General features: G+C 62.0%; 56 protein-coding genes and 2 pseudogenes (2 of these 58 only partly in view). 23 read left to right on the forward strand and 35 right to left on the reverse strand.

What is annotated here, in order from left to right; all coding sequences use genetic code 11:
* Window positions 1–472 (reverse strand): annotated as a pseudogene (gene prpD, locus EHW12_RS24880) (2-methylcitrate dehydratase PrpD) (it extends 1030 nt beyond the left edge of the window).
* A gap of 167 nt (window positions 473–639) precedes the next feature.
* Here prpD and EHW12_RS24885 point away from each other — a divergent pair.
* Complete coding sequence (locus EHW12_RS24885) at window positions 640–2061, forward strand: short-chain fatty acyl-CoA regulator family protein (protein WP_125051981.1); 1422 nt, start codon at window positions 640–642, stop codon at window positions 2059–2061.
* A 67-nt stretch (window positions 2062–2128) separates the two neighbouring features.
* The gene (locus tag EHW12_RS24890; RefSeq protein ID WP_050656987.1) at window positions 2129–3124 is read left to right on the forward strand and encodes an endonuclease/exonuclease/phosphatase family protein; all 996 of its coding nucleotides are present in this window, start codon (window positions 2129–2131) and stop codon (window positions 3122–3124) included.
* A gap of 70 nt (window positions 3125–3194) precedes the next feature.
* Here EHW12_RS24890 and EHW12_RS24895 read toward each other — a convergent pair whose 3' ends face one another.
* The 6 genes and pseudogenes from EHW12_RS24895 to EHW12_RS24920 form a co-directional block, all read right to left on the reverse strand.
* Window positions 3195–4433, reverse strand: a complete 1239-nt coding sequence (locus EHW12_RS24895; RefSeq protein ID WP_118606643.1) for an HNH endonuclease signature motif containing protein — start codon at window positions 4431–4433, stop codon at window positions 3195–3197.
* Window positions 4434–4547: 114 nt separating this feature from the next.
* A pseudogene (locus EHW12_RS24900) lies at window positions 4548–6454 on the reverse strand (alkyl sulfatase dimerization domain-containing protein).
* A gap of 63 nt (window positions 6455–6517) precedes the next feature.
* Window positions 6518–6844: an SHOCT domain-containing protein gene (locus EHW12_RS24905; RefSeq protein ID WP_003939954.1), complete on the reverse strand. Its 327-nt coding sequence runs from the start codon at window positions 6842–6844 to the stop codon at window positions 6518–6520.
* Window positions 6845–6868: 24 nt separating this feature from the next.
* Window positions 6869–7297: a DUF6325 family protein gene (locus EHW12_RS24910; protein ID WP_007732604.1), complete on the reverse strand. Its 429-nt coding sequence runs from the start codon at window positions 7295–7297 to the stop codon at window positions 6869–6871.
* Between the two features lie 70 nt (window positions 7298–7367).
* Window positions 7368–8639: an MFS transporter gene (locus EHW12_RS24915; protein ID WP_003940393.1), complete on the reverse strand. Its 1272-nt coding sequence runs from the start codon at window positions 8637–8639 to the stop codon at window positions 7368–7370.
* 45 nt (window positions 8640–8684) lie between these two features.
* On the reverse strand, window positions 8685–9680 hold the full coding sequence (locus EHW12_RS24920) for an aldo/keto reductase (RefSeq protein WP_050656831.1): 996 nt from the start codon (window positions 9678–9680) through the stop codon (window positions 8685–8687).
* A 101-nt stretch (window positions 9681–9781) separates the two neighbouring features.
* On the opposite strand from EHW12_RS24920, the gene EHW12_RS24925 reads away from it, so the two are divergent.
* Window positions 9782–10339 (forward strand): TIGR03086 family metal-binding protein, encoded by a 558-nt coding sequence (locus EHW12_RS24925; protein WP_020970773.1) that lies wholly within the window; start codon window positions 9782–9784, stop codon window positions 10337–10339.
* On the opposite strand, the gene EHW12_RS24930 is transcribed toward EHW12_RS24925, so the two are convergent.
* The 3 genes from EHW12_RS24930 to EHW12_RS24940 all read right to left on the reverse strand — a co-directional run bounded on the left by EHW12_RS24930 (window position 10336) and on the right by EHW12_RS24940 (window position 13740).
* Window positions 10336–11610 carry an alkaline phosphatase family protein gene (locus EHW12_RS24930; RefSeq protein ID WP_054187442.1) on the reverse strand — a complete coding sequence of 425 codons (1275 nt, stop codon included), beginning with the start codon at window positions 11608–11610 and terminating at the stop codon, window positions 10336–10338. The two genes, EHW12_RS24925 and EHW12_RS24930, sit on opposite strands and share 4 nt — an antisense overlap.
* A complete protein-coding gene (locus EHW12_RS24935) occupies window positions 11607–13295 on the reverse strand; it encodes an alkaline phosphatase D family protein (RefSeq protein WP_003939836.1) in 1689 nt (562 codons plus the stop codon). The genes EHW12_RS24930 and EHW12_RS24935 overlap by 4 nt, the downstream gene beginning before the upstream one ends.
* Window positions 13296–13398: 103 nt before the next feature.
* Window positions 13399–13740, reverse strand: coding sequence for a hypothetical protein (locus tag EHW12_RS24940; protein WP_003940142.1), 342 nt, complete (start codon window positions 13738–13740; stop codon window positions 13399–13401).
* Window positions 13741–13882: 142 nt separating this feature from the next.
* Between EHW12_RS24940 and ilvD the strand changes: the two genes are divergently transcribed.
* The gene (ilvD, locus tag EHW12_RS24945; RefSeq protein WP_003940201.1) at window positions 13883–15577 is read left to right on the forward strand and encodes a dihydroxy-acid dehydratase; all 1695 of its coding nucleotides are present in this window, start codon (window positions 13883–13885) and stop codon (window positions 15575–15577) included.
* Between the two features lie 13 nt (window positions 15578–15590).
* Here the strand turns inward: ilvD and EHW12_RS24950 are convergent, their stop codons facing one another.
* Together EHW12_RS24950 and EHW12_RS24955 are read right to left on the reverse strand one after the other, a co-directional pair.
* Complete coding sequence (locus EHW12_RS24950) at window positions 15591–16247, reverse strand: S1 family peptidase (protein ID WP_007732621.1); 657 nt, start codon at window positions 16245–16247, stop codon at window positions 15591–15593.
* Window positions 16248–16321: 74 nt separating this feature from the next.
* Window positions 16322–17041: a DUF6319 family protein gene (locus EHW12_RS24955; protein WP_030537011.1), complete on the reverse strand. Its 720-nt coding sequence runs from the start codon at window positions 17039–17041 to the stop codon at window positions 16322–16324.
* Window positions 17042–17202: 161 nt separating this feature from the next.
* On the opposite strand from EHW12_RS24955, the gene EHW12_RS24960 reads away from it, so the two are divergent.
* Window positions 17203–18348 (forward strand): adenylate/guanylate cyclase domain-containing protein, encoded by a 1146-nt coding sequence (locus tag EHW12_RS24960; protein ID WP_081377516.1) that lies wholly within the window; start codon window positions 17203–17205, stop codon window positions 18346–18348.
* A gap of 4 nt (window positions 18349–18352) precedes the next feature.
* On the opposite strand, the gene EHW12_RS24965 is transcribed toward EHW12_RS24960, so the two are convergent.
* Window positions 18353–19003, reverse strand: a complete 651-nt coding sequence (locus EHW12_RS24965) for a TetR/AcrR family transcriptional regulator (RefSeq protein ID WP_058226560.1) — start codon at window positions 19001–19003, stop codon at window positions 18353–18355.
* Window positions 19004–19059: 56 nt separating this feature from the next.
* Between EHW12_RS24965 and EHW12_RS24970 the strand changes: the two genes are divergently transcribed.
* A complete protein-coding gene (locus tag EHW12_RS24970; RefSeq protein ID WP_125051983.1) occupies window positions 19060–20604 on the forward strand; it encodes an MFS transporter in 1545 nt (514 codons plus the stop codon).
* Here EHW12_RS24970 and EHW12_RS24975 read toward each other — a convergent pair.
* Window positions 20592–21104: an Lrp/AsnC family transcriptional regulator gene (locus EHW12_RS24975; RefSeq protein WP_054831433.1), complete on the reverse strand. Its 513-nt coding sequence runs from the start codon at window positions 21102–21104 to the stop codon at window positions 20592–20594. The two genes, EHW12_RS24970 and EHW12_RS24975, sit on opposite strands and share 13 nt — an antisense overlap.
* Window positions 21105–21299: 195 nt before the next feature.
* Between EHW12_RS24975 and hppD the strand changes: the two genes are divergently transcribed.
* A complete protein-coding gene (hppD, locus tag EHW12_RS24980) occupies window positions 21300–22505 on the forward strand; it encodes a 4-hydroxyphenylpyruvate dioxygenase (protein ID WP_125051985.1) in 1206 nt (401 codons plus the stop codon).
* 6 nt (window positions 22506–22511) lie between these two features.
* On the opposite strand, the gene EHW12_RS24985 is transcribed toward hppD, so the two are convergent.
* The 5 genes from EHW12_RS24985 to EHW12_RS25005 all read right to left on the reverse strand — a co-directional run bounded on the left by EHW12_RS24985 (window position 22512) and on the right by EHW12_RS25005 (window position 27465).
* Entirely contained in the window at window positions 22512–23162 is a 651-nt protein-coding gene (locus EHW12_RS24985) for an NUDIX hydrolase (RefSeq protein ID WP_125052724.1), read from the reverse strand.
* Entirely contained in the window at window positions 23159–24445 is a 1287-nt protein-coding gene (locus tag EHW12_RS24990) for an adenylosuccinate synthetase (protein WP_125052726.1), read from the reverse strand. Before EHW12_RS24990 ends, EHW12_RS24985 begins: the two co-directional genes overlap by 4 nt.
* A 12-nt stretch (window positions 24446–24457) precedes the next feature.
* A complete protein-coding gene (locus EHW12_RS24995; protein ID WP_042924860.1) occupies window positions 24458–25444 on the reverse strand; it encodes a hypothetical protein in 987 nt (328 codons plus the stop codon).
* Between the two features lie 5 nt (window positions 25445–25449).
* The gene (locus tag EHW12_RS25000; RefSeq protein ID WP_125051987.1) at window positions 25450–26481 is read right to left on the reverse strand and encodes a hypothetical protein; all 1032 of its coding nucleotides are present in this window, start codon (window positions 26479–26481) and stop codon (window positions 25450–25452) included.
* Between the two features lie 84 nt (window positions 26482–26565).
* Window positions 26566–27465, reverse strand: coding sequence for a LysR family transcriptional regulator (locus tag EHW12_RS25005; RefSeq protein WP_063315783.1), 900 nt, complete (start codon window positions 27463–27465; stop codon window positions 26566–26568).
* A gap of 188 nt (window positions 27466–27653) precedes the next feature.
* On the opposite strand from EHW12_RS25005, the gene EHW12_RS25010 reads away from it, so the two are divergent.
* Window positions 27654–28292, forward strand: a complete 639-nt coding sequence (locus EHW12_RS25010; RefSeq protein WP_125051988.1) for a hypothetical protein — start codon at window positions 27654–27656, stop codon at window positions 28290–28292.
* Entirely contained in the window at window positions 28289–29065 is a 777-nt protein-coding gene (locus tag EHW12_RS25015) for an SDR family NAD(P)-dependent oxidoreductase (protein ID WP_007732641.1), read from the forward strand. Before EHW12_RS25010 ends, EHW12_RS25015 begins: the two co-directional genes overlap by 4 nt.
* Before the next feature lie 15 nt (window positions 29066–29080).
* On the opposite strand, the gene EHW12_RS25020 is transcribed toward EHW12_RS25015, so the two are convergent.
* On the reverse strand, window positions 29081–29842 hold the full coding sequence (locus EHW12_RS25020) for an SDR family oxidoreductase (protein ID WP_125051990.1): 762 nt from the start codon (window positions 29840–29842) through the stop codon (window positions 29081–29083).
* 199 nt (window positions 29843–30041) lie between these two features.
* On the opposite strand from EHW12_RS25020, the gene EHW12_RS25025 reads away from it, so the two are divergent.
* Window positions 30042–30818, forward strand: a complete 777-nt coding sequence (locus EHW12_RS25025) for an SDR family oxidoreductase (RefSeq protein WP_003940546.1) — start codon at window positions 30042–30044, stop codon at window positions 30816–30818.
* A gap of 110 nt (window positions 30819–30928) precedes the next feature.
* Here EHW12_RS25025 and EHW12_RS25030 read toward each other — a convergent pair whose 3' ends face one another.
* From EHW12_RS25030 to EHW12_RS25055, 6 genes are read right to left on the reverse strand one after another with little or no spacing between them, the layout of a single operon-like run.
* On the reverse strand, window positions 30929–31750 hold the full coding sequence (locus EHW12_RS25030) for a MaoC/PaaZ C-terminal domain-containing protein (protein WP_058226567.1): 822 nt from the start codon (window positions 31748–31750) through the stop codon (window positions 30929–30931).
* 14 nt (window positions 31751–31764) lie between these two features.
* On the reverse strand, window positions 31765–32943 hold the full coding sequence (locus EHW12_RS25035) for a lipid-transfer protein (protein ID WP_003940050.1): 1179 nt from the start codon (window positions 32941–32943) through the stop codon (window positions 31765–31767).
* The gene (locus tag EHW12_RS25040) at window positions 32943–33371 is read right to left on the reverse strand and encodes a MaoC family dehydratase (protein WP_003940399.1); all 429 of its coding nucleotides are present in this window, start codon (window positions 33369–33371) and stop codon (window positions 32943–32945) included. Before EHW12_RS25040 ends, EHW12_RS25035 begins: the two co-directional genes overlap by 1 nt.
* Entirely contained in the window at window positions 33368–34483 is a 1116-nt protein-coding gene (locus EHW12_RS25045; protein WP_125051992.1) for an acyl-CoA dehydrogenase family protein, read from the reverse strand. Before EHW12_RS25045 ends, EHW12_RS25040 begins: the two co-directional genes overlap by 4 nt.
* Window positions 34483–35430, reverse strand: a complete 948-nt coding sequence (locus EHW12_RS25050; protein ID WP_054827060.1) for a MaoC family dehydratase N-terminal domain-containing protein — start codon at window positions 35428–35430, stop codon at window positions 34483–34485. Before EHW12_RS25050 ends, EHW12_RS25045 begins: the two co-directional genes overlap by 1 nt.
* Entirely contained in the window at window positions 35427–36593 is a 1167-nt protein-coding gene (locus tag EHW12_RS25055) for an acyl-CoA dehydrogenase family protein (RefSeq protein WP_003940442.1), read from the reverse strand. Before EHW12_RS25055 ends, EHW12_RS25050 begins: the two co-directional genes overlap by 4 nt.
* Before the next feature lie 130 nt (window positions 36594–36723).
* Between EHW12_RS25055 and EHW12_RS25060 the strand changes: the two genes are divergently transcribed.
* From EHW12_RS25060 to EHW12_RS25075, 4 genes are all read left to right on the forward strand, one after another.
* Entirely contained in the window at window positions 36724–37182 is a 459-nt protein-coding gene (locus tag EHW12_RS25060; RefSeq protein WP_063315782.1) for a nuclear transport factor 2 family protein, read from the forward strand.
* A gap of 114 nt (window positions 37183–37296) precedes the next feature.
* Window positions 37297–38154, forward strand: coding sequence for a MetQ/NlpA family ABC transporter substrate-binding protein (locus tag EHW12_RS25065; protein WP_003940478.1), 858 nt, complete (start codon window positions 37297–37299; stop codon window positions 38152–38154).
* A gap of 12 nt (window positions 38155–38166) precedes the next feature.
* Window positions 38167–39168, forward strand: coding sequence for an ATP-binding cassette domain-containing protein (locus tag EHW12_RS25070; RefSeq protein WP_064443730.1), 1002 nt, complete (start codon window positions 38167–38169; stop codon window positions 39166–39168).
* On the forward strand, window positions 39165–39833 hold the full coding sequence (locus EHW12_RS25075) for a methionine ABC transporter permease (protein WP_007732650.1): 669 nt from the start codon (window positions 39165–39167) through the stop codon (window positions 39831–39833). The genes EHW12_RS25070 and EHW12_RS25075 overlap by 4 nt, the downstream gene beginning before the upstream one ends.
* A 4-nt stretch (window positions 39834–39837) precedes the next feature.
* On the opposite strand, the gene EHW12_RS25080 is transcribed toward EHW12_RS25075, so the two are convergent.
* A complete protein-coding gene (locus tag EHW12_RS25080; protein WP_021331991.1) occupies window positions 39838–41058 on the reverse strand; it encodes a fatty acid desaturase in 1221 nt (406 codons plus the stop codon).
* Between EHW12_RS25080 and EHW12_RS25085 the strand changes: the two genes are divergently transcribed.
* Window positions 41042–42397: an enhanced intracellular survival protein Eis gene (locus tag EHW12_RS25085; protein ID WP_082920597.1), complete on the forward strand. Its 1356-nt coding sequence runs from the start codon at window positions 41042–41044 to the stop codon at window positions 42395–42397. The genes EHW12_RS25080 and EHW12_RS25085 overlap by 17 nt on opposite strands.
* Before the next feature lie 65 nt (window positions 42398–42462).
* Window positions 42463–43026 (forward strand): GtrA family protein, encoded by a 564-nt coding sequence (locus EHW12_RS25090; protein ID WP_003939753.1) that lies wholly within the window; start codon window positions 42463–42465, stop codon window positions 43024–43026.
* Between the two features lie 36 nt (window positions 43027–43062).
* On the opposite strand, the gene EHW12_RS35460 is transcribed toward EHW12_RS25090, so the two are convergent.
* A complete protein-coding gene (locus EHW12_RS35460) occupies window positions 43063–43221 on the reverse strand; it encodes a hypothetical protein (RefSeq protein ID WP_223304510.1) in 159 nt (52 codons plus the stop codon).
* A 55-nt stretch (window positions 43222–43276) separates the two neighbouring features.
* Between EHW12_RS35460 and EHW12_RS25100 the strand changes: the two genes are divergently transcribed.
* Complete coding sequence (locus EHW12_RS25100) at window positions 43277–44398, forward strand: tyrosine-protein phosphatase (RefSeq protein WP_082845730.1); 1122 nt, start codon at window positions 43277–43279, stop codon at window positions 44396–44398.
* A 65-nt stretch (window positions 44399–44463) separates the two neighbouring features.
* On the opposite strand, the gene EHW12_RS25105 is transcribed toward EHW12_RS25100, so the two are convergent.
* From EHW12_RS25105 to EHW12_RS25115, 3 genes are read right to left on the reverse strand one after another with little or no spacing between them, the layout of a single operon-like run.
* Window positions 44464–45345 carry an LLM class F420-dependent oxidoreductase gene (locus EHW12_RS25105; protein WP_125051994.1) on the reverse strand — a complete coding sequence of 294 codons (882 nt, stop codon included), beginning with the start codon at window positions 45343–45345 and terminating at the stop codon, window positions 44464–44466.
* On the reverse strand, window positions 45342–46172 hold the full coding sequence (locus EHW12_RS25110) for an SDR family NAD(P)-dependent oxidoreductase (protein ID WP_030536994.1): 831 nt from the start codon (window positions 46170–46172) through the stop codon (window positions 45342–45344). The genes EHW12_RS25105 and EHW12_RS25110 overlap by 4 nt, the downstream gene beginning before the upstream one ends.
* Window positions 46169–47872 carry an AMP-binding protein gene (locus tag EHW12_RS25115; protein WP_125051996.1) on the reverse strand — a complete coding sequence of 568 codons (1704 nt, stop codon included), beginning with the start codon at window positions 47870–47872 and terminating at the stop codon, window positions 46169–46171. Before EHW12_RS25115 ends, EHW12_RS25110 begins: the two co-directional genes overlap by 4 nt.
* Before the next feature lie 182 nt (window positions 47873–48054).
* Here EHW12_RS25115 and EHW12_RS25120 point away from each other — a divergent pair, with 182 nt between their 5' ends.
* Genes EHW12_RS25120 through EHW12_RS25135 form a run of 4 tightly spaced genes read left to right on the forward strand, consistent with a single transcriptional unit; the run spans window position 48055 to window position 51604 of the window.
* Entirely contained in the window at window positions 48055–49716 is a 1662-nt protein-coding gene (locus EHW12_RS25120) for a class I adenylate-forming enzyme family protein (protein ID WP_007732670.1), read from the forward strand.
* Window positions 49713–50183, forward strand: a complete 471-nt coding sequence (locus tag EHW12_RS25125; protein WP_030536992.1) for a nuclear transport factor 2 family protein — start codon at window positions 49713–49715, stop codon at window positions 50181–50183. The genes EHW12_RS25120 and EHW12_RS25125 overlap by 4 nt, the downstream gene beginning before the upstream one ends.
* Before the next feature lie 13 nt (window positions 50184–50196).
* Window positions 50197–51093, forward strand: coding sequence for a TIGR03619 family F420-dependent LLM class oxidoreductase (locus EHW12_RS25130; protein WP_007732672.1), 897 nt, complete (start codon window positions 50197–50199; stop codon window positions 51091–51093).
* A gap of 1 nt (window position 51094) precedes the next feature.
* On the forward strand, window positions 51095–51604 hold the full coding sequence (locus EHW12_RS25135; protein WP_042924821.1) for a nuclear transport factor 2 family protein: 510 nt from the start codon (window positions 51095–51097) through the stop codon (window positions 51602–51604).
* Window positions 51605–51612: 8 nt separating this feature from the next.
* Here EHW12_RS25135 and EHW12_RS35465 read toward each other — a convergent pair whose 3' ends face one another.
* The gene (locus EHW12_RS35465) at window positions 51613–52128 is read right to left on the reverse strand and encodes a hypothetical protein (protein WP_230691710.1); all 516 of its coding nucleotides are present in this window, start codon (window positions 52126–52128) and stop codon (window positions 51613–51615) included.
* An 832-nt stretch (window positions 52129–52960) separates the two neighbouring features.
* Here EHW12_RS35465 and EHW12_RS25145 point away from each other — a divergent pair.
* Window positions 52961–54451, forward strand: coding sequence for a DUF222 domain-containing protein (locus EHW12_RS25145; RefSeq protein WP_125051998.1), 1491 nt, complete (start codon window positions 52961–52963; stop codon window positions 54449–54451).
* 40 nt (window positions 54452–54491) lie between these two features.
* On the opposite strand, the gene EHW12_RS34735 is transcribed toward EHW12_RS25145, so the two are convergent.
* On the reverse strand, window positions 54492–54647 hold the full coding sequence (locus tag EHW12_RS34735) for a hypothetical protein (RefSeq protein ID WP_003940615.1): 156 nt from the start codon (window positions 54645–54647) through the stop codon (window positions 54492–54494).
* 135 nt (window positions 54648–54782) lie between these two features.
* On the opposite strand from EHW12_RS34735, the gene EHW12_RS25150 reads away from it, so the two are divergent.
* A complete protein-coding gene (locus tag EHW12_RS25150) occupies window positions 54783–55607 on the forward strand; it encodes a mycofactocin-coupled SDR family oxidoreductase (RefSeq protein ID WP_003940537.1) in 825 nt (274 codons plus the stop codon).
* Window positions 55608–55638: 31 nt separating this feature from the next.
* On the opposite strand, the gene EHW12_RS25155 is transcribed toward EHW12_RS25150, so the two are convergent.
* A complete protein-coding gene (locus tag EHW12_RS25155) occupies window positions 55639–56427 on the reverse strand; it encodes a glucose 1-dehydrogenase (RefSeq protein ID WP_007732675.1) in 789 nt (262 codons plus the stop codon).
* 78 nt (window positions 56428–56505) lie between these two features.
* Window positions 56506–56843, reverse strand: the 3' portion of a protein-coding gene (locus tag EHW12_RS25160; protein WP_003940283.1) for a PaaI family thioesterase. Its footprint extends 313 nt past the window's final position; the window shows 338 of its 651 coding nt (coding positions 314–651); its start codon lies beyond the right edge, outside the window — the gene reads right to left on this strand; the stop codon is at window positions 56506–56508.

Here is a 56843-nt window from a genome sequence, read left to right on the forward strand (position 1 = left end):
AGATAGCCCGAACCAGGTCGATCTGGATCTCGTAGCCGGTCGCCAGACCACGAATCAGGTCTCGACCGTCACGGCTGGTGTGCTGAGCGACGGCGAGGATCGGCGGGATGTTGTCTCCGGGGTGCGAGTACTCGGCGGCGAGGAACGTGTCGTGGAAATCGAGTTCACGAACCGCGACACCGTTGGCCCAGGCGGCCCATTCAGGCGAGAACGTACCGGGGATACCGAACACGGTGGAGCCCGGCGTATACGGATGCGAGTGTGCTTGCGCCCGCGCATTCACCACGGGACGGCGTACCAGGGAAGCTGCGGCAACTGCCGCGTTGTCGATGATCCGGTTGACGATCATGTCGGATGTGGCGTCGGTGACGTCGACGGAATCCGTCGCAACTTCCGCGATCTTCCACGCGAGGTGGTCTTCCTTGGGGAACTCTTCGGCAGAGCGGTGAGTGCGTACGAGATGCGTCTTCATCGGTCCTCTTCTCACGTTCTTCGGTATCTATTTGCACGCTACGCAGCTCATTCACCTCGGGATAGGCCCTCGCAATTGCCTATTTGTGCAATGACAATGCTGCAATGTTGCGAATGTTGCGAATAGCTTCTCGGTAGGGTGAACGCGATCGGCACCGAGGAGATTCGATGAAGAAGATGTACGCGGGAGCGCGGCTGCGACGGCTGCGGGAGGAACGAAACCTGTCACAGTCCGCACTGGCGAAGGCACTCGAACTCTCCCCCAGCTATGTCAATCAACTGGAGAACGATCAACGACCGCTGACGGTGCCCGTCCTTCTCAAGCTCAACGCCGAGTTCGATCTCGACGTGCAATTCTTCGCCTCCGATTCCGACGCACGCCTGGTTGCGGACGTTCATCACGCCTTGGCCGAAACTTCGGAATCTGGAGACGTATCTCTGGCCGAGGTGGACGAATTGGTGGCCCGCATGCCGGCGGTCGGACGCACCCTCGTGATGTTGCACCGCCGCCTTCACGCCGCGACAGAGCAGTTGGACCAGTTCTCGACGCAGTTGTCCGGCGAACCAGCGTCCGATGTGTCACTCGTACCGATGCCCTACGAGGAAGTTCGGGACTTCTTCTACGACCGAAAGAATCACATCGCCGTTCTGGACGACGCTGCCGAGCAGATGTTTCTGGACAACGGATTGTCCGTGGGCGCAGTGGATTTGCAACTGGCACGACTACTTCGCGATCAGCACGGCGTCACCGTGACGATCCGTACCGACGAACCCGACAAGCTCGGGCCCAAGCGTTACTACGATCCGAACAAGTCGGTCCTCACACTCGCCCGTCGTCTGTCGGCAGGACAACGCGCGTTCCAGATCGCAATGCAGTTGGCCTTCTTCACGCAGGCCGACGTGATCGATTCCCTTGTCGCCGAGGATGAATCATTGAGCGCCGAGTCCGCAGCGCTGGCTCGCGTCGGACTCGCACACTACTTTGCCGGCGCACTGCTACTCCCGTACACCCAATTCCTGCAATCCGCTGAGGCCTTGCGGTACGACATCGACCTGCTCAGCCTCAAGTTCGAGGTCGGCTTCGAGACAGTCTGCCACCGGTTGTCCACTCTCCAACGACACGGCCAACGCGGCATCCCTTTCTTCTTCGTCCGAACCGATCGCGCCGGAAACATCTCGAAGCGTCAGTCTGCTACCGCCTTTCACTTCTCCAGAGTCGGAGGCAGCTGCCCGCTGTGGGTCATCCACGAGGCATTCGCGAGCCCAGGTCGCATCCTCACTCAGGTCGCGAAGATGCCCGACGGCCGGACATACCTCTGGGTGGCGCGCACTACCCACAGCGGCGGACTCGGGTACCTCGCACTCGAGCGCAACTTCGCCGTCGGACTCGGTTGCGACATCGGCTACGCCGATCGCATGGTCTACTCACACGGAATTCAGACGGACGACCCCGCGACCATCGTGCCGATCGGCGCGGGGTGCAAAGTCTGTGACAGGCCAGCGTGCTCTCAACGCGCCTTCCCCCAACTCGGCCGCTCGATCTCCGTCAGTGAGAACAGCAGCAGCCACCTTCCGTATCCGCAACAATAGGGCGCAAACAATAGGGCGCACCGACTCCACCTGCAGTTTCCCGGAGCTATGACGCTCTTCTGCTTCCATGGACGTCATGCAACCCGATGCCGTGACCCCTCGTCGACTGGTTCTTCGCCGCCTTTCGGCCGTGGCCGGTGTGGCCGGCATCGTGACTGGTTTGGTTGCCTTGATCGCAACTCAGTTGGACGTCGATCACAACATCGTGATCGTTCTGGCGTCAGTGGCGCCCTTGTTGATGATTGCTCCGCTGATCGGTGCCGTCGTCTCGGGTATCGGGCGTCAGTGGATCGTGTGCGCCGCCTCGATCCTCGTCCTTGGGTTGTTCGGATGGTCTGTGAGCCCGCTGTACATCGGCGGAACTGGGGAGTCGACGTCTGCGAACGGTCCATCGATTCGAATCATGCAGGCCAACTTGATGGTCGGTGCAGCGGATCCGGAGTCGCTTGTGGCGATGGTCCGCGAACGCGAGGTCGACGTGGTGACGGTCCAGGAGTTGACGTACCAGGAAGCCGACGCGCTCAAAGCCGCCGGGCTTGACGAGGTTCTGAGCCACCAATTCCTCGTCCCGTACACCGACGGTGGTGGCGGGGCAGGAATCTACAGTCGCTTTCCACTCTCCAATCCGCGTAGCCTCGACGGATTCTCACCCGAAACGCTGTCCGCAGAACTGAATGTCGGCTTGGCGCAGCCAGTCACATTGTTCGCCGTGCATCCGGCACCGGCGTACATCTCACCGCCTTCGGTGTGGGCGGACGAGCAGCGAAGGCTTGGGTCTTACATGGACAAAGTCGCCGGACGGGACAACGTGATAGTGAGCGGCGACTTCAACGCGTCGTACTCGAACAAACAGTTCCGGAATCTTCTCACGAACGGATACACCAGCGCCGCCGACCAATTGGGTTCCGGCCTGATCCCGACCTATCCGACCGACAAGCGGTATCCGGCGGTGGTCGGTATCGACCACATCATCACGAAAGGCGCCGTGGCGACATCCTTGGAACGGATCGAGATCGAGGGATCCGATCACCACGGCCTGATTGCCGACATCACGTTGTCTTGAGTAAGTACTGGATTGAGCAAGCACCGGGGCATGGTTGTGCCCCGGTGCTCACGTCTTCAGTTGTCGCGATTCACGCCGCGGTGGGCGGACTGTTCCCGCCGATGCGCCGCTGGAACGAATCAATCGACATCGGTGGATAGAACACTGTTTTTCGGTCGGGGCCGATCTCGACCCGCCACTCCGTGTGGTGCAGTGTCCGATGATGATGACCACACAACAAGACCAGATTATCGAGATCCGTTGGGCCACTATCACCCCAGTGAACAATATGATGGGCATCGCACCACCCCGACGGCGTCCCGCACCCTGGAAACGCACACCCACCATCACGAACCGCCAACGCCCGCCGCTGGGGTACCGTCGCGGTCCTTGCTTCTTTGCCACAGTCGAGCGGAACACCATTCTCATCCAACAAAATCCGCGTCACGGTGCAGTCGCACGCCAACATCCGCGCAGTATCGATGCTGATCGGACCCACCCAATCCGTCCACGCGAAACCCAGTTCTTCGGTCGACGGCAACAAATCCTTGAGCGCCTGCATATCCGTCAGGTCTTTCGCGCTGGCCGTGACCGTGACGTGCGGTTTCACGCCGCCTTCGATCGGACCCAACCCCGCCCGCTCGTACCGGCGCAACAATTCGCAGAACCCGTCCGCCCGCCGCAGTGCCGGAGTGCGGGTGTCTTTGACACCGTCCTTCTCCGGCGTCGGAGCCGACAGACTCGACAACAACGTGATCAACCGTGCCCCGTTCACCGCATCCAGATCACCCTTCACCGACACGCGCCCGTACAAGCCCTTCGACGCGTAGAACTCGTTACGCTCCGAATCCTCACCCACCGGAACGCCGTCCTCGCGTTTTCCGTACTGCTTCTCGATCCGCCGGATCGCCGCCCGCACCGCATCACAATCAGCGATGTTCTGCGACGCCAGGCCAAGCAGGATCCCGCGGGCCTTGTCCACATCCGCCGGCGTCATGTTCTTGGGTGGATGCTGACAAAACGACGCCACCTGACGGGCTTTCAACGCATCCACGTCACCACGATGAAACGCATCCGCCACAACAGGTTCGAGCATCAACAACCGCGCCAACCCGACCAGCAGACTGCACTCACCGATCTCCAAATTCGTCGAACCATGCAACCACAGCGCGATCGCCCGAAAACCCTTCCCACCGAGAACCTCACGGGAAAACATCTCCACGATCAACAACACCAACCGCGACTGCAACTCGTGCCGGACACGCACCAGATCCAGAACCTCACTCTTGAGGTCCTCACCATCCAGCTGCCACGCTCCCCGACTATCCATGCCGAAAGTTTAATCGAACATACTTTCGAGAACCAGAGACAAAACGGACAACTTCAAAAAGGTGCGCGACTCGAGACCTGTTGAAGTACAGGCTCGTTCACGACTGATACAGCGCTAGGTCGGAGTGACTATCGCAAAGTTCGGATCCGGCTCGTCGAGGTATCCGGCAAGTTCTGCGAGCTTCGCCGGGTCGCCGGAAACCGAGATGGTTCCATTCGCAATCTCGGCACCCAAGTCCACACCACCGAGCAGCACACCGAGTAAGTCGCGCCGACTCAAACTGAACATCGCATCCACAGACCCAGCATCTGCAGACTCACCTTCCACGTCGAAATGGATCAGAACTCCGTTGCTGAGTTCCGTTCGGTGAACGATGTTTTCGTCAGTGATGTTCCAATCGACGACGATGTGCGAGCCCGCTGCGCGCACTCCATCCACGCGCAGCGATACTGCATCGAAGACTTGACTTACCGACAGCGCTGCGGTGATGTCGGGCGCCGCGGCAACCGTGGGCGTCCCCACTGAGCCGTTGCGCAGTTCGTATGCACCGGTGAGGTAGAAGTTCCGCCAGGTGCCGTTCTCGGCGCCGTACCCGAGTTGCTCGAAGGTATCGGCCTGCAGATTCTTGGCCTCGACGTTGTCCGGTTCAGCGAAGACCACGTAGTTCACCACCTGCGCAACCCAGCGAAAGTCGCCGCGCTCGTATGATTCCCGAGCTTTCCGTAACACTTCTGCTGATCCGCCCATGAACTCCACGTGACGCTTGGCCGATTCGACGGGTGGATGCTCCCACAGATGCGCAGGGTTACCGTCGAACCAACCCATGTATCGCTGGTAGATGGCTTTGACGTTGTGACTGACGGAACCGTAGTACCCGTGCGTGTGCCACGCTTGCGCCAATGCAGTTGGCAGCTCGATCGATTCGGCGATCTCGAGACCGGTCCACCCCTGATTGATTCGACGAAGTGTCTGATCGTGAAGGTACCCGTAGAGGTCGCGCTGCAATGACAGGAACTCGGTGAGCCGTTCGGTCCCCCACGTCGGCCAGTGGTGGGACGCAAACAGAACGTCGGATCGTGAGGCGTAACGATTGATCGATTCCGTCAGGTACGCAGACCAGACGTGAGGATCTCGTACCAGGGCACCGCGAAGCGTGAGCAGGTTGTGGAGAGTATGAGTTGCGTTCTCCGCCATACACAGTGCGCGCAAATCCGGGAAGTAGAAGTTCATCTCGGACGGGGCCTCGGTTCCGGGCGTCATCTGGAATTCGATCCGAACGCCGTCGATCGTCTCCGTGTGACCTGTCTTCGAGATCGACACCGTCGGCGAAATGAGCGTCGGTGTGCCGGTTGAGGTGGTCTGCCCCAACCCGGCTCCGACGCTACCTCGGGACCTCGGGGTAAGGCCGCTCCGTACATGTAGGCCGCGCGTCGAGCCATTGCCGTTCCCGCATAGACGTTTTCCTCGACCGCGTGCTCCACGAGCCCGGTGGGTGCGACGATCACGCATCGCCCGGCGGCGACGTCGTCGTCGGTGGTCACTCCTTTGACCCCGCCGAAGTGGTCGATGTGCGAATGCGTGTAGATCACCGCGACAACCGGTCGATCACCACGGTGTTCCCGGTACAACGCGAGACCAGCGGCAGCGGTTTCCCGGGAGATCAGTGGATCGATGACGATGATTCCGGTATCTCCCTCGATCAACGTCATGTTCGACAGATCAAGTCCGCGAATCTGATAGATCGAATCCGTCACCGCAAAGAGTCCCTGCTTGGCGACCAACTTCGACTGACGCCACAAGCTCGGATTGACCGTTGGCGGGCAGTCCTCGTCAAGGAACGCGTAGGAATCGTTGTTCCACAGGACTTTTCCGTCCGAATCGGAAACCAGCCCCGGATCGAGTGCGGCGACGAAACCCCGCTTCGCCTCGGTGAAGTCGGCGTCGTCGGAGAACGGTAGAGTCTCGGCGACTCGGGCGTTCGCGGCTTCGATTGCGGCCGATGCCGCACGTGGGTCGATCATAAGTCAGCCTTTCACGCCGAATTGCGGCAATGCGCATTGCCGCAATTGAAGAGAACAGCAGGGCTAGCTCAGCAACTGCGCCTTTGCCGCCGCGAACTCGGCATCGGTCAACACGCCGGACTGATGAAGCTGTCCCAACTCCTGCAGCTTGGAGACCAGATCGTCCGCGCCTGAAGGGGGAACGGACTGCACGGGGGCGACCTGCTGCTGCGGCGGCGGCTGTTGCTGCTGGTACTCCTGCTGATATTCCTGCTGCTGCTCGCTGGCCTTTCGTTGACTCCGTCGATCCATGGCGTTGGACGTCGCCTTTGCGGTTCCAGCCACTACCGCCGTGCGCGCCACCGTGCCGAGCAACCCCGGCCGCCCTCTGCGTCCACCTCGAAAAACCATGCCGAACTCCTTGGGTAATTGTCGCTACTGAAATGCTGCTTCGACCGCTGCGACGACTACCTCGCGCGGTATCTGAACGTGAAGGACTACGTCGCCGCCGCCACCGCGAACCGTCGACGCGAGCTCACGCGCCCACGTCTGCTCGTAGACGATGACTGCGGCGGACGTTCCTGGTTCGAGTGACTCACGGACCACGTCCAGGTCCTCGTCACTGATCAATGCCTTGGCTTCGATGGACAGAATCGCCAGTCCGATGTCGGTGAGATCTTCGTCGACATCGATCTGCGACACCTGTCCGTCCGCGTCCTTGGCGATGTACACGAGGTCGAGCAGAGTGACAAAACCTCGTTCCACCACGTTCTGCAGCGCGGCGACAGCTTCAGGATCCACAGTTGAACCTGGGAATGCCAGCACCACGAGCTCGACCGGTCCGATGTTCATTGCGTCGTTCATCCATCAAGCCTGGTGGCTCGGACGCTTGGGAACCTCACCCGCAGGGGATGAATTACCCGATGCGATCGAGTTATTTGTTGCGACGAATGACTTCGCGAATCGGCCGTACGTGTACGCCTTCTGCCGCGAGGGCTCGCCGGGCTTTGCCTCGGGTGACGAGCACACCGACGATACCGAGAATCCAAACTGGATATTGCACCATCCAGGCGACACGGAATCCGTCGAACGTGTACCCGCCCATGTGTCCGAGGATGACGCCCATCACTTGAATCACGATGAGGGAAGCGAGGAATCCCCCGATGTTGACCATGCCCTGCGCGGTGCCCATCGCCGAACTCGGATTGGATGTGCGCGCGTAGTCGAAGCCGATCACCGAACCCGGCCCACCCACCGAGATGACGACCACCAGGATCGTCAACAACCAGAGCGGAGACGGTTCGCTTCGTGAAAGCACGATCGTCCACATGAGCGCGCTGGCCACCATGATGGTGAGAACCAACCACGATCGACGCATGGGATAGCGACCGGTGAGAATACCGAGGATCGGGCCGGCCACGATTGCCGAGATGACTGACAGCGTCAGCAGCGAGCCGACCGTCGTGGAGTCGAGGCCTTGAGCCGATTTCAGGTACGGCACACCCCACAGCAGCGCGAACGTCGTGATCGAGAACTGAGTCCCCATGTGGCTGAAGAACCCGAGTCGGGTGCCGGGCCGCATCCACACCGTCTTGATCTGTCGCCCGATCTCCTTGGCGCCCGCCGGCACGGCGACCAGGTCGGCACCGGGAGGCGCGTCGCGGATGACACTCAACGCCAGCGCAAACGCCAACAGTCCGACAGCGGCAGCGCTGCCGTAGGCAAAAGTCCAGCCCGGTCCGGACAACAGCAACATGAACGGAAGCGCAGACATCACCTGGCCCAGCTGACCGAGGATGCCCGTGAACTGCGAGACCAACGGCACCTGCCGGGGCGGGAACCACTGCGGTACCAACCGCAACACCGAGATGAAGGTGAGTGCATCCCCGGCACCGACGGCAATACGTGCACCGATCGCGACGGGCAGCGATTCGGTGAAGGCGAGAGCCAACTGCGCGGACATCATGATGAACGCACCGACTGCGATCATGATCCGCGAACCGTAGCGGTCGAGGAGGACTCCCGCCGGAATCTGCATGCCGGCGTACACAACGATCTGCAGCACGACGAAGCTCGACAGAACGCTGGGCGAGATCGAGAACCGATCAGCAGCAGACAGACCCGAGACACCGAACGAAGTGCGGTGAAGCACGGCGATCACGTAGGCAAAAACACCGACACCCCAGACCAACCACACTTTTTTCATCGGGTCTGTATGTTACTCCTGTCTTTCGCAAGGCTCAGGACATGATTATTCGCGGCCCTGAGAGACCCAATTCAAATCAGCCGAACGGAAGCCTTCGGTAATCGCGGCGAGGGAGTCGAGGCGAGCGATCTGGTCTTCGCTCAGAACGATGTCCAACGCTCCGGCGTTTTCCGTGACTCGTGCAGCGAACCGAGTGCCGGGAATCGAAACGGAAGGCAACCCGTGCTGACGGCCCTTGGCATCGAGCCATGCCAGGGAAACCTGTGCAGGCGTCGCGCCGAGCTCCTCACCGACGGCGCGGACCACGTCGAGAACCTTCTGATTAGCAGGGAGCGCGGAGTCCGAGAAGCGTGGGAAGCGTCGGCGCAGGTCGTTGTCACCGAGCGTCTCCGCATCGAACGATCCCGCCAGGAAGCCTCGGCCCACAGGTGAGAAGGGCACGAATCCGACTCCGAGTTCCGCGGCGGTGGGTACTACCTTGTTCTCGACGTCCCGACTCCAGATGCTCCATTCCGACTGGATCGCCGCGATCGGATGCACCCCGTACGCACGACGCAGTTCATCGCCGGTCGCCTCGGACAGGCCGATGTTGCGGACCTTGCCCGCCTTCACCTGCTCCGCGATCGCGCCGACGGTGTCTTCGATCGGCACGTTCGGGTCGACCCGGTGCAAGTAGTAGAGGTCGACATGATCGACGCCGAGTCGTCCCAGAGACTCGTCGAGTGCCCGCGGCACGTAAGCCGGGTCTCCGTTGATCCCGCGCTGACCGTTGGCGATGTTGCCGACCAGACCGAACTTGGTCGCCAACTGCACTTCGTCCCGGCGGTCTTTGAGAAGCTCTCCCACCGCACGCTCGCTCGAGCCCTCGCCGTACACGTTGGCGGTGTCGATGAACGTGATCCCGATGTCCACCGCATGGTGCAGCGTGGCGAGCGCCTCGGCCGGATCCACCGGGCCGTAGACCGGGGCGACGGACATCGCGCCGTATCCCTGGGCGCTGACAGTGAGACCTTCGGCCAGAGTGACGGTGGGGACGGTCATGAAAACTCCTCGATTCGACTGAGCGACAACCCCGACAGTCTTCACCGAATCGAAGCCTCACGCACCGATTAACGTCACGCTGATCGGGTTACCCTCGAGTGATGGCATTCGATTGGCTCGAACTCGTACTCACCGCCCACCGCGAATTCGGTTCACGACTCGCTGCGGTCGAGGACTGGAACGCACCCACGCCCGACTCCGACTGGCACGTCGAACACCTCGTCCGCCACGTCATCGAGGAGCAGCAGTGGGTACCGCCGCTCCTGGCCGGACTGACGGTCGGCGAGGCGACACCGGACATCGTTCCCGTCGGGGACGACCTGTGGACCGAATGGCAGAAGTACTCCGATGCCGCCATCAAGGCGTGGAAATCGACGGACCTCAGTGCCCACGTTCACCTCTCGTACGGCACGGTGAAGGTGGAACCCTATCTGCGCCAGCAGACCTCGGACGTCACCATCCACACCTGGGACCTTGCGCGAGCGGTCGGAGCAGACGAGCGACTCGATCCAGACCTCGTCGAGGCCGTCTGGTCCGACCTCGACGGGCAGCGCGACATGCTCGCCGAGAGCGGTCTGTTTTCCGCTCCCGTCGATCTTCCTGACGATGCGTCGTTGCAGGACAAGCTGATTGCCCTGACCGGTCGCGATCCTCGTTAGACGTTCAGCGACACACCCGTCGTGCGAGCGACGCCGTCCCAGCCGCCGGCAGGTGCACCGAGGCCGAGCAGAGCCGCAACCGTCGGTGCGACGTCGATCGTGCGAGCCTGCGTGTCGATCTTCCGTCCACCGTCGAGAGCGGGATGCCCGCCGCTGAGGAAGAACGGGATGGGCAGTGTCACGAAATGACCGTGGTTGCCGGGAATCGGGTTGGACAGTGGAGTCGGATCACTGAACCGCCAGCCCTGAGCGCAAAACGCAACGACGTCACCGGCATTGGTGCCGAGATCGAATTCGGCGGGGAGGTGGCTGGATTCGACGCCGTCCACACCATCCACGATCTGCTGAATCCGGCTGACGGCTTCCGCCCGTTCGCCATCGGGTCCGACGAAGTAGATCAGGTCTGCGCCACCGTTCTGGGCGATTCGAATCTTGCCTGCCAGCAACGGGTCCGCGTTCAGCGGTCGATCCAAGCCGATGAGCCGCGCGGGCTCCGACCAGTCCATCGAGTGGTCGGCCAACACGATCAGAATGCTCCGATTCCAGCGCCCCGTGTCATGAAGGAAGTCGACGAAGCGGCGAACCTGGTTGTCGGTGTTCTGAAGTGCAGCCGTGCGAGCGATCCGGACGGACGGACCGGACAGATCCAGGTGCCCGACCCGATCGACGTCACCGAGGTTGGTGAACGAGAGCCGCGGCGAGTTCCCGCCGACGATACGGATCAAGGCGTCGATCGTGAAGTTGTCCGGCGCATGCTCGGTACCGGGAACGAGCGGCTGCGGATCCCACACCAGTGAGGCGCGGTCACCGAACAACCCGTGCAGGTAGCGCTTCGACAGCACACTCGCAGTGGTCAATCCGAGTTCGGTGCGCACCCGATCCAGAACCGTCGATGCCTGCAGGTCGGAAGGCCGATCGAGGTCACGCTTCTTGTCGATGGCCGGATCGTAGACGGAGTTGGCGGGTACACCCGAACGCGCCGGCAGCACTCCCGTCATCATCGCCGTGTGGTTCGGCAGCGTCTCTGCGATCGTGATGGCACTGGCGTCCGGGTAGTGGATACCGCCGGCCGCAAGCCCGGTCAGCGTCGGGGTGAGCTCCGATCGCAGCTCGTCCGGCCGCATGCCGTCTACGACTATGACATGCACGTCCAGGTCTGGGATTCCGGCGCTGGTGGGAACACTCGCGCGAGCGGGCGTTCCGAGCAATGCCGTTCCGGCGACAACACTTCCACCGATCAGAACGCTACGACGCGAAACTTCGATACTCACTGGTCGACTCCTGGTCGGTACGAGGCCTGATCGAGGGCGGCCGAGGTGGGTGAGACTCTACTGCCCGCGCCTGCCGGAAGACGGTAGCTCACGGCGTAGTGCGCATTGCTCTGCGGATTGGTGAGATCGTCGACGTAGTACCAGTCCATCTGAGTACCTTCGCGGGCGATTTCGAATACGCCGTAGCCGTGCGAATCCAGTTCGACGTACCGCACGTGTCGGTTCACGGCCTTGAATGCTTCTTCTGCCGCAACGGTTACCGTGCGCGGTGGCACTTTCAGCATGTCGTCGATATTGGGCGACGTCACCGACGGGACGACGAACTCGGCGCCGACGGTCGGCCCACCCGGATAGTTGGCGGCGTTGGTCGGTAGGTCGCAGGCCCACGACGTGTGGATGTCACCGGTGATGAAGACGGTGTTGTCCACACCGTTCGAGGTGATCGCGTCGAAAAGCCTGGTGCGGTCGGCGGTGTACCCGTCCCACTGATCCGTGTTGTACGGGACACCGGCCTGCGGCACACCCACCAGTTCGGTCAACGCCGCGGTGGTCGCCGGTTCCAGCGGCGGGAACACGCAGGGCGTGATCATGACCGGATTGCCGACGACCTTCCACTGCGTCGGGGAGGTGACGATTCCGTTGGTCAACCAATCCATCTGTGCGCGTCCGGTAATGGTGCGCGACGGATCGTCGACCTGCTTCATGGTCGGTTGCTCGTCGCGGTAAGTACGCAGATCGAGCATCGAGATCTCGGCCAGATTCCCGAAGCGGAACCGACGATACAGCTGAACGCTCGAACCACTACCCGACGGGCGGACGGGCATCCACTCGAAATATGCCTTGGCCGAGTTGGCCTTTCGATCTGCCCAGTCACCTTCGACACCGGGAGTGTGGTTTTCGGCGCCGTCCCGGTACGCGTTGTCGGCCGATTCGTGATCGTCCCACGTGGTGATGAACGGGAGCTTCAGGTGCAGAGCTGCCAGATCCGGGTCTGTCTTGTACTGCGCGTGCCGAATTCGGTAGTCGGCCAGCGAAATGATCTCGTGGGCCGGCTCGTGAAGGCGAACGGATCCGTTTCTCGCGCCGTACTCCCCCTGCCCGTACTCGTAGATGTAGTCACCGAGGTGGATGATCGCGTCGAGGTCTTCGCGGAATGCCAGGTGACGATAGGCACCGAAATACCCCGCCTCCCAATTGGAGCAGGACACCACGCCGAAGCGGAGACGATCGAGATCTGCCGAGTTCGACGGAGCCGTGCGGGTGCGGCCCACCGGAGAAACAGCCGAACCCGCAGTGAATCGGTACCAGTACGTCGTCGACGAATCGAGTCCGGTGACGTCGACCTTCGCGGTGTGATCGGAATCCGCCGAAGCAGCAACACTTCCGGACGCAACGACGCTCGCGAACCCCTCATCGGTCGCGACCTGCCAGTTGAGAGTCACCGCCGGCCCGACGCCGGAACCGGGCGTCGCGTCTGCCGTCGGGGTGATGCGGGTCCAGATGATCACCGCATCCGGCAACGGGTCACCGGATGCCACGCCGTGCGCGAAGCCCGGGCTGCCACCCGGAACCTCGGCACCGGCGTGGCTCGCCGAAGCGACACCGAGACCTACTGCGCCGGCAAGGGCCGCCGATCCCTGCAGCAGGCCACGTCTGGATATTCGATCGAAGGCATTCGTGTGCACGCTAGGAGTGAACCCGCACCTGAACGGGCGTTCAAGAGAGCTTCGGGATGTTCACCCAGGCTTCGCCTGCGCTTCTCTGGAAGTTTGATCGAGTCGATCCCGATCACAACCGGTAATCGAGGGCCGAGCCTCGAACCACACCGACCTTGACTCCGATGTAACCGCCGAGTGCACCCCCGGCCGCGATCAGGATCCAGAACGCCGGCGGAAGCAGAGCCTCGGACCCGTCGACCTCGGAGAACGCGGAATAGCCTGCGATCAACGCGCCGAACAGGATGGGCAGTATCAGCAGAGCGGCAAAGAAAGTCACCCACACCGATACGAAGCGGCCCTTCCACCGGGCAATCTCGTGCAGAACCGTCAGAACGACCAGGAAGACACCACTACCGGTCAAGAAGGCGGCCAGAACTGCAAATCCGAAAGCCGAAGTCAGTTCCGACTCCACGTGAATCCCCCTGTACGTCAATCACCTGCACACTCAGCCCCAACTGCGATGCGACGAGTCTATTCACGACGGACGGCGTTTGTCGGCAAGTCGAGTCGCTCGTCTGCCGGAAACACACCCCGCTGACGCCTATGCTTGGAAAATGACCGAACCCGACATCAAGCCCAGAAGTCGTGACGTCACCGACGGACTCGAAAAGACCGCAGCGCGCGGCATGTTGCGTGCAGTAGGAATGGGCGACGACGACTGGGTCAAGTCGCAGATCGGCGTCGCCTCGTCCTGGAACGAAATCACGCCATGCAACCTGTCCCTCGATCGCCTGGCCAAGGCCGTCAAGGAGGGCGTACGGGAAGCCGGCGGGTTCCCTCTCGAATTCGGCACTATCTCCGTCTCCGACGGCATTTCGATGGGGCACGAGGGCATGCACTTCTCCCTCGTCTCCCGTGAAGTGATCGCGGACAGCGTCGAGACCGTCATGCAGGCCGAGCGTCTCGACGGATCGGTCCTTCTCGCCGGCTGCGACAAGTCGTTGCCCGGCATGATGATGGCGGCGGCCCGCCTCGACCTCGCCAGCGTGTTCCTCTACGCCGGCTCCACCCTCCCCGGCGTCGCCAAACTTTCCGACGGCAGTGAGCGGGAAGTCACCGTCATCGACGCGTTCGAGGCGGTTGGCGCCTGCTCGCGTGGGCTGATGAGCCGCGCCGACGTCGACACCATCGAACGGGCGATCTGCCCGGGCGAAGGCGCGTGCGGCGGCATGTACACGGCAAACACGATGGCCAGCGCCGCCGAGGCCATGGGAATGTCGCTGCCCGGCAGCGCTTCACCGCCCGCACCGGATCGTCGCCGCGACGGCTTCGCCCGCGAGAGCGGCAAAGCCGTTGTCGAACTCCTGCGTCGAGGTATCACCGCGAGGGACATCCTCACCAAGGAAGCGTTCGAGAACGCCATTGCAGTAGTCATGGCATTCGGCGGATCCACCAATGCGGTGCTCCATCTCCTCGCGATCGCGCACGAAGCGTACGTCCCGCTGACGCTCGACGACTTCGCTCGCGTCGGCGCGAAGGTCCCGCACCTCGCCGACGTCAAGCCTTTCGGAAAGCACGTCATGACGGACGTCGACCGTATCGGCGGCGTCCCCGTGATCATGAAGGCACTACTCGACGCGGGACTCATGCACGGAGATTGCCTGACCGTCACCGGTAAGACCGTGGCGGAGAATCTCGCGCACATCACCCCGCCCGATCCGGACGGCAAGGTCCTGCGGGCGATGAACAAGCCCATTCACCCGACCGGAGGCATCACGATCTTGAAGGGGTCACTCGCGCCCGGCGGCGCGGTGGTCAAGTCGGCAGGATTCGAGTCTGATGTATTCGTCGGCACTGCACGGGTTTTCGAACGCGAGCGCGCCGCGATGGATGCTCTCGAGGACGGCACCATCACCGGCGGTGACGTTGTCGTCATCCGCTACGAAGGCCCGAAGGGTGGTCCCGGCATGCGCGAGATGCTGGCCATCACGGGCGCGATCAAGGGCGCGGGTCTCGGCAAGGACGTCCTGTTGCTGACGGACGGACGATTCTCGGGCGGCACCACCGGCCTGTGTGTCGGACACGTTGCGCCCGAGGCCGTCGACGGCGGTCCCATCGCGTTCGTTCGCGACGGCGATCAGATCCGGCTCGACGTGGGTACCGGACAACTCGAATTGTTGGTCGACGACTCCGAATTGGAAGCCCGCAAGAAGGGCTGGGAGCCGTTGCCGCCTCGCTACACACGTGGTGTGTTGGCCAAGTACTCCAAGCTCGTGGGATCAGCCTCGGGTGGAGCAGTGTGCGGCTGATCCCAGCCCGCCGCTAGATCGGCCGGTACCCGGCGCCGACACCTCCGTGGGCATTGATCGTGTCCACGATGGAGGTCATGTTGGTGCCGAGTTCCGGCCCCAGGCACGGCACCCAGAGGTAGGCGTTGACCATCGCGACCAGCGTCGTCCCGACCGTGACCGGGGCTCCCGAATCACCGTGGTCGACGCAGATCTGAGTCCAGGTGGATGCGTCGGCGCTCAGGTCTCCCCAGACGACGCCGCAGGTCGTGCCCGTCGTACGGCCTTCCTTGCAGGCTGTAGCCGGGAAGCTGGCCGGAGCGCCGATCGAGGTGATGGTTGCCGCGCCCACCGTTCGAACTGGTGTGACCTTGCCCGGATCGAACTGGATGACCCCGTAGTCCAGGTCCGGATTCGACTCGACGAACGTGCCGACCACGCCTGCGTCCTCGTTGCTTTCCGGGATCACGAACGATCCAGGACCACCGCAGTGACCTGCGGTGATACCCACGAGTCTGCCGCCGTTGTCGTGACCGATAGTGGTCAACGTACAGACCAGCTGATTGTCGATGATGATGCCCGAACCACCACCCATGGGCGTGGGTGCAGCAACGGCGTTGCTGCTGACGATGAACCCGAGTCCGAGTGCCAAGACCAACGCTGCCAGAGCCGAAACAATTCGCTGCAACATCACAATCTCTCCGCCGGTAATCTCCCCGCTGCAAAAAACGCATACCCCGGAAAGTGCGGACCTACGCAGCGTTTCTAGTCGGTAGCTCCGAGCGCTTCGAGCATCTTGCGTGCCTCCTCGAGCTGACGACTCAACTCGTCGACTCGCGCTGCAGCCATGTCCCGTGCAGCGACGATGATGGACTCGACAGCCTCGATTGCGGTGGGCTCACCCAACTCGCGGACAGCTCGCTCGACCGCATCGGGTGCGACCGGAACTGCTTTGCCCGGACGCTTGGCGCCCTGTGTGACCGTCACGCTCCAGTCGTTGTCCGCGCCGGCATGGATGGTGACGCTGATACCGGCCGGCAGTTTCTTCGCACGCTTGACGGCCGGACGAGGTGTCGCGGCAGGGGCAGCAGTGGCAGTCGGTACCGGAGCGGGTGCAGGCTGCGCACGCGGCTTCGGTCGAACAGGCTCTACGAGTGGCTCCATCAGGGGCTCGGACTCCACAACTGGTTTGGGCCGTGGCGCCGGTTTGGCCGGTGCCGCGGAGACGCGGTTTATGCGCAATTCCTCTGCCTCGAAAGGCAATTCGTCGTTGACGCCTTTGGGGCGGATCATCACGGTGTTGCCGTCCACCGACACGACTTTCGCCGAGGTACCGGCTTCGATCCCCAAGCTGGGGGTCGCCTCGCGCAGATAGACGGTGGCGCGCTTGCCTTCGGCGACAGCCGTGGCGAGCGCTGCCAGATTGTCCGCAGTGAGGTGATCCGGCGTTGATGCGGCAGCGCCGGAACGTCTACGGGGTGGCATGCGCAGGTCCTTTCAGAAGTATCTCGTGCGTTTCGGTATCGACAGTGCTTTTCTCGGGGCAACTCTTGCACAAGCCACCGACGTGTTGACTCTCACCGCCCGCCTGAGCCCGAGGATCCGTAGGCGGTTCGGCCAATTCAGTACTGTTCTCGGGGCACCGCGTGGAAGATGGTGGACAGAAATTCGTTGCGGCAAGAAGGAGCACGGTGAGCAGTTCGGAGTCAGAGTGGATCGACGAGGTCACCGAACCCGCCCCTGCTGAATCTCACGCTGCCGAATCTCACACTGCTGATCCGGTCGACGTCGATGCTCATCTGCTCAGCCGGATTCAAGCCGACATCGAGGAGTCCCTCCTCGGCGGACCGCGCTGCTTCACGCAATCGCAGATCGCGGAATTCGCCGGTGTGACACGCGAGCGTGCCGATCGTTTGTGGGTCGCGATGGGCTTTGCCGTCGACGAGGATCCCGACGCCGTCATGTTCACCCAGCAAGACGCCAACGCCCTCAAGACGATCATCGACATGGTCAATCGAGGAGTCATCTCGCAGAGCAGTGAGGTTGCTGCCGCCCGTTCACTGGGGCAGTCGATGTCGAGGTTGGCTGAGTGGCAGGTCTCGCTGATCAGCACACACATCATCGACCAGCTCGCCGACTCGGCAGATCACGAGCCCGAAGCGATCCGGAAGATCGTTCTGCGCCTCGGCGCCGAGATCATTCCCGCTGTCGAATCTCTGCAGACGTACGTGTGGAAGCGCCACGTCGCGTCCTCGACGGGACGCAACGTCGGAAACCCGGGCGAAGAAGTAGCGAGTCGTGTTCTGGTCGTGGGTTTCGCCGACATCGTCGGGTACACCTCGCTGACCCGCGGCCTCGACTCCGCCGAACTCAACGATCTGCTCGAGCGGTTCGAGTCCGCGTCCACCGAAATCATCGGTCGCAACTACGGCTGGGTGGTCAAGACCGTCGGTGACGAGGTCATGTTTGCCGCTGAAAGTCCCCACCACGCCGCCGAGATCGCTTTGCAGATCCAGCAGGCGGTCCTCGCCGATCACGACGATCCGCAGCTTCGGGTGGGTCTGGCCATGGGGCCGACGTTGGTTCGCTTCGGAGATCTCTACGGTTCGGTGGTCAACAAGGCCGCGCGTCTCACCAGCTCTGCTCGTCCCGGCACTGTGCTGATCGACTCCGAGCTGGCCACCCAGCTCGGCTCGGACGCCAATTTCAAACTGCGACACCTTCGTCCGCGACGAGTGCGCGGCATCGACAGGCTCGAGCAGTACGTGCTACGCCGCAATCTGGAGCCGTGAGCTCTCAGCTCGACACTCCGCGTGCAGCCAGAAAGTCGTCCACGATCTGCTCACACGCAGCCTCCCCGAGAGGCGTCAGCGTGGCCAGCTTGGTGAGCACCAACGGTCCGACCAACTGAGCAAGTGCGACGTCGTAGTCGTACTCCCCCAACGCGTCGATCGCGTCCGGCGAGCGCAGGATCCGATCGAACGCGTGTCGGTACTGCTCGAAGACCGTCTGGCGCAGCGATCGCAATTCGGGCTTGTCCGCGGACAGGGCATCGACGCTCGAATAACCCTTCAGTTCCGGCCCCAAGCCGAGCCAGCACATCGCCGTCACCTGGATCGGTGCGCTTTCGATGGCCTTGGCCTGACTGGTCAACAACTCGAGCAACTGCGCGCGGAGGTCACCTTCCCCGGACATCTCCGGCACCGGCGGCAGTAGACGTGCAAATGCCGCGGCGAGTAACTCCGTGCCGCTGTCGAAATGGCGGTACAGCGTCGCACGCGCGACGTTGGCCAACTTGGTGACGGCATCGATCGTCACGGCGTCGACGCCGCCTTCTGCCAGCAGCGTGGTCGCTGCGTCGAGCAACCTGGACCTGGAACGCTGTTTGCGCGGGTCCTCGTCGTTTCCCTGCTGTTCGATTCCCTGCTTGTCGATTCCCACCGTCACAACTTCAGTTATACCCACTTGGGGGTTGTGGAACTGCTGTTCTTGTAACGATACTGATGGTCTTGTTTCTATCGGGAGGTTTCGTGAGTAGCGATACGACGCTCGAACAGTCCACGTGGACCATCCGACAGATCTGGATGCTGACGGTCGCGTGCTGCGCCGTCGCGCTGGTCGTCGCAGCGATGGCCGCGCTCAACACGGCCCTTCCCGACTTGGCCCGCGATACCGGTGCAACACAGAGCCAGCTCACGTGGATCGTGGACGGGTATACGCTCACGCTGGCTTGTCTCTTGTTGCCGGCGGGCGCACTCGGCGATCGATACGGTCGACGAGAACTGCTCATGTTCGGACTACTCGTTTTTGCTGCCGGCTCGTCGATTCCGGTCTTCGCGGACGAACCGTCGTGGGTCATCGTCTCCCGCGTGATCTCCGGCGTCGGCGCCGCGTTTGTCATGCCGGCGACGCTGTCTCTACTCACTGCAGGTTTCCCGCCGGCGCAGCGTGCCCGCGCCGTCGGAGTCTGGTCCGGCGTCGCAGGGTCCGGTGCAATCGCCGGACTCGTCGTCTCCGGGCTACTCCTCGAAAAATGGTCCTGGCATTCGATTTTCGTCAGCCTGGCCGTCGTCTCAGTTCTCATCCTCGTGGTGTCGTTCACGATCGTGACGTCGAAGGACACGGAGGCAACTCCACTCGATCTACCTGGTACAGCGCTGATCGCCGGCTCGATTGGCCTGTTCGTCCTCGGGATGATCGAGGCGCCCGCCCGTGGCTGGCTCGATCCGGTGGTTCTCGCATTGCTGATCGGCGGAATCGCCATGACAGCAATCTTCAGCTGGGTCGAATTACGCACTCGCCACCCACTTCTGGACGTCAGACTGTTTGCCAATCGTGCATTCGGCAGCGGCGCGGCGTCGCTGACCCTGCAATTTCTGGCGACCTTCGGCCTGTTCTTTCTGATCGTGCAGTATCTGCAACTGGTGCTCGACTACTCCCCTCTGCAATCTGCGCTAGCCCTTATGCCGATCGCCGTGCCGGTAATGGCCCTGTCCGTGGTTGCGCCCCTGCTGATTCCGCGTATCGGTCTACGCGCCCTCACCGCAACCGGAGTCGCCTTCCTCGGAACCGGAATTGCACTCCTGACGCGCTTGGATGCCAGTTCGACCTATGCCGAAGTCTGTGTTCCCTTGGTAGTGGCCGCCATTGGATTGGGTTTGTCGACAACCCCCGCCACTGCTGCCATCGTCTCCAACGCACCGGACTCCAAACAGGGGGTTGCCTCAGCAGTCAACGACGCAACCCGTGAGATCGGCTCCGCCATCGGCGTTGCACTGGCGGGAAGTATCCTCGCCGCCGGCTACGGAAATCACGTCCAGCCCGCGGTCGACTTGCTACCCGAACCGGCCAAGGAGCCGGTATCCGGTTCTCTGGCCGCAGCTCTCCACGTCGCCGAAGCAGCCGGGCCGCAGGGTGCCCAGTTGGCCGAATTCGCCCGTGAAGCCTTCATCAAAGGCATGGATCAAGGAGCACTCATGCTCGCCGCGATCATGTGGGTATCCGCGATCGTTCTGGGATTCTGGGCTCCGGGTCGTCAGCGAGACTGATCGTCGTGTCTATACGCGGGAGCTTTTGTCGTCTGCTTCGACTGCAGAGTCTGCAGTAGGGGCATCGACCGGAGCGGCACCACAACCGAGAGAACCATGACGCTGGTCGACCGGGTGGCTATCCCCGACCGATTCAGTTCGAGCAGCGTCGCTTGCAAATCCTCGTGCGACGCAGCGGCAATCCGGCACAGCACGTCGCCGGAGCCGGTGGTGGCAAAGGCTTCGAGCACACCGGGGATTGCCTCGAGTTCCGCGGTGACGGTGTCGAGCGCCCCCTGGGCGATCTGCAAAGTCACGAATGCTTGTACTCCGAAACCCGCTGCAGCCAAATTGACGTGCGGCGCGTATCCGGCGATGACGCCCGCATCTTCCATCCTTTTCAATCTCGCCTGCACTGTCGCCCGCGCAACCTTGACCTGACGCGAAAGCTCCAACGCACCGGCTCTCGGGTGCTTGTTCATCGCGTCCAACAGAGCCAGATCCACTGCGTCGAGATTCACGTCCGCTCCACTCGTCGTTCAACTATGCAAATTGCCTACAAAACAGTGCCACCATCTTCGCATTCCGGCGCTGTGTCTACTTTCAACTACCTCCGTTGACTACCCAACCTCTGAAGGACTTATCTGTTTGTACCGGCAGTGCCGAACATGACTCGAGCACCGCGCTGTGTACATCGCACTCAGAGGGGACTCACCATGACCGTCGAACAGACTCTCACCGACGACGAACAGTTGGCCGGCCTGGATCTGGAGCAATTGCGCCAGTTGGTCGGCTTGGTCGAGTACGACAGCGATCACGATCCCTTCCCCGTGAGCGGTTGGGACGGCCTCGAATGGATCGTCGGAAATGCCACGCAGACTTCACATTTCTTCCAGTCTGCGTTCGGCATGGAATTGGTGGCCTATTCAGGCCCGTCGACGGGAAACCGCGACCACCACGCGTTTGTACTCAAAAGCGGGGCCGTGCGGTTTGTCGTCAAAGGTGCTGTGGATCCGGCAAGTCCGCTGATCGAACATCACAGCCGTCACGGCGACGGTATCCGCGACATCGCGCTCAGCGTCCCTGACGTGGACAAGTGCATCGCACACGCCATCACCCAAGGCGCGACAGTGTTGAGCGAACCGCACGACGTCACCGACGAGCACGGCACCGTTCGCCTGGCCAGCATCGCGACGTACGGCGAGACTCGGCACACCCTCGTCGACCGTTCCCGCTACACCGGCCCTTACCTTCCCGGATACGTCGAACGGACGTCGTCGTACCGCAAGCGTGACGGCGCGCCCAAGCGAATCTTCCAGGCCCTCGACCACGTCGTCGGCAATGTCGAACTCGGCAAGATGGACCAGTGGGTCGACTTCTACAACCGGGTCATGGGATTCACCAACATGGCCGAGTTCGTGGGCGGCGACATAGCCACCGACTACTCCGCGCTGATGAGCAAGGTCGTCTCGAGCGGCAATCACCGAGTCAAGTTCCCACTCAACGAACCTGCCATCGCGAAGAAGCGGTCACAGATCGACGAGTACCTCCAGTTCTATCAAGGTCCCGGCGCTCAGCATCTCGCACTTGCGACCAACGACATCCTCGGAGCAGTCGACGCTCTGGCCGACGAAGGAATCGAGTTTCTCTCCACTCCGGCTTCGTATTACGAGGATCCAGAACTGCGCGCGCGTATCGGAGAGGTTCGAGTTCCGATCGAGGAATTGCAGAAGCGAGGCATCCTCGTCGACCGTGACGAGGACGGCTATCTTCTTCAGATCTTCACCAAGCCGATCGGAGATCGTCCCACCGTGTTCTTCGAGATCATCGAACGCCACGGCTCACTGGGATTCGGGTTGGGAAACTTCAAAGCCCTGTTCGAAGCGATCGAGCGTGAGCAGGCCGCGCGGGGCAACTTCTGAGGTAGGTCAGCTGTTTTCGGTCCACGCCCAGACCACCGCGGGTCGCCCGGTGGCACTGACCCGGACTCGTTCGTCCGTACGTTCCAGCCCTGGCAACGCTTTGAGCGTCCGGTTCAAATTGCCCGGGTCCGGACGCACACCGGAAAGCTCCTCCGCCACGGCCAGCGCGTACGACGCCGGAAACGACGGACCCAGTAGTGCCCCTGTGAATGCCTGATCTCGCCACAACAGGGTGTCAGCAAGGATCGGGCGGGTATCGGCGACTATCCGATTGTGGTCGAACGCAAGGTCCCCCGGGTTGTCCCAGCTCACCCATTCGGCCGAACCCGGCACCTCGTCCGACGAGATCACTGCCCACATGGTCACCGAGAGCGTCGGACCGCGGGGGTCGCGATTGGGTTCGTCGAACACGGTCAATTGACCGCTGACGAGGATCTTCTCGTCGGGAATTCCGAGCTTGGTGGTCACGGCTCGCCTGGCGGCGTCCTGCAACCGCTCACCGGCGCCCAGCAGTACACCGGGCAGCGCCAACTGCCCGGTGTACGGCTCCGCTTGCCGCGGAGTGACGGCAAATCGCAACATCCCGGGTTCCGGATTGCCGAACCGGAGCGCGATGACATCGATCGAGACAAGTGACTGGTCCACACCGTCCATCATGCAGGCACTGGGCATCGCATCTGACGATCGACCCGGTCGGCACCGTTCGCGGTCAGCACTACCGGCGCACCCATTTCCTCGCTCAGATACCGGGCGAAATCCTCCGGGTCGGCCGGAAGTTCCTTCGGCACGACCCCTACGGCTTTCAGGGAATCTGTCAGCGCCTGCTGGTGATCGAGATCCTTCCACTCTCCGACGGGAACGAACGGCAATCCTTCGTACGCGTGCACCCCGTGGATCGGGACGCCTGCAGCCCGCGCGCGATCCATCGCGTCGAGATGAGTAAGCGCCAAACCGTCGACGCCACCGCTCACCTCGATTGCGTAGTGCAACAACAACTCGTCGAGGTGGCCCGTCCGGAATCCGCCTTGATACTCACCCGTCCCGTTGTGCAGCTCGGGCAACACCTTCGCCAGCTCCGGATCCTCCGTCGGGAAGGGCCCAGCTCCGTGTCGTGTCATGTACGTGCGGGTGACGCCGAGTACGTAACTGTCCCGCCCCAACTCGTCGATCATCGCTCGCGCGTTGGACGGCTCGACCGTCGACCACGTGGTGTGTGGGTGAAACCCCCGCCACTCGTCGAGAAGGACACCTTGTGCCCCCTCGAATACCAGACGACCACGGGCACCCAACGCGCCCAGCGCATCCGGGTCGGCGATGTCCACGACGGCACCGAATTCCGCGTACATGTCGACCATGTCGTCGATCGGCGGAAAACCGTGGCGACTCTCCGCGATCAACGGTCCGTAGAATGTGGCCGACGCCGACAACTTACGACGCAAGGAGTCAGGTCGCCGGCAGTCTCCCACCGTAGGCGCATTCGCAATTTCGAGCGCATACGCCGCGGTCTCACCGATCCCCTTGCCACACGAGCCGTGTCGGTTACCGCCGCGAGCATCCTCACGGGCCCTGTTGGCGGCCACGTGAATCGGCGTCGTCAACAATGCGCGCGCGTCGATCCGTATCAGATCGAACGGATTTCGAACTCCGAGCGCTTCCAGAGCACACGCCTCCCGGGCGAGGGCGATGGGCTCGACCAACACGAATCTCGAGAGAAACGTCGGGACGCCGGACAGCGTTCCCGAACCGAACTGCGAAAACGTGTGGTGGTACTCGCCGACCGTCACGTTGTGCGCTGCCTGTGCCCCACCGTTGAACCGGACCACTGCGGCCACACCCAAATCGGCTTGGTCGGAGCAAAGCCAATCGACGGTTGCTCCCTTCCCCGCATCTCCGAACCCGAGGTCTACGACGACGATATCGCGGTCTTCGAACGGCTCCATCATGCTCTCCTTCTATGCGAAATCGACATCGTCCGTATCGGTTCCGAGATCGTGGGGCAACCCGGCCACCGTCGCGGTGCTGCGCCCTGGGATCACAGCGAGAGCCTTGCCGACGGTCTCGGCTTCAGCTCTTGAACCGATGTCGCGGAGATCCGCCAGTCCGTCACGCAGGTCGATGCGGTCCTCACCGATTCCGACCGTCAGCGCGATCAGTTCGCACACCGCAGCGGGGTCGTCGAGTTTGACGAAGCGTTCACCGAGCAACTTCTTCCAGTGATCCGCGATTTCCGGATCGTTGAAGTACGACGACTGATCTGGCAGAACGAAGTAGACATTCCATCTTTCTTCGAGTTCACGGTAGATCGACGAGACCGATACGTCCTGACGTACCTTGTCGCCGATCACCGAACGGATGTGACGAGCCGAGAGCCGCGGCTTGTTCAGCTCGTCGCCGATGATGAAGAGGTAGCCTTTCCTTCCGCGCTTCTCCCAGGCATCCGTACTGGTGTGGCGCGCCATGAAATATGCTGCCAATTCATAGCTTTCCGACTTCTGTCCACCACCGTTGCCCTCGAGGAAGATGGTCCGAAGCTGCTCGTCCATCGCGTTACCCGACTCGAACTGACCGACTTGTAGTGGCACCTGATCGGAATCGGCGTCGCCGATACCACCGAACAGAATCTGCGGATCATCCGCGTATCCCTTGCGTTGCAGCAGCCCGTGCAGCTTTCCGAGCTTGTCCTGCATGATTCGAGGAACAGCGCCCATCGAGCCGGTGACATCGAAAAGCACTGCTATCGGGAGAGAATCGGGGTGCCCGGCCGAGTCTCGGCATTCACGCTTGTCGACGCCGAAGGGGTCGAGGGTCGGGTCCGCTTTCCAACTGCTTCGCGGACGCGACCGAAGCGAATCGGTGTAACCGAAATCGTCGACACCGCGTGCGGCACGAAAAGTCTTGCCCGCCAAATAGGTGTTGTCGTCCCAGTTTCCGTAGCCCATGACAATCACTGTCCTTTCGTGGATGGAACGGCGAACGGACGAAATGTCCGCTGGCCATAGAGAAGATCGAGGAGTTCGTCGAACTCACCCAGTAGGTCGACCGCGTCGGGACGCAATCTCGGGTTGTCCTGCATGCAGCCGTCGGCAAACACCTTCATCCGTTCGTGGGTCTGCTCGCCCAGCATTCGGAGCATCAAATGATGAGCCATGTAGACGTCCCAGGCCGGAGACGCTCCTTCGCCGAGTTCCGGTGGGTACGAATCACGATCGGAACCGATCGTCGCCACCGGGCGGCTGCCCGTACGGGTGGCAAAGGACCAGCCGACCAGCACCACCCCGTGCCGATCAGGCTCGATCAGCACGTTCTCCGCGGTAATCGCCGTGTGCACCCAACCAGTCGCATGCGCTGCTGCCAGAGCCCGAAGTAGCCGTCGGTGCATCCACGCCCAGTCCCGTGGATCGAGGCCACCTGGATACGCCTCACGGACGTCGGCGAGACTCACAAAACCTTCGGTCAGATCGTCCAACACATCGATCTGACGTCTCGTGCCGCTGCCCACATGGGTGATTTGATCGATCAATCGCGGGAAGTACGAGACTGCCCAACCGGCTTCGCACGAATTCTCGATGTCCGTCAACACATTCCGTTCGGCCTCGATCATCGAGTTCGCCCGAGGGTCTCGCGGAATCTTCAGTACGACACCGGCATCGGACCGGTACAGGTTAGCGACCGAGCCGCGCGCTACCAATCCACCCAACGTGTACTCGCCCCGCTCGCCGACATAAACGGGTCGAGAATCTGCCGGCTCGAACTCCGCTGTCCAACTGCGGTAAAGCTCGTTCAATCGAGATGTTGCGGCCGAGTATCGCACCCGATCTTCGGGCTTCACCCGGTCCGGATGAATGGCTGAGGCGAGCCGATGAAAACGACGCTTTGCAGCGCGACGGGTGTCGAGATCGCTGGAGTCCCCCCCGAACACATCGGCCGAAACTCGTGCTGCCTCGACGATTTCAAGTGCCGTGCTGATCGTTTTCATGGTTTTAGTCTAACCGACTAAAACCATGACGGCAAGAATGCGTATTTCATCCGAGTACATGCGCATCACATCAGGACACGGCAATCACCTGTCGGCACCGAGGGCTGAAACAGCTTTGCGTAGCTCGATCACTGCCGGACTGCTGTCGCCCTCACGGGTACACAGATCGATCGAACACTGCTCGATGTCGGAAATGCGCACGAAACTGATATCCGAGCGGGTGTAGTACTCGGCAATGGTTGCTGCCGTTATCACCACCGCCCGACCGTTGGCGACAACCTCGAGCGCTTCGTCCATCGTGCGGACAGAGGGACCGTACCGGACGGGTACACCACTGGGGCGCGGGTCCACCGACCACCATTTCACCCATTCGGGTGGCGCACCGTCACTCGAAACCTGCACAGTCCCATCTATTTCAGAAATCTCGATGCTCGTACGGCCCGCCAGTTGGTGTCCTCGAGGCAGGGCCACCACCCGCGGTTCGACGCCGATCCGTTCGAGCACCACACCGTCGAGCACCGGCAGTGGAGGGCGCACGAAGGCGGCATCGACGGTCGCGCTCGCCACCGCGGAAACCTGTTGGGACCAGTCCAATTGGACCAGCTCCACCTCCGCATGCAACGAATCGATCACCGCACGTCCCAAACTTCCGGCCGCCCCGTTGATGAATCCGATCCGCAACCGCCTGGCCCGCCGACGCTCGAGTGCGTCGAGCCCGTTCATCGCGCGAACGGCGAACTCGAGAGCGGGCCGCGCATCCGCGACGAACACCTCACCCGCGGCGGTGAGCACCACCGGGTGCGAACTGCGATCAACCAACTCGACACCCACCTGTTCCTCGAGTCGACGAATCTGCTGACTGAGAGCAGGCGCCGTGACGAACAACCGGTCTGCCGCTCGGCCGAAGTGCCCTTCCGCCACGACGACGAGCAACGAGGACACCAACCGCAGATTCAGATCTTCACCTCTTCTCGCCTTTTTCATTACCGTCCATTCGGTTGTCTTAGGCCGCTGTTCGCCAGCAAAGTGATGAACATCACGGTATCTGAACAGCGGAGTTAAGCAAACCGGCAATTGTCGAACGAAGTTCTACATGTACAGCGAATGCCACGTCAGGTCACAGTTGTCGCAGATCCGGACAGCCCGCCGAATCCGCGAAACCAGGAGATGTGATGAGCAAGTACGAGCACGAATTCGTCCACATGATGGATGGCGTCGAAAAGCAATTGGGAACCATCGACAATCCGCGGCACCAGAAGATCCTCCGAAACTACCGGCGCCACGCATTGCTCGAGGTCTCCGGTCGTTACAAGGAAATCCTCTCGCCCGACATGACCGTAGAAGAACCCGTCTACCGGTTGTTCGAAGACGGGCAGTCGATTGTTCTGGACGGCATGGACGCCGTCACCAACTTCTACCAGTCACTCGCCGAGACGGACACCCTTGTCATGTGGACCGGACAGTCCGACTTCGCGGTCTCCGACAGCGGATTCTCGGGTGAGACTCTCTTCAGTCAATTCGTCCCAGGATCGATTCTGGGAGACGGGGTGTTCGGCGCGGTGCACGAATCGGGTGGATCCACCCCCGCAGCCCCCGAACAGTCGTCGGACATCGACCCCGACGGTTGGTATCTCGTGCGTCGGACCTTGGCATTTGTCTGGCCGTACGACGAGCAGGGGCGACTCATCGGTGAGCATGTCTACGAAGATTCTGCTTCGAAAGTCGTGACCAAGGTGGACCCGAGCGAGGTCATCACGGCGGCGCGCGCAGCCGAACTGCTTGCCCCACTGCTCGAAACGCACCTGCCGTGAGCGCGCCCGTAGCCATTGTCACCGGCGCAGCTGCCGGGTTGGGCGCCGCTATTGCCGAGCGCCTTGCGGAGGACTTCGGCACCCTGCTTCTCCTCGACATCGAAGAGGCTGCACTCGCCGACACCGCAGCACGCCTGGAAAGCCTTGGCGTAGCAGTCCACACGGCACGATGCGATGTTCGACGTGAAGGTGACGTCAAGAACGCCTTCGACGTGGCTGCATCGGCCGGAAGCCCGACTGCACTCGTCAACGGCGCCGGAATCGGCGTCTTCACTCCGTTCCTCGAGATCACCGAAGACCAGTGGGACAACACCTTTGCGGTGAACACCAAGGGCAGCTTCCTGATGTGCCGCGAATTCGTGAGCAGAACCGAGGGTCCGGCAGCGATCGTCAACATCGCGTCGATCGGTGCCCGCTTGGGCGGTGACATGCTCGCGCACTACGGACCGTCGAAGGCCGCCGTGATCGAGATGAGTCACAGCGTCGCCCGGATCGGCGCGACTCGAGGACTTCGCTCGAATACGGTCATGCCCGGGCTGATCCTCACCGACATGTGGCTTCGAACCATCAAGGAACTGCGTCGACGCGATCCCTCGCTCACAGATGTTTCCGATGCTGACGTCTTCGATTCTTTTGTCGCACAGATGGTTCCGATGGGTCGAGCTCAGACACCCGGAGACATCGCCGAGATGGTCGCCTTCTTGCTCAGTGACAAGGCTCGCAACGTCACCGGCCAGACGATTGCCGTCGACGGCGGCGCCGTGATGACCTGATCGGGTCGATGGCGGTCAGCCCCAGCGCGACTGGCCGCCGTCGAGCGGGATCGTGGCACCCGTGAGGTACCCGGCGTCTTCGCTGACGAGGAAGACGACGGCACGACCGATGTCGGCCTCGGGGTCTCCGACGCGTCCCAGCGGAATACCTGCGACAAATGCCGCTGCCTCTTCGGGATTCTTGTCCATCCACCACTGCAACGCGGGAGTCTTGGCGTGCGGGGCAACATTGAGAACGCGAATGTTGTCCTTGCCCCATTCGCAGGCGGCAGCGCGGGTCAACGAGCGCATGCCTTCTTTGATGGAACCGTAAGCGCCGTAGTTACTGGCATCCCAGCGCACCGCCGCCGAGGTGACCATGTTGATGATGACGCCACCGCCACGACTGTTCATGTGGGGGTACGACGCCTGCATCATGCGCAGGGTGGCGAGCGGCCCCGTCGCGAAGGAACGCTCGAAGTCTTCGTCGAGCACGCTCGAGAGTGGGCCGGGCTTGCAGTCGTTGGCGTTGTTGACCAGGATGTCGATTCCGCCGAACAGTTCGACGGTACGGTCCACGGCGTCGGTGATGTCGTCCTTCTTGCTGACGTCGCAGACCACCGCCTCACCGCGCGCACCGATGTCAGCCAGTAGTCCGCACGTGGTGTGCAACTTGGATTCGGTGCGGCCGGAAACGGCGATCACGGCGCCCTCTTTGGCCAAGGCCAGGGCAATCCCCTGCCCGATTCCCTGACCCGCACCGGTGATGAGTGCGACTTTGCCTTCGAGCTTGCCCATGTGACCACTCCAATGTCCGTCGACGCAGAGGTCCCTTTTGCGGGAGGGACCGGTCGATTCTGGTGACTGCCGCTGTTTGTCGTCTACACTCGACCTACAAAACAACCAAGCACTTGCTTGACCCTAAGGTGTGCGACCACGTCGCGTCAATCACATTGGGCGGCAATTCAGCTCGGCACCGCACCAGGAAGGCTCCACCGTGACACTGCCCAACCCCGTCGATTTCAGCGGACGCTCGGTGATCGTCACCGGCGGCACCAAAGGCATCGGCTACGTCATCGCCGAAACCTTCCTCGCCGCGGGTGCGAACGTCCTGGTCTGTGGCCGTAACGAGCCCGAAAACCTACCCACCGCCGACGGTCGTAGCGCAGCCTTTCGCGCCACGGACGTCCGCGATCCCGCCGACGCCGCAGCCCTCGTCCAGGATGCCGTCGAGCGCTTCGGCCGTCTGGACGTCCTGGTCAACAACGCCGGCGGCTCCCCCGACGCCGACGCTGCGACGGTGTCACCCCGCTTCGTCGAGAAGATCGTGGCCCTGAACCTGTTGGCACCCTTCAACGTTGCCCAGGCCGCAAATGCAGTGATGCAGACTCAGGACGACGGCGGCGCCATCATCAACATCGGCAGTGTCTCGGCGATCGACCCGCAGCCCGGAACCGCGGCGTACAGCGCAGCCAAGGCAGGCCTCCTCGTTCTGACCAAGGCATTGGCCCTCGAATGGGCGCCGAAGGTCCGGATCAACCACATCACCACCGGCCTGATCCGTACCGAGGCTGCCGCCGAGGTCTACGGCGCCGACGGCGGCGCTGCGGTCACCAGGACCATTCCGATGGAGCGCATGGCCGTGCCGGCCGATATCGCCAACTCCTGCCTGTTCCTGGCGAGCCCGCTCTCCTCGTACGTGAACGGCGCCGACATCGCCGTTCACGGCGGCGGTGAGTACCCGGCTCGCTACATGGCGACCCACCAGGATTGAAACAAATACGAAGCAGCCCCTGAGCGGATTCGCTCGGGGGCTGCTTCTTCGTGTGAACAACTGCGGGGCGCGACGAGGGGTCAAGCACCCCGCAGTTGAGTCTGGAGGGACTAGCGAGCGGAGAAGCTCACTCGTGCACCGGAAATCGCTACCTGATCACCCTTGGTGACCTGGAAGGCCAGGTCGTCGGGAGTTCCCCACGCAACGATGGACGGCGCTTCACCCGGATGGATTGCCGCAGCGAATCGACCCTCGAGGCTCACAAGGTCCGCCGGATGCACTCCGGCGACCCGGGCAAGCTCGAGCGTGCTCGCGGCCAACGTGCACAGGCCGTGCATGATCGGACGCGGCTGGTTGATCCGCGCCGCAGCCTCGGGATCGATGTGGATGTGGTGCTTGTCGCCCAGGAGCCGGTACATCGCCGTCTGGTTCTCCGCTGTGGTCAACACACCGGTCAACAAAGGCTCGCCGGTCGGCTCCGCCGGACGTGAGGGTCCACGTTCTCCGCCGAATCCACCGGCACCGGGGGCAAAAAGTGACCAGGTCGCGACGAAGTATTCGCACTCCACCTTCACTTCGAACACGGCCGCTGCGCCCTTGTCCCACACCTCGCCGACCGAAGCCTTCAAGGTCACGTCACCGCTACGCGGAAGCGGAGCAAGCACTTTCAGCTCTTGCGAGCCGTGCAGTGCCGTCGAGGTGTCGAAGGCGCCCGCCGAACCCAGAGCGTCGGGAGCCCACTGCGCCAGCGTCAGAGCAAAGGTCGGCAGTACCCGAAGCTGATCCTCGAAGACGAGGTCCAGCTCGGTCGCCTTGGCGCCCACGGCAAGTGCGTACAGGATCGCGTCGCGCTCGGTGTACGACACGGTGCGGGTCCCGAGATCGGCTCCACGCCAATCGCCGGCGGTCTTCGCAGCTTCCGAAGTTGTCACTGTCTTTTCCTCTCTCAAACAGCGCCGAGAACGAGACCGCTGGTGGGTACTGCTGTTCCGGCTGTGACCAATACGTTTTCGACGCCCTCGGGCTGGTTGGTCGACGTGCCTCGCACCAGTCGCACACCTTCGGCAATTCCGTTGACACCGTGCAGGTACGCCTCGCCGACCTGACCACCGTGAGTGTTGGACGGCAGGCGTCCACCGATCTCGAGGTTGCCTTCGCGGATGAAGTCCTTTGCTTCGCCTGGCTTGCAGAAGCCCAGTTCTTCGAGCTGGGGAAGCACCAACGGAGTGAAGTGGTCGTACAGGATCGCGGCGTTGATGTCGTCCGGTGTCAGGCCGCTCTGGCCGTACAGCTGACGAGCAACCAGGCCCATCTCCGGGATACCGGAGATGTCGGGCCGGTAGTAGCTGGTCATCATGTGCTGATCCTTGCTACTGCCCTGAGCGGCGCCCTTGATGACGACGGGCTTGTTGGCCAGATCCTTTGCGCGCTCGGCAGAGACGATGACCAATGCCTGGCCGCCGTCGGTTTCCTGGCAGCAGTCGAGCAGGTGCAGCGGCTCGGCGATCCAGCGCGAGTTCTGATGGTCCTCGAGCGTGATCGGACGCTCGTAGAACCAAGCAGCCGGGTTGTTGGCGGCATGCTTGCGCGCCACCACTGCAACTCGTCCGAAGTCCTCACTCGTCGCACCGTACTGGTGCATGTAGCGGCGGGCGAACATGGCGACCCACTGAGCGGGAGTCGACAATCCCTGAGGAGTCATCCACGCATACGCGGCGCGGTCAGCCGTGCTGTCCATCGGTCGATCGTGTTGGCCCAGGCCGTAGCGCACACCGGAGCGCTCGTTGAAGGCGCGGTAGCAGACCACGACGTCGGCAACACCCGTCGCAACTGCCATGGCTGCCTGCTGCACGGTGGCACACGCAGCGCCGCCGCCGTAGTGAATGCGCGAGAAGAACTTCAGCTCGCCGAGACCACAGTTGCGAGCCACGATCGCTTCGCCGTTCGTCTCCGACGTGTAGGTGGACAGACCGTCGACCTCGGACGGATCGATACCGGCGTCAGCGAGTGCCGCGACGATGGCCTCACACGCCAACTGCAGTTCGGTGCGGCCGGAGTTCTTGGAGAACTCGGTGGATCCGATGCCGACGATGGCGGCGGCTCCCGAGAGTGGGCTGATCGCCATCAGGGCCTCTCCTCTTCCTTGAAAGCGACTGCGACGGTGCCGGATGCATGGTTGCCGAGGCTGTTTGCACCCTGCACCTTGACCACGACCACTCCGTCTTCCTTGGACACGACCTCACCGGTCATCGTCATGGTGTCACCCGGGTAGTTGGGCGCCCCGAGACGAATGGCGATGCGGCGCAGGGTCGATGCAGATCCGGCCCAGTCCGTGACGTATCGACCGACAAGACCGTTGCTCGTGAGGATGTTCATGAAGACATCCTTCGAGCCACGCTCCTGGGCCAGGCTCGGATCGTGGTGCACGTCCTGAAAATCGCGAGTGGCGATTGCCGTGGCGACGATCAACGTGCGGGTCAGCGGGATCGCCAACTCGGGCAATGCCTCTCCGACAACGACGTCTGCGTAGCTACGACCGGCAAGAACGGTCATGCGAGCACCTCCACACCGGATGCGAGCTGCGCACCCAGACGCGCTAGATCGGAGCTGGAACCACCGAGGGTGGCAGCAATCTGCTTGCCCCACAACAGGTGACGGTGAACCGGGTAGTCGGTGTCGACGCCCATGCCGCCGTGAACATGCGTGGTGCGATGCACGACGCGCTGTCCGCCGTCGGTAGCCCACCACTTGGCGACCAGTACCGAGGTGCCGAGATCCAGTCCCTCGGAGATGCGCCAGGCGGCCTGCCACAGTGTCACGCGCATCGCTTCGAGATCGATGTAGCAGTCAGCGAGTTGATGATTGACGGCCTGGAAGGTCGCCAGCGGACGGCCGAACTGCTTGCGGCCGTTCAGGTACGTGACGGCCTGCGCGACTGCACCCGACCCGACGCCCCATTGGATTGCGGCCAATGCCAGCTGAACGCGGTCGATCAGCCACGGAACCGTGGTGCCGTCAGCCGCACCGATCAGCTGCGCGGGGGCACCGGCAAAGGTGACGTTGGCACAGATCTCCCAGTTGGTGGACTGCGTCTGTTCGAGCGTCACTCCCTCGGCACTCAGGTCGACCAGCAGCAGTGCCGTACCGGTGGAAGCGGTTGCCGAAACGAGAGCAAGGTTCGCGACGTGAGTCATCGGCACTACTGCCTTCTCACCCGTCACGGTCCAGTTGCCGTCGGCGTCCTGCTCAGCCGTGGTCAGTGGGTCGCCGCCCGTGTACGGACCGAACTCTTCGAGACCGACGGTCAGGAATCGACTGCCGTCGGCAACTCCCGGAAGGAGTTCGGCGCGAAGGGAATCAGAGCCGAATTCGTTGACAGCCAATGCTGCAAGGGTCGTTTCCCAGATCGGCACGGCCGCAACGTGACGTCCCTGCTGTTCGAGCAGTGCGTACAGCTCGGACAAGCCGAGGCCACCGCCGCCGAACTCCTCCGGCAGGGCGATACCGAGCAACCCGGTGCTCGCGAGTTCGCGCCACAGTTCACGGTCGACGCGCTCGGCGGAGAGTTCGATCTCCTTGGTGCGCTCGATCGTTGCCTTGCTGGTGAAGACCTCGTCGGCCAGTGCGCGAATTGCTTCCTGCTCTTCGCTGAAATTGAAGTCCATCAGTGCTCCTCGCGTACGGCCGGCCGGAACGCGGGAAGCGTCAGATCCGGGTCGGCGTCGATCCAGTCAAGTTCCACGGGCATGTCGACCACGACATCTTCGGGCGCGATACCCACCATGTTGGCGATCAATCGGGTTCCCTCTTCGAGTTCGATTACCGCAACGATGAGCGGGTAGTCGAACGCGTCGATCTTGGGGTGGTGATTGACCACGAAGCTGTACACCGTGCCACGACCCGACGCGTTGATCGTGTCCCACTCGAGTGACCGGCACTCCCCGCACATCGGGCCGGTGGGATGACGCAGCGTCTTGCAGGACGTGCAGCGCTGGATCACCAGACGGTGCTCCTTGGCTGCTTCGAACCAGAAAGCGTTGTCCGCGTTGAGAGCCGGACGCGGACGCAGTGCACGAGGAGCTTCGGGCGCAGCAGATTCCTGAGGTTTGAACCGCAGCGTCCGCCACCGCTGGGTGCCGACAACCTGATCGTCACCGTTGCGGTAGGTCTTGAGCGTCGTGACGAAGTGTCCGACACCGAGGCCGGTCTTCTTCTCCGGCGAAATCGACTCGATGACCTCGGTGTAGTTAACGCGATCGCCTGGGCGCAGTTCGGCGAAGAACTCCTGATCGGAATCGGTGGCCACGACAGAGCTGTAGCCGGCTGCGTCGAGGGTGGCGATCAGATCGGTCCACACCTGCGACGGGTCGTTGCCCGCCATCTTGTCGGTAAAGGTCCGCATGATCCAGACCTGAAGCATCTGAGCGGGAGCGACGACGCCGTCACGACCGGTGGCGCGGGCAGCGTCGTCGTCGAGGTAGACGGGGTTGGTATCGCCCATGGTCTCGGCCCAATGCCGAATCATGGGGATGTTGACCTCGTCTGGCCCCCAGGTGGTGGGAACAAGCGTCTGGCCGACAAAAGCGTCGAGTTGCGCCGAAATGTCGCTCACTTGACCCTCTTTTCGCGAACGAGTCCCAAGCCGATGGTGCCGACCATGTCCCGCAGAACTTCGTTGACGCCGCCGCCGAAGGTGTTCACGACACCCTGACGCGAGATCTGCTCGATCTGACCGGCAAGCAGAGCGCCCGGAGACTCGGGGCGGATGCGACCGGCGGAGCCGAGAATTCCGAGCAGGGTGCGGTAGACGTCGACGTGAGTCTCGGTCCCGTACGTCTTGGTGGCACCGGCGTCGGCTCCGGAGAGCGTGTCCTGTGCGACGGCTGCCGTCATCTTCCAGTTCAGCAGTCGCATGGCCTCGAGCTTGGCGTGTGTGCGAGCGAAGTCCTGTTGCACCCACGGGATGTCGATGGCGCCGTTTTCCTTGGCCCAGTCCAGGACCAGGTTCCACAGACCGTACGTGCGACCACCGATGGCCGCCAGGCCGATTCGCTCGTGGTTGAGCTGAGCCGTGATGAGCTGCCAGCCGCCGTTGACCTCGCCCACAACGTCCTTCGACGGAACTCGAATGCCGGAGTAGTACGTGGACGTCACCATCAAGCCGCCGACGGTGTTGATCGGTGACCACTCGAAGCCTGCATCCTCGGTGGGGACGATCAGGATCGAGATTCCCTTGTGCTTGGGGGCATCCGCGTCGGTGCGGCAGGCCAGCCACACGTAGTCGGCAGTGTTGGCGCCACTGGTGAAGATCTTGTTGCCGTCGACGATCCACTCGTCACCGTCGAGAACCGCACGAGTCTTGAGTGACGCAAGGTCGGTGCCGGCCTCGGGCTCGGTGTACCCGATTGCGAAGACGATGTCGCCGGCCAGGATGCCGGGCAGGAAACGTTCCTTCTGTTCTTCGGTGCCGTACTTCATCAACGTCGGTCCGACGGTATTGACCGTCACGAAGGGAAACGGCAGACCTGCGCGCTGAACCTCGTCGAAGAACACGAACTGCTCTTCGATGGAGCGTCCCTGTCCACCGAATTCCTTGGGCCAGCCGATACCGAGCCAACCGTCCTTGCCCAGCAACTTCACGATCTCGCGGAAGTACTCGCCACCCACACCTTGCTCGCCGGCCGCGCGACGCTTCTCTTCCGGCAGCAGCGCCGCGAAGTACGCGCGCAACTCCTTGCGGAGCTCCTGCTGCTCGGGCGATTCCCTCAGATCCATCGCTGTTTCTCCTATGGCATTCATGGCTGGCAACTCTTGGCCTGGACGCTAACCAGATGCCCAGGTGGGCGCTGTGAGTGTCTCGATGAGCGGGAAGCCGAAACATGAGCGGCGTCACATAGGGTGAGATATGCGCATGGACTCCTCGGATCGCGTCGCTCTCACCGACTTGGCCGCCAGGTACGCACAGGCCGTCGACCGCCGAAACACCACTGCACTTGCGGCTCTCTTCACTGACGACGTGGCATTCGTCTTGCCGCCGGCACTGAACGGAACGGATGCGCCGACGGAGATACGTGGGAACACCGTCGTCAGTAGTTCGGTGGTCGATGCCGTCTCACATCTGCACTCGACCCGGCACATCGTCGAGCAGCAGATCCTCGACCTCGACGGCCCCACCACCGCACACGGTGAGGCTTACTGCTCCGCTCACCACATCTATCCGCGGGGCGAGGGCCACCGGGACAACCGGATCGAGATCCGTTACCAGGACAGCTTCCAAAAGGTCGACGGCACCTGGCTGTTCTCGCGTCGCGAACTGGTAGTCGATTTTGCCGAGGACGTTCCGGTCATCCTGCTCGGACAATAGGTACATGAAAAAATCGCGGTGATTCTGTATCTCCTCACGGGAGGTTTACCGGGCTAGCGTTCAGCAACTGTCACGCCATCTCGGCGTGCGTTCGGCTATGTCTTGGAGATTCACATGTCACGCTCGCGCACCAGAAGATTCCTCGCTGCCTTCGCAGTGGCCGCCGTCGCAGTCGGAACCGTAGCCGCGTGCTCGAGCGACAACTCCTCCGACGAGAACGCACCTCTTCGCATCGTCGCTTCTTCGGTTCCGCACGCCGAGATCCTGAAGTTCGTCGAAGAAAAGGGCCTGCTCGGTGACACCAAGATCGAGGTCAGCGAGATCACCGGCGATCTCGACGCCAACGAGGTGCTCGAAGCCGGAGACACCGACGCCAACTTCTTCCAGCACGTGCCGTACCAGGAATCGTGGTCGAAGGAAAAGGGTGTCGACGACCTGGTCGCCGTGGCGAAGGTCCACGTCGAGCCCCTCGGTGCATATTCCAAGAAGGTCACCAACGTGGCCGACCTGCGCCAGGGCGCAACGGTCGCTTTGTCCAACAACGTGACGAACTTCGCCCGTGGGCTGTACCTGCTGCAGCAGGCCGGATTGATCAAGCTCGATCAGCAGTTGGGCGCCCCCGGCACCGACATCACGCAGATCAGCGAGAAGAACATCATCGACAACCCCAAGGGACTCACGTTCACCCAGGTCGATCCCCCGCAGCTGCCGCGCACGCTCGACGACGGAAATGTCGATCTCGCAATCATCAACGGCAACTACGCAATCGAAGGTGGCCTCAACCCGGCCAAGGACGCCCTGGTGCTCGAGAAGGCCGAGGGCAACCCGTACGCCAATGTCCTGACCGTACGCACCTCGCTCGAAAACGATGCGCGAGTACAGAAGTTGGCCGAGGCATTGACGTCCGCCGACGTCGCGACGTTCATCGAGCAGACCTACCAGGGCTCGGTCATTCCGGCCAGCGCTACCTGATCGAGACCCGTCATGGTCTTCTCGATCGAATCGGTCTCCAAGGAATACCGCAGCGGCACACAAGTTCTGCATGCACTCGATTCCGTATCCCTGAAAATCGAAGACGGCGAAATCTTCGGCATCATCGGCAAAAGCGGCGCCGGCAAGTCGACTTTGCTGCGCTGCCTCAACCTGCTCGAACGCCCGACCAGTGGCCGGATTCTGTTGGGCGACACCGATCTGACCGCGTTGAGCCCAGCGCAACTGCGCGACACACGCAAGCGGATCGGTGTCGTGTTCCAGCATTTCAACCTGCTGCATTCCCGTTCGGTCGCCGCCAACATCGCCTTCCCTCTCGAAGTGGCGGGATACTCGCGGGCAGATCGCCGTGCCCGCGTCGACGAGCTGATCGAGTTGGTCGGCCTGGAAGACCGACGTGACGCCTTCCCTTCGCAACTGTCCGGCGGACAGAAACAACGGGTCGGGATCGCGAGGGCCTTGGCGGCTTCTCCCGATGTCCTCCTGTGCGACGAAGCCACGAGCGCCCTCGACTCGGATACGACCGATTCGATCCTCGACCTGCTCGCCGACCTCAATCGACGTCTGGGTGTGACCATTGTTCTGATCACCCACGAGCTCAACGTGGTTCGACGGATCTGTCACCGCGCCGCCCTGATCGACCAGGGACGCATCGTCGACGAGGGAACGCTCACCGAACTGGTCGCAGACCCGGACTCACCCCTCGGCGAGGCGCTACTGCCGGCCGGAACGGTGCGAACGTCCCCGACCGGAATTCCGGCACTCCTCACCTTTGTCGATTCGCTGTCGACCTCGCCTGTGATTTCCCAACTCTCGCGCGATCTCGATGTCGACGTCACCGTGATCTCCGGCGGTATCGAGGACATCGGATCCCATCAGGTCGGTCGCCTTCGCGTGGAGTTCGCCTCGCACACGGGACTCGTCAGCAACGAAGAGACAAGAAAGTCTGTCGAAGAACATCTTTCGCAGCGCGGAGTGAAGGTGACGTTCTCATGAACAAGACGTCCTGGCAGGATTCCCTGGGCGAAGCATGGGAAGCCCTACTCGACACGCTCTACATGGTCGGTGTCTCGTTCGTGCTCACCGTGATCATCGGTATCGCTCTCGGTGTTCTGTTGCACGCGAGCGCGCCCGACGGAATCCGTCCCAACCGCGTCCTCAATTCGGTTCTGGGCACCGTGGTGAACATCGGCCGTTCGCTGCCGTTCGTCATCTTGTTGGTGCTCCTCATCCCGGCAACGAGGGCGATCGTCGGAACAGCGCTCGGCGCCACGGCAGCGATCGTCCCGCTGACCATCGGTTCGGTGCCCTTCTTTGCGCGCGTCGTCGAGAACGCCTTGCGTGAAGTCGATTCCGGACGCGTCGAGGCAGCGCGGTCCATGGGCGCCACCGACAAAGACATCATCACCAAGGTGCTACTGCCCGAATCCGTTCCGGGATTGGTAGCAGGAGCAACCCTGACGGCGGTGATGCTGATCGGCTTCTCGGCCATGGCAGGTGCCATCGGCGCCGGTGGACTCGGCGACTTCGCAATCAAGTACGGCTACCAACGATTCAACACACCGGTGCTGTTCGTCGCAGTCGTGATCTTGATCGTGCTGGTGCAGGCAATCCAGTCGACCGGCGATCTCGTGGTTCGTTCAATGGCGCACAAGCGGTAACTGATCAGCTCGAGACCATCGCGATCGCTGTTCGCAGTCCGCGCCGCTTACCCGTCTGCGGATCGACGCCGAACACTTCCTTGATTCCGCCTCGGATGCGGAACTTCAACTCCGAGTGCGTCTCCGGAGCGTCGTCCTGGGAAGCCGAGAGAAACCTGTTGGGCAGCGACAACTTCCAGATGGTGCGCAGAGTCAATCCGTACTGCTTCCACAGCGGCCCGGTCGTGTACGGGAGGTCGTACTTGTCACACAGGTCGCGCAACGGCACCGCGATTTCCGAGTACCGATTGCTCGGCAGATCCGGGAAGCAGTGATGCTCGATCTGGTAGCAGAGGTTGCCGCTCATGAAGGCCATGACGGGACCGGCATGAAAGTTGGCAGAGCCCAGCATCTGTCGTAGGTACCACTGAGCGCGCGATTCGTTCTCGAATTCCTCGAGCGTGAACTTCTCGGCACCGTCGGGAAAGTGCCCGCAGAAGATGACGGCGTAACTCCAGTAGTTTCGGATGAGGTTCGCAACGACGTTCGCCGTCAACGTGGTCTTCCACGCGGGGCCGGTCAGGGCGGGGAACAGGATGTAATCCTTCGCCACCTGACGCGCGATCTTCTTACCGACGTCCTTGGCCATGTCCGATTTCTCGGACCACTTCACCTCACCCTTGCGGAGTTTGTCCGTTTCGAGGTGATGCAGTGCCACTCCCCACTCGAAGAGGGTCGCGAGCACAAAATTCGTGATCGGTTGAAAGAGATAGTCGGCGTGCCACTTTTGATCGCGCGTGACGCGCATGATTCCGTAGCCCACGTCGTTGTCCAGTCCGACGATGTTGGTGAACTTGTGATGGGTGAAGTTGTGCGAGTGCTTCCATCCCGAGGACGGGCAGGTGTTGTCCCACTCCCAGTTGCTCGAGTGAATCTCGGGATCGTTCATCCAGTCCCACTGGCCGTGGATGATGTTGTGGCCGAGTTCCATGTTCTCGATGATCTTGCCGACCCCCAGCAGCGCAGTCCCCAGAATCCAGGCAGGCTTCTTCTTGCTGGCGAACAAGACGATGCGGCCGGCCACCATCAGAGAGCGTTGAAACGCGATCGTCCGCTGGATGTATCGAGCGTCGTGCGCGCCGCGCTTCTCCTCGATGTCGAGCCGAATGGCGTCCAACTCGCGCCCGAGCGCTTCGACGTCTTCCTCGGTGAGATGGGCATATTCCTTGATGTCGGTGATCGCCACAGTGTTTCTCCGTATCGGTTTTCTCCGTGCCGCAGGACTGGTCCGTCGGGCGGTACCCCTGGGAGCCGGTGCGGAAACGTCAGCCCCGATATTCATGTGCGTCTTCACGCAATCTATGCCAAAGTCGATATACGTGAGCCCCGAAAACAAGATCACCATCCGCACCGCTACCGAGAGCGACTGGCCGGCTCTCCAACTACTCGACTCGGTGGGGTTCGGTTTTCACCCGTCTCCCGCGGTCAGCGAACTGACGAAGGCGCTCTACAAGCCCGAGGACATCATCCTCGCCGTCGACGGTGACCTACCCGTCGGCGTGGCCATCGAAATCGACATGGAATTCACCGTGCCCGGCGGACGCCAACTCCCCACGCGCGGAATCACCTGGGTATCCGTCGCCCCGACTCACCGTCGACGTGGTGTCCTACGCTCGATGTTCACTGCACTTCACGCCCACATCGAGTCGACCGGAGCACCACTTGCGGCCCTGACGGCCAGCGAGGCCGGCATCTACAACCGCTTCGGATACGGCCCGGCCACCTTCAGCGAAGGCATCACCCTCGATCGCCGCTTCGCACGATTCCGCCCCGAGGTGCCCGACAATGGTGGCGTGTCCATCGTCGACATCAAAGCTGCCTCGACGCTTCTTCCCGAGATCTACGACCGCTGGCGGCTGCAGACACCCGGCGCTCAGGTCCGTCCGCAACCGCTCTGGGACCATATGTTCGCCGACCCGTCCGAGGATCGTGACGGCGCCTCCGGACTGTTCTTTCTGACACACGCGGACGGATACATCGCTTACCGGCACACGAGCGAGGGCCGCGACAGCATCGCCCGGATCGACGAGTTCGTGACGATCACCGAAGATGCGCACGCGGCGCTGTGGCGCACGATCTGCGGCCTCGACCTCGTCACCCGGATCGAGACACGCCAGCATCCTGCCGATCCTCTCCGGCTGATGCTGACGGACTACCGTCTTGCCCGGACGACGACGCGCTCCGATCGACTGTGGCTGCGCATCATGGACGTTCCCGCGGCTCTCGAGGCTCGTGAATATGCTGCTGACCTGGACACCGTCATCAAGGTCGAAGATCCGTTCCTGAAGGCCGGCGGAACCTTCGCACTTCAGGTCAAGGGCGGCAAGGCCACCTGTGCGGCCACTGACGCGGTGCCTGCGATCACGATGCCCTCTGATGTCCTGAGCAGCTTGTACTTGGGCGAGCACCAGGCCAAGACCTTCGCGGCGGCGCACCGACTCCACGCGTCCGATCCGCAGGAGATCCTGAATTTCGACTTCGCTTTCAACGCGCAGAAGCCCGCAATTCTCGGGTACGGATTCTGATGATCTTGCCGACACGGGCATCGACGATTTGTGCCCTCCGTCGTATTCAGGGTTAGCCTCGAACAATGGCGTTTGTCGAAAAGATGGTCAATAGGCTTCCTGAGCGGGTTCTCGTGCGCGTCCTGCCGCACGCAGAAATGCTCAAGTTCCTGGTGGTCGGCGGCATCGCCTTCATCGTCACCACGGTGCTGTTCTTCGGCATCAAGTGGACGGTTCTGCCTCAGCACCCGGTGACGGCCAACATCCTTGCGGTCCTGATCGCGACGGTTCTGTCCTACGTCCTCAACCGCGAATGGTCGTTTGCGCAGCGCGGTGGTCGACAGCGCCATCACGAGGCCGCTCTGTTCTTCATCGTCGCGGGTATCGGTTTGGCCATCAACCAGGTACCACTCTGGACCTCCCGGTACGTGTTCCATCTGCGTCAACCCGAGGTGTCGGTGTTGATGGAAAACTTCGCGGACTTCATCAGCGGATCGATCATCGGGACCCTGCTGGCGACGGCCTTCCGCTGGTGGGCCATGCGTCGGTACGTCTTCCCCGAAGAAGCCACCGACAGCCAGGTCGTTCTCGACATCGAAGCGACTCCCGGCACCAAGACGCCGACAACCGACGCCACCGCCCTCGACTGACTCCCGGATCGACGCACCCGATCGCTCGCGCTTCGATCAGAGTTCGTCGATTGCGATCAACCCGTCCTGCAGCGCCCGCGCAAGCAGTGCCATCTTTGTCGGCGCGATGCTCCTGAACGGGCTGGCCCATCCCTGATCATCATCGGCGACAAGCACTCCAGCCTGCAGTTTTCCCGCTCTGCACAACACGGTCACGACACAGTGATCACTGGTGCGTAGCCTCCGATTTCCAATTGGATTCGGAGGACCCATGGCTACTTGCAAAACTCGAGTTCTTGCGCTGTCGGCGGCAGGACTCATGCTCGTACTCGGCGCATGCAGCAAGGCCGAGTCGGCGAAAACGCCGACCGACCTCGACGTGACATCAGCGTCCGCCGGACACTACTCACTGGTCTGGGAACACGGCGGCTCGGAAAAGGTGCGTGTATTCGCCGCCACCGACCCGAAAAACCCAGCCGCAGAAGGAAAGGAAATTGGCACGGTCGACGGCTTCTCCACTGAGGTCGACGGCCTCGACCCACTGTCACGCTGGTACTTCGAGGTCATAGACGAGGACGGCACTTCCACCATCGCGTCAACCCGCCACGTGACGCTGCAGGGCGCAGCCAACGTGCGTGATGTCGGCGGATACGAGACAGCCGACGGCCGATCAGTCAAGTGGGGCCTGGTTTTTCGTGGCGACCGCTTGAGCGATCTGACTGCTGACGATCAACAAACGATCGAGAACGCAGGCATCCGGACCGTTGTCGATTTCCGAGGTGACAGCGAGATCGCAAAGGACGGAGCAGACAAGGTTCCCGCGAACGTGAAAGTGGTCAACACGGCAGTCCTGGATGCCGGCACTCAGGCTCTTGCCACAGCGATTACGAGTGCCCTGAAATCTGGTGACCCTGCAATCGTGGAGCAGGTGCTCGGGGGCGGTGAAGCCGTCCGGATCAGCGACACCGGCGCCGTCGACCAACTGTCCAAGCCTGACGGAATGACTGGGTATTCCCAAGCCCTACGGACCATCGCCGATTCCGAGTCCGCAGTCGCTTACCACTGCACGGCAGGCAAAGACCGCACTGGACTGATGACAGCTCTACTTCTCGGCATTCTGGGTGTTCCTGACAAGACCATCGTCGACGACTTCGTCCTGTCGAACACCTACAACAAAGCCAAGAACGAACAGACCTACACGTTTCTGTCTTCGAAAGGAATCGATGTCGATCTGTTGAAACCGTTGATGGAGCAGCGTCCCAGCCAGATTCAGCCAGTACTCGACAAGATTCGCGACCAGTTCGGTGGGTGGGAGAAGTTTTCGCAGGACGTGCTGAAACTTGACGCCGACACGATCGCAAAGCTCCGGAGCAAATTGCTGACCAAGCAATAACTGATCGACGTTCCGACAGCAATGACCGGCAGCCGCTCCGATGGCTGCCGGTCACGCCCGCACTCCTAGTTACTCAGCCCCAGCCGCTTCGAGCATTCGGCCATTTCGTCGATGATCAGTTCCAGCGACGTGCCACGACGACTGGCGGACAGCACGATTCGATCGGCTCCCAACCCGCGTGCCCACTCGAGTTTCGCTTCGTCGAGCCTGAGCAGTGTCGCACCGAGTACCAGCGAGACGTCGGCAGGATCTCGATCTGCCTTCACCGCAGCAGCTTTCATCGCTGCTACGGCCTTGTCGAGATCTTCACCGGCCAGTCCCAGCGGCTGGAAACCGTCACCCAACCGGCCTGCTCGCCGAGCAGCAGCGAGACTGTGTCCACCGATGTAGAGCGGAACTCCGGATTCGCGGTGCGGCTTCGGCCAGCTGTACGCACCCTTGAACGAGAAGTAATCGCCGTCGAAATCGACCGCTTCCTTGCCCGCCCAGAGTGAGCGCATCACCGCGATGGCCTCATCGGCTACCTTGCCGCGGCGCTCGAAGTCACCGCCGCACGCCTCGATCTCTTCCTTCATCCACCCCAGGCCGAGGCAGATGCGCAATCGCCCACCGGAAAGGCGATCGAGCGTCGCCAATCGTTTGGCGAGCACTACCGGATTGTGATTGGGCAGCACCAGAACTCCAGTGGACAAGCCCAAAGTGGTTGTGGCACCCGCCACGAACGAAAGCAGTTCGAGCGGATCCGGGATGTCGCAGTCATCGGGAAGATGCGATTTGCCGGTCGGAGAATAGGGGTACTCGCTCTCGGTGTCGGCGATGACCACCGAGTGCTCCACTGCCGAGATCTCGTCGAAACCCAGCGACTCGGCCGCACGGGCGAATTGCAGAATCCAATCAGGGTCTCCGCTTCGACCCAGTTCGACCGGAACGACCACGCCGAGCTTCATACCGTTTCCTCCAGTGTCGCCATCAATTTCGGACCATCCACGACGCGACCGAGGTACCGGTCCGCATCGGGATCTGTTGCAAGCCACACCGCCGCTGCAGCGGGTACGGATGCCGGTGTGGCCGCAAATCCGGCGTCCACGATTGCGTCCGCGCCACCACGGGCTTTCCCTGATTCCGTGATGACAAATCCCGGACTCAGGTTGAACGCTTTGATTCCGGCGTCTCGGTACTCGGAGTTGATCGCTCCGGCAATACGTCCGAACGACGCCTTCGACGCGGCGTACGACAGACCCCAACCACCCTCGCCGGGAGGCGCAGGCGGATCCATGGTCGCCGAGCCCGATGCCAGATTGACCACTACGCCGTTGCCGCTCTTGATCATCGACGGGAGTATCACCTGGACCAGAGCGAGTTGGTGCAGATAATTCCCGATCGCCATCGCCTGAGCGTCGTCGATCTCGATGTCGAGCACCCGGTCCATGTTTCCGACAGTCTGCGCATAGGCGTTGTTCACCAGCACGTCGACACGTCCCCACTCGGCCAGCACCCGTTCACCGGCGCCGCGGACGGATGCCAGATCGAGCAGGTTCATCGGAACGGCCAATGCGCGCACACCGAAGGACTCGATCTCGGCAACCGTCGTCTCCAGGCTGCCGGGCACCGGAATCACTTGCTCGCCTTGCCTCGTTCGCGGGGCTGCCCGCCCCTCTCCTTCACGAACGGTGCGAGCAGTGATTGCAACGTCGAATCCGGCGCGCGCGAATGCCAGCGCGCACTCTCGGCCGATCCCCCGGGAAGCGCCGGTCACCAGCGCAACTTCACTCACAGGAACCGCGTGCGGCCGTGCGTCTCGAACTCCTTCTCCAGGTTCACCACGTCAGCTTCGGTCATCAACGTGTATTCGGGAGTGCCTCGGCCCACCCAGTGGAACACTGGTTCGTCGGTCCGCCAGCGATCGGCTTGAAGTTCACGTTTGAGTACCTTGTTGGAGCCCGTGACGGGCAGGTCGGTCGAAACGCGAACAAATCGTGGCGCTGCCTTGGTACCCAGATCCGCCTGCGCGGCAAGGTAGTCGGCGAACTCGACCGGATCGAAATCGGCGAGATCGGCGACCTCGATCGCAGCCATGACCTGATCACCCGAACGCGGATCCGGTACCGCGAAGACACCCGTGGCAATCACTTTGGGGTGCCGACGCAGGATGTGCTCGATCATCAAAGCCGAGGTGTTCTCACCGTCGACGCGGATCCAGTCGCCCTTGCGTCCCGCGAAGTAGATGAAGCCGGCCTCGTCGACGTAGCCGAGATCGCCTGTCCAGTACCAACCGTGGCGAATCTTCTCGGCGATCGCGTCTTCGTCCTTGTAGTACCCCTCGAACTTCTTCGATCCGGCCTTGTCGACCATCTCGCCGATGGATTCGTCGGGGTTCAGCACGTGACCGTGCTCGTCGAGAATTGCGCGGGGTCGCTCTTCGCGCGTATCTGGATCGACGATGACGATGTTCTCGCTCGCGGGACGGCCCAGCGCTCCGGCAGGTTGGTTCGGATCGAGCACTACTGATCCGGCACCTTCACTCGAACCGTATCCCTCGAAAAGTTGTGCACCGAAACGACGGATGAACTCTGCCTTGTCCCCCGGCGACGCCTCGGTCCCGAAGCCGTGGGTGAGGGTGTTCTCGATGTCGTCGGGCAGTTCCGGCGTCGCCATGAGATACCCCAAGGCCTTACCGACGTAGGTGAAATATGTTGCGCCGTAGAACCGAACGTCCGGCATGAATCCCGAGGCCGTGAACTTACGAACGAGGCAGACCGTAGCTCCCTGCGAAAGGGCCGGCGCCCACAGAGCCATCAACGCGTTGCCGTGGAAGAGCGGCATGCAGCAGTAGCAGACGTCGTCGCGGTCGATGTCGTACTTGGCGCAGTTCGCGTAGGCCAACCGCGTCAGACGCCCCTGGCTGCACCGCACTGCCTTGGACATTCCGGTGGTGCCCGAGGTGAAGAGAAGCAAGAACAGCGTCGACGCGTCGACACCGAGGTCGATCTGAGGCGACTCGACGTGATGTGCTGCAATCTTGTCCGGGTACGACGCGTCGTCGACGAGGACGAAACGATCTTCGGTCAGCCCGAGGTCCAGGCCGGCAAGCTTCTCGTAGCCTGCTTTGTCGGTGACGATCAGCTGGCAGTCGACGTACCGGACCTCAGCCTCGAGTTCAGCTCCACGCCTGGTCGGATTGATGCCGACGATCGTGGCCCCGATCAGGGCCGCGCCGCCGAGCCAGAACAGGAACTCCGGATCGTTCTCGAGAAGTACTCCGATGTGAAACGGTCCGGGCGCGCGAAGCGACTTCGCCAGCGAGCCGCGCGCTGCGCTCTCGCGCACCACCTCGTCCCAGCTCCAGTCCTGCGTCCGCGTCCGCAGGCCCAGGTGCTGATCACCGAGACGGTCGATCAACATCTGCGCGACGTCCTCGCGCTGAGGAGCTGCAAGAGCTGCATTCGAAGATGCTTCGGTGGCGGTGTTCGTCATCGTGTCCTGTGTCCTAGTCGATATCGGAATGTCGATTACTCCAACTGCGATACGACTCGAACGTATCGACGCCTCAGAGCCGGAACGGTCCCAGTCTCGCTCAGTGGTAACCGCCGCCACAGATATGATTTTCTCGTGAGATTTTGTGACGTGAAAAGCGCCACAATACGAAAGGCCATTCCATGACTGCCCCCGCAGATCCGCAGTTGCTTCTGGACCAGGCGGTCTCACGCCTCACCGGTCCAGGTGGGCCATTCGAGATCGTCGAAGAAGAGGTTCTCGGCACCGTCATGCCTGTGATGAAGAACCGCGGTCACGCCATCGGTGAACTGATCTCGGCATCTCGCGCCTGGGGCGACGGCGACTATCTCGTCACCAGCGATCGTCGAATCTCGTTCACCGAGCATGCCGATTCCGTTGCCGCGCTGGCAACTGCTCTGCGGGACAAGTACGGAGTCCGCAAGGGCGACCGTGTGGGCATCCTCGCTGCCAACACTCCCGAATGGGTCATGACGTTCTTCGCGACGCAGGCGCTCGGCGCGATCGCAGTCGGTCTCAACGGTTGGTGGGTTCCGCGCGAGGTCACCCACGGGATCGAGCTCTCACGTCCGAAGGTTCTGGTCGTGGACGCCAAGCGCGGCGCCGCCCTCCCCGAACTGCCGGCAGACATCACGGTCCTCACCATGGAAGAGGATCTGCCCGCGCTCATCGCGGAATATGCAGGCTCCGACGTGCCGAGCACCGACATCGACGAGGACGACCCCGCCGTCATCTTGTTCACCAGTGGTACCAGCGGCCGCCCCAAGGGCGCACTCCATTCGCACCGCAACGTGATGGCCGTCGTCGACTACCACAAGTACAGCGACGCGATCGGCGCCGCATTCACCGGCCGTGAGTACGACGCTTCCAAGCCGAGCCCACTGCGTTATCTACTCACCTCCCCGCTCTTCCACATCGCCAGCCTTCACAATCTGGTGGTTCCCCGTCTCGCGACGGGCAGTGCCGTCATCCTGACCGAGGGCGGATTCGACGTCGACAAGGTGCTCGGGTTGGTCGAACGCGAGCGTGTCACCAACTGGGGTGCTGTCCCCACGATGGCATCGCGGCTACTCGAGCACGGCAACATCGCCAAGTACGACGTCTCTTCGCTGACTGCATTCTCGCTGGCATCCGCGCCGTCGTCGCCCGCGTTCAAAGAACGCCTCAAGGAGCAGGTGCCGTTCGCACGCAATGCTCTGGTCGACAGCTACGGCCTCACCGAATGCAGCACCGCCATTGCGGTCGCCGTCGGCGCCGAACTCGAAGAATTCCCAGGCACTCTCGGGCGTCCGATCATCACCGTCTCGATGGAGATTCGCGATCCCTTCGGCGAATGGCTGCCGGACGGCATCGAAGGTGAAGTGTGCGTACGCAGCCCCTTCGTCATGCTCGGATACTGGGAGAACGACGAGGCGACCGAGTCGGCAATTGCCCCCGGACGCTGGCTCCGCACCGGCGATTTCGGCGTAATCGAGAACGGGCGTCTCCGTCTCACCGGTCGCCGTTCCGACCTGATCCTGCGCGGCGGCGAGAACGTCTACCCCACCGAGATCGAGCAGACGCTCGACGAACACCCCGACGTGATCGAGTGCGCTGTCATCGGCATGCCGCACCCCGACCTCGGCCAGGAAGTGTCCGCCGTGGTTGTCCTGCGTCCCGGAGCCGCCACAACGGAGGCGGAGCTGCGTGATTACGCCGCCGAGCGACTGTCCTATTTCAAGGTGCCGTCGAAGTGGCGCATCACCAGCGATCTGCTGCCTCGCAATGCAACCGGCAAGATGGTTCGGCGCGAGATCACCGTATGACCGCGGAGCTGTCACGGATCGTCGCCGAGTCGGCGATCCGTGACCTGCTCTGCGAGTACACGCATCTGATCGATCAGGGCCGATTGCGTGAAGTCGCTGCATTGTTCGCCTCGTCCGACTACGGGCAGTGCGGGCCGGACGGGGTTGCCACCACGCTCATTTCGTCCGACGCCGACGCAGTGTTCGCAGCCTGCAGCGGCTTCATTCGAATGTACGGTGATCCGCCGGTTCCACGAACCAAACATCTGCTGACCAACACGCGAATCGCAGTCGACGGTGAATCAGCGACGGCACTCTCGTACGTCACGGTCATCCAAGGTACCGAAGATCTTGCCCTGCAACCCATTCTGGCGGGGCGCTACTTCGATCGCTTCACCTGCGTCGACGGGTCCTGGCAGTTCAGCTCGAGACTCTTCTGTCTGGACAACATGGGCGAGATGTCCGCGCATGCCAAGCGGGCACTGTAGAGGAACGACGACTGTGGAAATCGGCGTCAACATCTTGGGCCTCGAGGCCCTGTTCGACGGCAAGATTCGCCCGGTTCTGGACTTCGCCGCGCGTGCTGACCGTGCCGGGATCGATCTGATCTGCACCGGCGATCATCTCGGGTTCAATGCCGAAGCACACGCTCAGCGGGTAGCCGAACACAACTTCCTGTTCCCGTTGGATCACCCTTGGTACGAACCGATTTCACTTCTTTCCTCCATCGCCGCAGTGACCGAACGCGCTCGCCTCGGAGTATCGGTTCTGATCGCCACTGTTCGCCCAGCCGCCCTGCTTGCCAAACAGGTTGCAACTCTCGACTCATTGTCCGAAGGTCGAGCCGTCATGGGTTTCGGCGTCGGTTGGCAAGAAGCCGAATACACCGCTACCAACATGCCTTTCGACGCGCGATTCGGGCGCATGGAGGAGGCTGTCGCAGCGTGTCGCGAACTGTGGACCAATGCACCGGCCACCTTCCAGGGACGCGACTTCGCTTTCGAGAACTACCACAGCCTCCCGCTGCCGATCCAACCCCGAATACCGGTGCTCTTCGGTTTCGGACCAAGCCGGCGGAACTTCGACCGCATCGCACGCGTCGCCGACGGTTGGACCGTGAACCCGACCGACCTGGGAACGTTCACCGACAGTGTCACATTGCTGCGCAACACGTTCGAAGCCCACGACCGCGAGCCGGATACCGCACGTGTGCAAGTGTCTGCGGCGCCGGTTCGGCGCGACAATCGGTCCGTCGACCGCTCGGCAACCGCTGACAAGGTCCTGGACTGGTCCGACCGCGGCGCGTCTGCCGTGGTGCTTCGGCCTGCCGTATTCGATTGCGCTGCCGAAGAACTACCGGAATTACTCGACTGGATGACCAGCATCAAGGAGGCGTGACATGGACCAGGCACTGCAGGATCTCATCGACAAGCAGGCAATTCGTGAGGTGGTTCTGACGTACTGCCGCGGCATCGATCGCCTCGACTTCGATCTCGTCCGCAGCGCCTACCACCCGGACGCGATCGACCATCACACCGGATTCGACGGCACCATCGACGAGTACATCGCCTGGGCCACAACAAAACTCTCCGCGATCGGCGGCACGATGCACCACATCGGCAACCACCTGGTCGAACTGCACGGCGACCACGCGATCAGCGAGGCGTATTCGATGTCCACACACTGGGGCGGGCCCGAAGACATCGGAATGATCAACTTCACCAGTGGTGCGCGGTTCATCGACCACATGGAGCGGCGCGACGGCCGTTGGGCGATCAAGGAGAGATGGGCCGTACGCGAGTGGACTCGCTCGGACGAGGGCCGCTTCGTCAACCCCGAAGGGCCTGGTCCGCGTGGGCGTCGAGATGCCTCGGATCCGCTCACCGCACTACGAAGGTCCCTTGAATAACTTGGGGTTCAGTCTTCGAGGTCGAATTCAACTCGCGCTCTCGCGAACAACATGCGGATATCCTTCCCGAACGTGACTGCTGCCGTTCCCAATGCATTGACCGCTGCGGTCAACGGGTCCGATTCGATCGCGTCGAAAATCGCATTGAGAGCGTAGGACGGGACATGAATATTCCCGTGATCGAACGGATTGGACTCCGGTTGCGGCGAATGGTCCACTATCTCGATCTTGACTTCCAACTCCACATTCTCGGTCCCCGCACCGAATTCCTCCTCGTGTAGGTGCTCGAATGCCGCTGTGCGATTTCCGAAGGGTTCCGGAAGTTGTTGTCCCACATGCATAGCGTTGAGGGCCGGACGAACCCAATCCCTGTCGGCTAATCCCGCATGCTCATACGCCTGCACAGCGGCCCAAAACGCGAGTCGACGAAGAGTCGCGACGTTCATGCGGACGACCGCTTCGACAAGTGGTCGGTCCATACGAGCTAGATCTTTGCCGGACTGGAATCGTTCGAGTTCAGGCATCGGATCTCCTCCCCACTCCTGCCGCTCTCGTTCAGCAGCTTCGGCGCGGAGGTCACTGATTTGCACAACCCTGGACGGCTCGCCGTTCTCGCCGTAAATCGTTATCCATTTCGACTCGATGTCCCGTTGTGGACGAGGAATCGGTTCAGGTATCGGTTCGTCCACAGGAACGCCATATCCCGGCATGTCCCACTGCAGCGATGGCCGCACCTCGTCACCACCTGCAGGCCACATACGCACCCGCCAAACATCTCCGGGTTCCGTCGATCCGGGCCAGCCGTAGTTTACAAAACCGCGGCCGGCAATCTCGACCAGATATGACCCCTCGGGTACATCACAGACAATGAACTCCCCACCCGGAGGTGAATCAAAGCTGATTGACCCCTGCGGACCAACCGCCAGAAACGACTCACTGACCTGCTGCCATTTCTCGCGATCGGATGTGGGTCGGGAGGACCAGACTTCGACCGTTGTGTGCATGTTGAAGTTGTTCTGGTGCGGGCTCAGGACAATCACAACTGTGCCGTCACTGTACGCAGGGCGCGAAGCCATCGCGAGTTCGAGCAGGTCCGTTTCCCTCCCGAAACCGTCATCGTCGCCGTATATGTAAAACTGTCCATAGTCCATGAAGAGCACAAGCGACTGTTCACTGAGTTTCACCGCGTTGTCTGCCACAAGCCGATACTTACACAGTGGCACGACAATCACGTTCGAGTTTCGAATGAACAGGATCCAAAACGCAAGCACAATAAGCATTTCGGCCGATTCGGACTATTCCGACTGATTTGAGAATTCAGTTCGCATCGAACACACATTCGAATAGAATGGATGCATGTTCAACCCGACAACAGAGCTCTTCGGTATCTCAGCACAGCTGACCGGTACCGAAACTGATTGTGCGCTGGTTGATCTCATGACCGATCTGCATGCATGCGAGGCGATGCTGGTCGAACGCAAGCTCGCTGTGATTGCCGAGTTCTTTTCGCGGCGAAGCTCGGAGCATGTCGCCAGTGGTGCGTGGTCGTCGACCGCACACGAGTTGGCGGAGTCGGAAGTCGGTGCGTCACTGACGATGGGTCGCGCGGCTGCCGGCAAGCTGATCGGGTTGGGGTTCTCGTTAAAGACTCGTCTGCATCGCACTCGAGCGGCGATGGCCCGTGGCGAGTTGGATCTGTACCGAGTTGGTTTGATCGATTCCGCGAACGTGAAAGACGAATTGATCGACGAGGTGGAACGACTACTGCTCGCGCAGGTTCTCGCCCCACCAGTAGCAGGCGGAACGGGCTTGACGGGAAGGCGACTGACAGCGGCGATCGATCGGATCGTGGCGATGGTGGACCCGGAAGGTATGCGAGAACGCCGACGCCGTGCTCTCACCGATCGGTTCGTCGGAGTCAGCGCTGCCGAGGACGGGATGGCAAAGATCTTGGGAAGCGTTCCGGCAGAACAGGCTCGGGCATTCGACGGCCGACTACGCGAGTTGGCAATGTCGGTATGCCGAAACGACTCTCGAACGTACGAGCAGCGACGAGCCGACGCGCTCTTCGAGTTGACCAACGGATCACAATTCTTGCCGTGCAACTGTGGCCGAGCTGATTGCCCGCAGGATCGTAGCGGTGGTGTTGTCGTTCGTCGGCCCGTGGTTCACGTCGTGATGACTGATTCCACTCTGCACGGTGGCGGCGAGCCCGCCCACCTCGACGGGTACGGGGTGATCAGCGCTGAGCATGCTCGCGATATCGCCCGTGACGCCGTAATTCGAAACGTCCGAGCACCTGCTGATGACGTCGCAGAGCCGGTGCCTGCTTCGGCGCGCGTCTACCGACCGGGCGCCGTTCTCGATACCTGGTTACGGATCATCGCGGGCAGCTGCCAATGGCTGCATTGTGATGTCCCTGCCTGGAATTCCGATCTGGACCACAATGAACCGTTCCATCACGGCGACCCCGAATGCGGCGGTAAAACGGTCGCGTCGAATATGAGTGCGTTCTGCCGCAACCATCATCGCCTCAAGCATTCCGACCGGTGGCGGTTCACGTCGAACGTGGATCGGACCATGTCGCTGACGTCGCCGACCGGGCATTGTTACCGAACGCGACCCGCAGGATTGATGGCTGGATCGCACGAACCGACACCGCCCCAGGGCGGTCGAAATCGGCGGACCCAGGCGGAGAACAAAGCTGCCCGTATCCAGAGTGATCGCAATCGCCAGCGCCGACGGATACAGAAACGAGCAGAGGAGCACGTTCAATACAAGCGGCGGAAATCACCGCGAGCCCGCCGAGAACCCATCGACTACGGGGACGACCCGCCACCGTTCTGAGATACCGAGCGGTGTCGAGGCGCGCCGACGGGTCGCAGGGTCAGTCTGACGTCGGCTTGGTGCCGTCTTCTGGTGCCGGATCGTCGTCGGCAAGCGGATCTATGGTGTCGACACCTTCAAGGACGGTCAGCTCTTCTTCCGCCTCGGCGAGGAGCCCTTTGGCTTCAGCTTCGACCTTCTTCACCCAATCGGACATCCCGAGCCTCTTCTCTTCCGAAGCGAGTTCCCGCTGTAACTGAACTCAGACTACGTCGCCGGCGACGAATTTCGCCGTCCCCTCGGGTCAGTACTCATGACCGAGTAATCATGATTCACGACGGACGGAGCACGCATGCCCGGACAGTTGGAAGGCAAAACCGCACTGATCACCGGGGCCGCCCGAGGTCAGGGCAGGAGCCACGCCGTGCGATTGGCGCAGGAGGGCGCGAACATCATTGCGCTCGACATCTGCCGTCAGATCGAATCGGTGGCCTACCCGATGGGAACCGCCGACGATTTGCGGCAGACAACAGCAGCGGTCGAGAACCTGGGACGAAGTATCGTCGCGCGAGAAGTGGATGTTCGCGATCTGTCCGCACTGCGAACTGCGGTATCCGAAGGAATTGCGGAGCTGGGCAGCGTCGACATCGTCCTGGCCAACGCCGGTATCGGCATGATGTCCCCGGATATCGACGATGCTCGCGCCTTCCGCGACCAGATGGAGGTCAACCTATTCGGCGTCTGGAATACCGTCCAGGCCGCAGCGCCCGCGATGATCGAACAAGGTACAGGTGGCGCAATAGTCCTGACCGGATCAACTCTGGGACTTGTCGGTCGTGGAGGTGACGGCACCGGCGGATCCGACGGCTACTGCGCGAGTAAACACGCCATCGTGGGGCTTGGGCGCACGTGGTCGCACTGGCTTGCTCCCCACAATATTCGTGTCAACTCCGTGCACCCGACTGGCGCGAATACACCGATGGTCGTCAACGACGCGGTCGCGAAGCTGTTTGCGGACTCCCCGACATCGAGCGGAGCCGACGTGGGCAACCTCTTGAACGTCGAGTTGATCGAAGCTGCCGACGTCAGCAACGCGATAGCCTGGCTGGTTTCGGATCAGGCTCGATACGTCACAGGTATCGCGTTGCCGGTCGACGCCGGGTTCACGGCCAAATAGACGCCGGATACACCGGCTGCGTCGCCGTCGATCAGTCGACGGTCGGCGCCCACTGCACGCCGTTGATGTGCCCACCACCGTCGACGAAGAGGGTGTTGCCGGTGACGTAACGGCTGTCGTCACTTGCCAAGAAGGCCGCAACGGGGCCGATGTCGTCGAGGGGATCGCCGATCCGCCCCATCGGGTTCTGTGCGGCCATCACTGCCACGTTCTCCGGATTGGCTTCGGCGACACGCTTGTACGCCGCACTCTGCGCACCGGGACAGATGACGTTGCAGTTCACCTGCTTTGGAGCCCACTCGCGGGCAGCAGTGCGAGTCAGGGTTCGCAATGCTTCCTTCGCCGCGTTGTACTGCACCGAGTACATGTGAGCATTCACGCCGTTGAGGCTGCACATGTTGATCACGCGGCCCGTGCCGTGACGCTCCAGTTCCGGCAGGGCAGCCTGCATCGCCCAGAATGCCGCCATCACTGCCATGTCGAAACCGCCGCGCAACTGCTCGTCGGTCATCTTCTCGAGCCGAGCGAAACCGAAAGTCCGCCAAGCATTGTTCACCAGGATGTCGAGGCGTCCGAACCGCTCGACGGACTTGTCGACCATGGCAACAACCTGAGCTTTGTCAGTGACGTCGGTCCGGACGAATTCCGCCTCCGCGCCCCATTCGTCCCGCAACCACTGGGTGGTTTCGAGGCCCGCTGCCTCGTCGATCTCGGCAACCAACACCGACGCGCCTTCACGCGCGAACGCGCCCGCCACTCCGCGCCCGATGCCCATACCGGCACCGGTGACCACTGCTACACGTCCGTCGAGCTTGCCCACTGGGCCTTCCTTCGTCAGAACCCCTGTGCGCCTTTTTGGTAGTTCCCACTACCAAAAAGGCGCACGGGGGCGAAGCCCCTACCTGGGGCGCGGCACGGTCTTGTCGATGAACAGTCCCTCTACCGACACACACAATTCGCCGTCCGCAGTTTTGATCTCACCGACGGTGTGAATCTTGCGGCCGTCCTTGGACAGGAATTTGCCGCTGATCGTGAGGGGCTCGAACAGCGGAGTCGGGCGATGGTACCGAGTGCTCAATTGTGCTGTCATGCCGGAAGTTCCACCCCAGGCGTTCGCGACGCCGAGAACGTGATCGAGCAGCAGCGCCGAAACACCGCCGTGCACATGGCCGGGAGGGCCCTGGTACGGCAGCGTCAACGTGACCACTCCCTGCACCGACCCGTCAGCGAGCCCTT

This window comes from Rhodococcus sp. NJ-530 (assembly GCF_003860625.1).
In the GTDB taxonomy this organism is placed as follows: Bacteria; Actinomycetota; Actinomycetes; order Mycobacteriales; family Mycobacteriaceae; genus Rhodococcus_F; species Rhodococcus_F qingshengii.

What these genes read in the sequence shown, in the direction of transcription:
- EHW12_RS24885 (WP_125051981.1), top strand. Translation starts at nt 640, where the DNA reads ATGAAGAAGATGTACGCGGGAGCGCGGCTGCGACGGCTGCGGGAGGAA.
- EHW12_RS24890 (WP_050656987.1), top strand. Translation starts at nt 2,129, where the DNA reads ATGGACGTCATGCAACCCGATGCCGTGACCCCTCGTCGACTGGTTCTT.
- EHW12_RS24895 (WP_118606643.1), bottom strand. Translation starts at nt 4,433, where the DNA reads ATGGATAGTCGGGGAGCGTGGCAGCTGGATGGTGAGGACCTCAAGAGT.
- EHW12_RS24905 (WP_003939954.1), bottom strand. Translation starts at nt 6,844, where the DNA reads ATGGTTTTTCGAGGTGGACGCAGAGGGCGGCCGGGGTTGCTCGGCACG.
- EHW12_RS24910 (WP_007732604.1), bottom strand. Translation starts at nt 7,297, where the DNA reads ATGAACGACGCAATGAACATCGGACCGGTCGAGCTCGTGGTGCTGGCA.
- EHW12_RS24915 (WP_003940393.1), bottom strand. Translation starts at nt 8,639, where the DNA reads ATGAAAAAAGTGTGGTTGGTCTGGGGTGTCGGTGTTTTTGCCTACGTG.
- EHW12_RS24920 (WP_050656831.1), bottom strand. Translation starts at nt 9,680, where the DNA reads ATGACCGTCCCCACCGTCACTCTGGCCGAAGGTCTCACTGTCAGCGCC.
- EHW12_RS24925 (WP_020970773.1), top strand. Translation starts at nt 9,782, where the DNA reads ATGGCATTCGATTGGCTCGAACTCGTACTCACCGCCCACCGCGAATTC.
- ilvD (WP_003940201.1), top strand. Translation starts at nt 13,883, where the DNA reads ATGACCGAACCCGACATCAAGCCCAGAAGTCGTGACGTCACCGACGGA.
- EHW12_RS24950 (WP_007732621.1), bottom strand. Translation starts at nt 16,247, where the DNA reads ATGTTGCAGCGAATTGTTTCGGCTCTGGCAGCGTTGGTCTTGGCACTC.
- EHW12_RS24955 (WP_030537011.1), bottom strand. Translation starts at nt 17,041, where the DNA reads ATGCCACCCCGTAGACGTTCCGGCGCTGCCGCATCAACGCCGGATCAC.
- EHW12_RS24970 (WP_125051983.1), top strand. Translation starts at nt 19,060, where the DNA reads ATGGTCTTGTTTCTATCGGGAGGTTTCGTGAGTAGCGATACGACGCTC.
- hppD (WP_125051985.1), top strand. Translation starts at nt 21,300, where the DNA reads ATGACCGTCGAACAGACTCTCACCGACGACGAACAGTTGGCCGGCCTG.
- EHW12_RS24985 (WP_125052724.1), bottom strand. Translation starts at nt 23,162, where the DNA reads ATGATGGACGGTGTGGACCAGTCACTTGTCTCGATCGATGTCATCGCG.
- EHW12_RS24990 (WP_125052726.1), bottom strand. Translation starts at nt 24,445, where the DNA reads ATGGAGCCGTTCGAAGACCGCGATATCGTCGTCGTAGACCTCGGGTTC.
- EHW12_RS24995 (WP_042924860.1), bottom strand. Translation starts at nt 25,444, where the DNA reads ATGGGCTACGGAAACTGGGACGACAACACCTATTTGGCGGGCAAGACT.
- EHW12_RS25000 (WP_125051987.1), bottom strand. Translation starts at nt 26,481, where the DNA reads ATGAAAACGATCAGCACGGCACTTGAAATCGTCGAGGCAGCACGAGTT.
- EHW12_RS25005 (WP_063315783.1), bottom strand. Translation starts at nt 27,465, where the DNA reads ATGAAAAAGGCGAGAAGAGGTGAAGATCTGAATCTGCGGTTGGTGTCC.
- EHW12_RS25010 (WP_125051988.1), top strand. Translation starts at nt 27,654, where the DNA reads ATGAGCAAGTACGAGCACGAATTCGTCCACATGATGGATGGCGTCGAA.
- EHW12_RS25020 (WP_125051990.1), bottom strand. Translation starts at nt 29,842, where the DNA reads ATGGGCAAGCTCGAAGGCAAAGTCGCACTCATCACCGGTGCGGGTCAG.
- EHW12_RS25035 (WP_003940050.1), bottom strand. Translation starts at nt 32,943, where the DNA reads ATGGCGATCAGCCCACTCTCGGGAGCCGCCGCCATCGTCGGCATCGGA.
- EHW12_RS25040 (WP_003940399.1), bottom strand. Translation starts at nt 33,371, where the DNA reads ATGACCGTTCTTGCCGGTCGTAGCTACGCAGACGTCGTTGTCGGAGAG.
- EHW12_RS25045 (WP_125051992.1), bottom strand. Translation starts at nt 34,483, where the DNA reads ATGGACTTCAATTTCAGCGAAGAGCAGGAAGCAATTCGCGCACTGGCC.
- EHW12_RS25055 (WP_003940442.1), bottom strand. Translation starts at nt 36,593, where the DNA reads ATGGATCTGAGGGAATCGCCCGAGCAGCAGGAGCTCCGCAAGGAGTTG.
- EHW12_RS25060 (WP_063315782.1), top strand. Translation starts at nt 36,724, where the DNA reads ATGCGCATGGACTCCTCGGATCGCGTCGCTCTCACCGACTTGGCCGCC.
- EHW12_RS25065 (WP_003940478.1), top strand. Translation starts at nt 37,297, where the DNA reads ATGTCACGCTCGCGCACCAGAAGATTCCTCGCTGCCTTCGCAGTGGCC.
- EHW12_RS25070 (WP_064443730.1), top strand. Translation starts at nt 38,167, where the DNA reads ATGGTCTTCTCGATCGAATCGGTCTCCAAGGAATACCGCAGCGGCACA.
- EHW12_RS25075 (WP_007732650.1), top strand. Translation starts at nt 39,165, where the DNA reads ATGAACAAGACGTCCTGGCAGGATTCCCTGGGCGAAGCATGGGAAGCC.
- EHW12_RS25085 (WP_082920597.1), top strand. Translation starts at nt 41,042, where the DNA reads ATGTCGGTGATCGCCACAGTGTTTCTCCGTATCGGTTTTCTCCGTGCC.
- EHW12_RS25090 (WP_003939753.1), top strand. Translation starts at nt 42,463, where the DNA reads ATGGCGTTTGTCGAAAAGATGGTCAATAGGCTTCCTGAGCGGGTTCTC.
- EHW12_RS25100 (WP_082845730.1), top strand. Translation starts at nt 43,277, where the DNA reads ATGGCTACTTGCAAAACTCGAGTTCTTGCGCTGTCGGCGGCAGGACTC.
- EHW12_RS25105 (WP_125051994.1), bottom strand. Translation starts at nt 45,345, where the DNA reads ATGAAGCTCGGCGTGGTCGTTCCGGTCGAACTGGGTCGAAGCGGAGAC.
- EHW12_RS25115 (WP_125051996.1), bottom strand. Translation starts at nt 47,872, where the DNA reads ATGACGAACACCGCCACCGAAGCATCTTCGAATGCAGCTCTTGCAGCT.
- EHW12_RS25120 (WP_007732670.1), top strand. Translation starts at nt 48,055, where the DNA reads ATGACTGCCCCCGCAGATCCGCAGTTGCTTCTGGACCAGGCGGTCTCA.
- EHW12_RS25125 (WP_030536992.1), top strand. Translation starts at nt 49,713, where the DNA reads ATGACCGCGGAGCTGTCACGGATCGTCGCCGAGTCGGCGATCCGTGAC.
- EHW12_RS25135 (WP_042924821.1), top strand. Translation starts at nt 51,095, where the DNA reads ATGGACCAGGCACTGCAGGATCTCATCGACAAGCAGGCAATTCGTGAG.
- EHW12_RS35465 (WP_230691710.1), bottom strand. Translation starts at nt 52,128, where the DNA reads ATGCCTGAACTCGAACGATTCCAGTCCGGCAAAGATCTAGCTCGTATG.
- EHW12_RS25145 (WP_125051998.1), top strand. Translation starts at nt 52,961, where the DNA reads ATGTTCAACCCGACAACAGAGCTCTTCGGTATCTCAGCACAGCTGACC.
- EHW12_RS34735 (WP_003940615.1), bottom strand. Translation starts at nt 54,647, where the DNA reads ATGTCCGATTGGGTGAAGAAGGTCGAAGCTGAAGCCAAAGGGCTCCTC.
- EHW12_RS25150 (WP_003940537.1), top strand. Translation starts at nt 54,783, where the DNA reads ATGCCCGGACAGTTGGAAGGCAAAACCGCACTGATCACCGGGGCCGCC.